This is a genomic window from Massilia sp. Mn16-1_5 (assembly GCF_004798585.1).
Taxonomy (GTDB): domain Bacteria; phylum Pseudomonadota; class Gammaproteobacteria; order Burkholderiales; family Burkholderiaceae_D; genus Telluria.
This window is the reverse complement of record NZ_PPXQ01000001.1, coordinates 397221-451587: the sequence shown is the minus strand read 5'-3', so window position 1 is coordinate 451587 and position 54367 is coordinate 397221. Positions and strand designations below refer to the sequence as shown.

Annotated in this window: 48 protein-coding genes, 1 tRNA gene, 1 other RNA gene, 1 pseudogene and 1 riboswitch (1 of these 52 running past the window's edge); of the genes and pseudogenes, 23 read left to right on the top strand and 28 right to left on the bottom strand. The window is 65.6% G+C overall.

Features of this window, described 5'->3' with window-relative positions; all coding sequences use genetic code 11:
- The 4 genes and pseudogenes from dnaX to ubiD form a co-directional block, all read right to left on the bottom strand.
- Positions 1 to 1364: pseudogene (dnaX, locus tag C2862_RS02000) on the bottom strand (DNA polymerase III subunit gamma/tau); the annotation flags it as partial.
- Positions 1365 to 1534: 170 nt separating this feature from the next.
- Positions 1535 to 1633: signal recognition particle sRNA small type (gene ffs / locus C2862_RS01995), an RNA gene on the bottom strand.
- 45 nt (positions 1634 to 1678) lie between these two features.
- Complete coding sequence (locus tag C2862_RS01990) at positions 1679 to 2362, bottom strand: type 1 glutamine amidotransferase domain-containing protein (protein ID WP_136218415.1); 684 nt, start codon at positions 2360 to 2362, stop codon at positions 1679 to 1681.
- A gap of 71 nt (positions 2363 to 2433) precedes the next feature.
- Positions 2434 to 3918 carry a 4-hydroxy-3-polyprenylbenzoate decarboxylase gene (ubiD, locus tag C2862_RS01985; RefSeq protein ID WP_136218414.1) on the bottom strand — a complete coding sequence of 495 codons (1485 nt, stop codon included), beginning with the start codon at positions 3916 to 3918 and terminating at the stop codon, positions 2434 to 2436.
- 575 nt (positions 3919 to 4493) lie between these two features.
- On the opposite strand from ubiD, the gene C2862_RS01980 reads away from it, so the two are divergent.
- Positions 4494 to 5297: a transglycosylase SLT domain-containing protein gene (locus C2862_RS01980; RefSeq protein WP_229467250.1), complete on the top strand. Its 804-nt coding sequence runs from the start codon at positions 4494 to 4496 to the stop codon at positions 5295 to 5297.
- A 326-nt stretch (positions 5298 to 5623) separates the two neighbouring features.
- On the opposite strand, the gene nusB is transcribed toward C2862_RS01980, so the two are convergent.
- Genes nusB through ribBA form a run of 3 tightly spaced genes read right to left on the bottom strand, consistent with a single transcriptional unit; the run spans position 5624 to position 7756 of the window.
- Positions 5624 to 6094: a transcription antitermination factor NusB gene (nusB, locus tag C2862_RS01975; protein WP_136218412.1), complete on the bottom strand. Its 471-nt coding sequence runs from the start codon at positions 6092 to 6094 to the stop codon at positions 5624 to 5626.
- A 13-nt stretch (positions 6095 to 6107) separates the two neighbouring features.
- Positions 6108 to 6593 (bottom strand): 6,7-dimethyl-8-ribityllumazine synthase, encoded by a 486-nt coding sequence (gene ribH, locus C2862_RS01970; RefSeq protein ID WP_056339428.1) that lies wholly within the window; start codon positions 6591 to 6593, stop codon positions 6108 to 6110.
- A 50-nt stretch (positions 6594 to 6643) separates the two neighbouring features.
- Positions 6644 to 7756 carry a bifunctional 3,4-dihydroxy-2-butanone-4-phosphate synthase/GTP cyclohydrolase II gene (gene ribBA, locus C2862_RS01965; RefSeq protein ID WP_136218411.1) on the bottom strand — a complete coding sequence of 371 codons (1113 nt, stop codon included), beginning with the start codon at positions 7754 to 7756 and terminating at the stop codon, positions 6644 to 6646.
- A 350-nt stretch (positions 7757 to 8106) separates the two neighbouring features.
- On the opposite strand from ribBA, the gene C2862_RS01960 reads away from it, so the two are divergent.
- Together C2862_RS01960 and C2862_RS01955 are read left to right on the top strand one after the other, a co-directional pair.
- Complete coding sequence (locus C2862_RS01960; protein ID WP_136218410.1) at positions 8107 to 10830, top strand: EAL domain-containing protein; 2724 nt, start codon at positions 8107 to 8109, stop codon at positions 10828 to 10830.
- A 99-nt stretch (positions 10831 to 10929) separates the two neighbouring features.
- The gene (locus tag C2862_RS01955) at positions 10930 to 13803 is read left to right on the top strand and encodes a pitrilysin family protein (protein ID WP_136218409.1); all 2874 of its coding nucleotides are present in this window, start codon (positions 10930 to 10932) and stop codon (positions 13801 to 13803) included.
- A gap of 51 nt (positions 13804 to 13854) precedes the next feature.
- Here the strand turns inward: C2862_RS01955 and C2862_RS01950 are convergent, their stop codons facing one another.
- On the bottom strand, positions 13855 to 15786 hold the full coding sequence (locus C2862_RS01950; RefSeq protein ID WP_136218408.1) for a S9 family peptidase: 1932 nt from the start codon (positions 15784 to 15786) through the stop codon (positions 13855 to 13857).
- Between the two features lie 194 nt (positions 15787 to 15980).
- Between C2862_RS01950 and C2862_RS01945 the strand changes: the two genes are divergently transcribed.
- Positions 15981 to 16823: a nuclease-related domain-containing protein gene (locus C2862_RS01945; protein ID WP_136218407.1), complete on the top strand. Its 843-nt coding sequence runs from the start codon at positions 15981 to 15983 to the stop codon at positions 16821 to 16823.
- Here C2862_RS01945 and C2862_RS01940 read toward each other — a convergent pair.
- From C2862_RS01940 to glyA, 9 genes are all read right to left on the bottom strand, one after another.
- The gene (locus tag C2862_RS01940) at positions 16787 to 17416 is read right to left on the bottom strand and encodes a riboflavin synthase (RefSeq protein ID WP_136218406.1); all 630 of its coding nucleotides are present in this window, start codon (positions 17414 to 17416) and stop codon (positions 16787 to 16789) included. The two genes, C2862_RS01945 and C2862_RS01940, sit on opposite strands and share 37 nt — an antisense overlap.
- A gap of 12 nt (positions 17417 to 17428) precedes the next feature.
- On the bottom strand, positions 17429 to 18535 hold the full coding sequence (gene ribD, locus C2862_RS01935) for a bifunctional diaminohydroxyphosphoribosylaminopyrimidine deaminase/5-amino-6-(5-phosphoribosylamino)uracil reductase RibD (RefSeq protein ID WP_136218405.1): 1107 nt from the start codon (positions 18533 to 18535) through the stop codon (positions 17429 to 17431).
- Between the two features lie 16 nt (positions 18536 to 18551).
- On the bottom strand, positions 18552 to 19109 hold the full coding sequence (locus C2862_RS01930) for a GspH/FimT family pseudopilin (protein WP_136218404.1): 558 nt from the start codon (positions 19107 to 19109) through the stop codon (positions 18552 to 18554).
- Positions 19106 to 19546: a type IV pilin protein gene (locus C2862_RS01925; RefSeq protein ID WP_229467249.1), complete on the bottom strand. Its 441-nt coding sequence runs from the start codon at positions 19544 to 19546 to the stop codon at positions 19106 to 19108. The genes C2862_RS01930 and C2862_RS01925 overlap by 4 nt, the downstream gene beginning before the upstream one ends.
- Before the next feature lie 15 nt (positions 19547 to 19561).
- Positions 19562 to 20197 carry a pilus assembly protein gene (locus C2862_RS01920; RefSeq protein WP_168709981.1) on the bottom strand — a complete coding sequence of 212 codons (636 nt, stop codon included), beginning with the start codon at positions 20195 to 20197 and terminating at the stop codon, positions 19562 to 19564.
- Between the two features lie 7 nt (positions 20198 to 20204).
- A complete protein-coding gene (locus C2862_RS01915; RefSeq protein ID WP_136218402.1) occupies positions 20205 to 21116 on the bottom strand; it encodes a PilW family protein in 912 nt (303 codons plus the stop codon).
- Complete coding sequence (gene pilV / locus C2862_RS01910) at positions 21113 to 21646, bottom strand: type IV pilus modification protein PilV (RefSeq protein ID WP_136218401.1); 534 nt, start codon at positions 21644 to 21646, stop codon at positions 21113 to 21115. The genes C2862_RS01915 and pilV overlap by 4 nt, the downstream gene beginning before the upstream one ends.
- Positions 21647 to 21762: 116 nt before the next feature.
- On the bottom strand, positions 21763 to 22221 hold the full coding sequence (nrdR, locus tag C2862_RS01905; RefSeq protein ID WP_136218400.1) for a transcriptional regulator NrdR: 459 nt from the start codon (positions 22219 to 22221) through the stop codon (positions 21763 to 21765).
- Between the two features lie 107 nt (positions 22222 to 22328).
- The gene (gene glyA, locus C2862_RS01900; protein ID WP_136218399.1) at positions 22329 to 23576 is read right to left on the bottom strand and encodes a serine hydroxymethyltransferase; all 1248 of its coding nucleotides are present in this window, start codon (positions 23574 to 23576) and stop codon (positions 22329 to 22331) included.
- Positions 23577 to 23675: 99 nt separating this feature from the next.
- Positions 23676 to 23776, bottom strand: a riboswitch (ZMP/ZTP riboswitch).
- Positions 23777 to 23913: 137 nt separating this feature from the next.
- On the opposite strand from glyA, the gene C2862_RS01895 reads away from it, so the two are divergent.
- The 10 genes from C2862_RS01895 (at position 23914) to C2862_RS01850 (ending at position 33230) form a co-directional block, all read left to right on the top strand.
- Positions 23914 to 24660: an SDR family oxidoreductase gene (locus tag C2862_RS01895; protein WP_136218398.1), complete on the top strand. Its 747-nt coding sequence runs from the start codon at positions 23914 to 23916 to the stop codon at positions 24658 to 24660.
- Between the two features lie 281 nt (positions 24661 to 24941).
- Positions 24942 to 25346 (top strand): tol-pal system-associated acyl-CoA thioesterase, encoded by a 405-nt coding sequence (gene ybgC / locus C2862_RS01890; protein ID WP_136218397.1) that lies wholly within the window; start codon positions 24942 to 24944, stop codon positions 25344 to 25346.
- Positions 25347 to 25383: 37 nt separating this feature from the next.
- The gene (gene tolQ, locus C2862_RS01885; RefSeq protein ID WP_056339399.1) at positions 25384 to 26067 is read left to right on the top strand and encodes a protein TolQ; all 684 of its coding nucleotides are present in this window, start codon (positions 25384 to 25386) and stop codon (positions 26065 to 26067) included.
- A gap of 15 nt (positions 26068 to 26082) precedes the next feature.
- A complete protein-coding gene (locus C2862_RS01880; RefSeq protein ID WP_136218396.1) occupies positions 26083 to 26514 on the top strand; it encodes a biopolymer transporter ExbD in 432 nt (143 codons plus the stop codon).
- Positions 26515 to 26517: 3 nt separating this feature from the next.
- On the top strand, positions 26518 to 27504 hold the full coding sequence (gene tolA, locus C2862_RS01875; RefSeq protein ID WP_136218395.1) for a cell envelope integrity protein TolA: 987 nt from the start codon (positions 26518 to 26520) through the stop codon (positions 27502 to 27504).
- 25 nt (positions 27505 to 27529) lie between these two features.
- Positions 27530 to 28795 (top strand): Tol-Pal system beta propeller repeat protein TolB, encoded by a 1266-nt coding sequence (gene tolB, locus C2862_RS01870; RefSeq protein ID WP_136218394.1) that lies wholly within the window; start codon positions 27530 to 27532, stop codon positions 28793 to 28795.
- 46 nt (positions 28796 to 28841) lie between these two features.
- Positions 28842 to 29363, top strand: coding sequence for a peptidoglycan-associated lipoprotein Pal (gene pal, locus C2862_RS01865; protein ID WP_136218393.1), 522 nt, complete (start codon positions 28842 to 28844; stop codon positions 29361 to 29363).
- A gap of 109 nt (positions 29364 to 29472) precedes the next feature.
- Positions 29473 to 30228, top strand: coding sequence for a tol-pal system protein YbgF (gene ybgF / locus C2862_RS01860; protein WP_136218392.1), 756 nt, complete (start codon positions 29473 to 29475; stop codon positions 30226 to 30228).
- Between the two features lie 72 nt (positions 30229 to 30300).
- Positions 30301 to 30376 (top strand) — tRNA-Lys (locus tag C2862_RS01855).
- Between the two features lie 181 nt (positions 30377 to 30557).
- Positions 30558 to 33230, top strand: coding sequence for an EAL domain-containing protein (locus C2862_RS01850; protein WP_168709980.1), 2673 nt, complete (start codon positions 30558 to 30560; stop codon positions 33228 to 33230).
- An 8-nt stretch (positions 33231 to 33238) separates the two neighbouring features.
- On the opposite strand, the gene C2862_RS01845 is transcribed toward C2862_RS01850, so the two are convergent.
- A complete protein-coding gene (locus C2862_RS01845) occupies positions 33239 to 34963 on the bottom strand; it encodes a methyl-accepting chemotaxis protein (protein WP_136218390.1) in 1725 nt (574 codons plus the stop codon).
- A gap of 248 nt (positions 34964 to 35211) precedes the next feature.
- Here C2862_RS01845 and C2862_RS01840 point away from each other — a divergent pair, with 248 nt between their 5' ends.
- The 5 genes from C2862_RS01840 (at position 35212) to C2862_RS01820 (ending at position 40108) form a co-directional block, all read left to right on the top strand.
- Positions 35212 to 36612 (top strand): L-cystine transporter, encoded by a 1401-nt coding sequence (locus C2862_RS01840; protein WP_136218389.1) that lies wholly within the window; start codon positions 35212 to 35214, stop codon positions 36610 to 36612.
- Between the two features lie 99 nt (positions 36613 to 36711).
- Positions 36712 to 37476 (top strand): histidine phosphatase family protein, encoded by a 765-nt coding sequence (locus tag C2862_RS01835; protein WP_136218388.1) that lies wholly within the window; start codon positions 36712 to 36714, stop codon positions 37474 to 37476.
- A 12-nt stretch (positions 37477 to 37488) separates the two neighbouring features.
- Positions 37489 to 38451: an NAD(P)H-hydrate dehydratase gene (locus C2862_RS01830; protein ID WP_307723530.1), complete on the top strand. Its 963-nt coding sequence runs from the start codon at positions 37489 to 37491 to the stop codon at positions 38449 to 38451.
- Between the two features lie 367 nt (positions 38452 to 38818).
- On the top strand, positions 38819 to 39301 hold the full coding sequence (locus C2862_RS01825) for a hypothetical protein (protein ID WP_229467248.1): 483 nt from the start codon (positions 38819 to 38821) through the stop codon (positions 39299 to 39301).
- A 324-nt stretch (positions 39302 to 39625) separates the two neighbouring features.
- Complete coding sequence (locus tag C2862_RS01820; protein WP_136218387.1) at positions 39626 to 40108, top strand: hypothetical protein; 483 nt, start codon at positions 39626 to 39628, stop codon at positions 40106 to 40108.
- Between the two features lie 60 nt (positions 40109 to 40168).
- Here the strand turns inward: C2862_RS01820 and C2862_RS01815 are convergent, their stop codons facing one another.
- The 3 genes from C2862_RS01815 to C2862_RS01805 form a co-directional block, all read right to left on the bottom strand.
- Entirely contained in the window at positions 40169 to 43411 is a 3243-nt protein-coding gene (locus C2862_RS01815; protein WP_136218386.1) for an efflux RND transporter permease subunit, read from the bottom strand.
- Positions 43412 to 43424: 13 nt separating this feature from the next.
- Entirely contained in the window at positions 43425 to 44597 is a 1173-nt protein-coding gene (locus tag C2862_RS01810; protein ID WP_136218385.1) for an efflux RND transporter periplasmic adaptor subunit, read from the bottom strand.
- 211 nt (positions 44598 to 44808) lie between these two features.
- A complete protein-coding gene (locus C2862_RS01805; protein WP_136218384.1) occupies positions 44809 to 45249 on the bottom strand; it encodes a divergent PAP2 family protein in 441 nt (146 codons plus the stop codon).
- A 188-nt stretch (positions 45250 to 45437) separates the two neighbouring features.
- Here C2862_RS01805 and C2862_RS01800 point away from each other — a divergent pair, with 188 nt between their 5' ends.
- Together C2862_RS01800 and C2862_RS01795 are read left to right on the top strand one after the other, a co-directional pair.
- Positions 45438 to 46496: a DUF475 domain-containing protein gene (locus tag C2862_RS01800; RefSeq protein WP_136218383.1), complete on the top strand. Its 1059-nt coding sequence runs from the start codon at positions 45438 to 45440 to the stop codon at positions 46494 to 46496.
- A 126-nt stretch (positions 46497 to 46622) separates the two neighbouring features.
- Complete coding sequence (locus tag C2862_RS01795; protein ID WP_229467247.1) at positions 46623 to 47030, top strand: hypothetical protein; 408 nt, start codon at positions 46623 to 46625, stop codon at positions 47028 to 47030.
- 50 nt (positions 47031 to 47080) lie between these two features.
- Here C2862_RS01795 and C2862_RS01790 read toward each other — a convergent pair whose 3' ends face one another.
- Positions 47081 to 49402, bottom strand: coding sequence for a hypothetical protein (locus C2862_RS01790; protein ID WP_229467246.1), 2322 nt, complete (start codon positions 49400 to 49402; stop codon positions 47081 to 47083).
- A gap of 97 nt (positions 49403 to 49499) precedes the next feature.
- Positions 49500 to 50510 carry a serine/threonine protein kinase gene (locus C2862_RS01785; protein ID WP_136218380.1) on the bottom strand — a complete coding sequence of 337 codons (1011 nt, stop codon included), beginning with the start codon at positions 50508 to 50510 and terminating at the stop codon, positions 49500 to 49502.
- A gap of 102 nt (positions 50511 to 50612) precedes the next feature.
- Here C2862_RS01785 and C2862_RS01780 point away from each other — a divergent pair, with 102 nt between their 5' ends.
- Positions 50613 to 51305, top strand: a complete 693-nt coding sequence (locus C2862_RS01780; protein WP_136218379.1) for a UPF0149 family protein — start codon at positions 50613 to 50615, stop codon at positions 51303 to 51305.
- 90 nt (positions 51306 to 51395) lie between these two features.
- On the opposite strand, the gene C2862_RS01775 is transcribed toward C2862_RS01780, so the two are convergent.
- The 4 genes from C2862_RS01775 to C2862_RS01760 all read right to left on the bottom strand — a co-directional run bounded on the left by C2862_RS01775 (position 51396) and on the right by C2862_RS01760 (position 53706).
- On the bottom strand, positions 51396 to 51665 hold the full coding sequence (locus C2862_RS01775) for a hypothetical protein (RefSeq protein WP_136218378.1): 270 nt from the start codon (positions 51663 to 51665) through the stop codon (positions 51396 to 51398).
- A 156-nt stretch (positions 51666 to 51821) separates the two neighbouring features.
- Entirely contained in the window at positions 51822 to 52232 is a 411-nt protein-coding gene (locus C2862_RS01770) for a hypothetical protein (RefSeq protein WP_229467245.1), read from the bottom strand.
- Positions 52233 to 52289: 57 nt separating this feature from the next.
- The gene (locus C2862_RS01765) at positions 52290 to 52754 is read right to left on the bottom strand and encodes a DUF2127 domain-containing protein (protein ID WP_136218377.1); all 465 of its coding nucleotides are present in this window, start codon (positions 52752 to 52754) and stop codon (positions 52290 to 52292) included.
- Positions 52755 to 52776: 22 nt separating this feature from the next.
- On the bottom strand, positions 52777 to 53706 hold the full coding sequence (locus tag C2862_RS01760; RefSeq protein ID WP_136218376.1) for an alpha/beta fold hydrolase: 930 nt from the start codon (positions 53704 to 53706) through the stop codon (positions 52777 to 52779).
- A 265-nt stretch (positions 53707 to 53971) separates the two neighbouring features.
- Here C2862_RS01760 and C2862_RS01755 point away from each other — a divergent pair, with 265 nt between their 5' ends.
- Positions 53972 to 54190 carry a hypothetical protein gene (locus C2862_RS01755; RefSeq protein ID WP_136218375.1) on the top strand — a complete coding sequence of 73 codons (219 nt, stop codon included), beginning with the start codon at positions 53972 to 53974 and terminating at the stop codon, positions 54188 to 54190.
- 9 nt (positions 54191 to 54199) lie between these two features.
- On the opposite strand, the gene C2862_RS01750 is transcribed toward C2862_RS01755, so the two are convergent.
- Positions 54200 to 54367: the 3' portion of an HPP family protein gene (locus C2862_RS01750; protein WP_136218374.1), read on the bottom strand. The gene runs 954 nt beyond the window's last position; the window shows 168 of its 1122 coding nt (coding positions 955-1122); the start codon falls outside the window, past its right edge; the stop codon is at positions 54200 to 54202.

The following is a 54367-nucleotide window of genomic DNA, read 5'->3' as shown; positions in this document are numbered from 1 at the left end:
CCCGGACGCTTGGGCGCCACGCGCGGGCCGGAGGCGGCACGGGCCGCTTCCAGCGCGGCATTGATCGCGGCGCGCGCCGAGTTCATGGCGGGTGCCGGATTGGCCGGCGGCGGTGGTGCGGCCGGGCGCTACGGCGCGGCGGCAGGCGCTTGCGCGGCCGGCGCTGCTGCCGGGCTGGCGGCTGGTGCGGCGGCACGCGCCGCCGGTGCCTGCGCCCGCGGCGCTGCTGCCGCAACGGGCGCGGCGATACGTTCCGCACCGCCCTGCCCCGGCCGGAAGGCCAGCATGCGCAGCAGGGTCATCGTAAACCCGGCGTACTCGTCCGGTGCCAGGCCGATCTCGTTGCGGCCGTGCACGGCGATCTGGTAGAAGAGCTGTACTTCCTGCGGATCGAAGGCCGCGGCCAGGCGCTGGATGTCGCTGAGCTCCGGCAGGTCCTGCGGCACGGCGTTGGGTACCGATTGCGCCAGCGCGATCCGGTGCAGCAAGGTGCCGAGATCCTGCAGCGCGCCGTTGTACGACAGGCTGCGGCTGGCCATCTCGTCGGCCACGGCCAGCAGGTCGGCGCCGTTTTCGTTCGCCAAAGCGTCGAGCAGGCGCACCAGGTAGGACTGGTCGAGCGCCCCCAGCATGCCCTGCACCGCATCCAGGGTGACGGCGCCGGCCGCATAGGCGATCGCCTGGTCGGTCAGCGAGAGCGCGTCGCGCATCGAGCCGTGCGCGCCTTGCGCCAGCAGGCGCAGGGCCGGCTGTTCGAACGTTACGCCTTCCTGGCCCAGGATGTTTTCCAGGTGGCCGACGATGTGGCCGGGAGGCATCTGCTTCAGGTTGAACTGCAGGCAGCGCGACAGCACCGTGACCGGGATCTTTTGCGGATCGGTGGTGGCGAGGATGAACTTGACGTGCTCGGGCGGTTCCTCGAGCGTCTTCAGCATCGAATTGAACGCGTGGTTTGTAAGCATGTGCACCTCGTCGATCATGTAGACCTTGAAGCGCGCATTGCTCGGTGCGTAGACGGCCTGCTCGAGCAGCTGGGCCATCTCGTCGACGCCGCGGTTGGAGGCGGCGTCCATCTCGATATAGTCGACGAAGCGGCCGGCGTCGATCGCGCGGCAAGCCTCACATACTCCGCACGGCTGGGCCGTGATCCCGCCCGTGCCGTCCGGCCCGGTGCAGTTGAGCGACTTGGCAAGGATACGCGAGAGCGTCGTCTTGCCGACGCCGCGCGTGCCCGTGAACAGGTAGGCGTGGTGCAGGCGGCCGGTATCGAGCGCATGCGTGAGCGCGCGCACCACGTGCTCCTGGCCGACCAGCGTTTCGAAGTTCTTGGGGCGGTATTTGCGGGCGAGGACTTGATAGGACATACCGCGATTTTACCGCAGTTGGGCCGTGGCGGGCAGTTTCCCGGCTGAGGCCAGGCTGAAGACGATGGATGCGCGTGCAACATTTGTCTTTGCCGCACAAACAATTGTTTAGGGCGGACGCGTGCTGACGAAGGGACGAAAAGGAAGGGGGAACAGCGAGGAAAAACGAAGGAGGCGAGCCTGATCTGCGGCACTTGCGGTGAACGGCTTTGGCTGCTTCGTTCCCGACCTGACCAGGTAAACCATGCCACAATGCGCAGGGGCCCGCCAGCCCTCATTATAACCGACCCCGGGGGTTTTGGGGCCGGTTGTTGTCATGCCTGTTTCAACAAGGCCAGCAAGGCATGCGCACCCGGTTCGGACGAGGCCGGATTCTGGCCGGTTACCAGCAAGCCGTCGGTCAGCACATACGGCGCCCAGTCCCCTGCCTTGCTGTACTGGGCGCCATTTTTCACCAGCATGTCCTCGACGAGGAACGGGACCACATCGGTCAACCCGACCGCGGCCTCCTCGGTATTGGTAAAGCCGGTGACGCGCTTGCCCTGCACCAGCGGCTTGCCGTCCGGTCCCTTCACCTTCCCCAGCACGCCCGGCGCGTGGCAGACCGCGGCAACCGGTTTGCCGGCCGCCACCATGGATTCGATCAGGCGGATCGAATCCCGGTCTTCGGCCAGGTCCCAGAGTGGACCATGCCCGCCGGGATAGAACACGGCATCGAACTGTTCCGCCGAGACACTGGCGAGCTTGACGGTATTAGCCAGCGCCTGCTGCGCGGCCGGGTCCTGTTGAAAGCGCCGGGTCGCCTCGGTCTGGGCGTCGGGCTCGTCGCTCTTCGGATCGAGCGGCGGCTGGCCGCCTTGCGGCGAAGCCAGCGTCAGTGTCGCGCCGGCATCCTTGAATACATAATAGGGAGCAGCGAACTCTTCCAGCCAGAAGCCGGTTTTCTTGCCGGTGTCGCCGAGGCGGTCGTGCGAGGTCAGCACCATCAGGATGTTCATCGGGCCTCCTTCAAGGTTCTTGATCGAAGGCCGAGTCTAACGGAGCAGCGCCGCGCGCGACGCACGATCTCTTATAGCCCCAGCTGCTGCCAGATGTCGTCGACCCGCTGTTTGACTTCCGGCGTCATCACGATCGGGGTGCCCCATTCGCGATTGGTCTCGCCCGGCCACTTGTTGGTGGCGTCGATGCCCATCTTGCTGCCGAGGCCGCTGATCGGCGAGGCGAAGTCGAGGTAGTCGATCGGCGTGTTATCGACCAGCACCGTGTCGCGGGTCGGATCGACCCGGGTCGTGATGGCCCAGATCACCTCTTTCCAGTCGCGCACGTCGACATCCTCGTCGACCACGACAATGAACTTGGTATACATGAACTGGCGCAGGAAACTCCAGACCCCGAACATGACGCGCTTGGCATGGCCGGCATACTGCTTCTTCATCTGCACCACGGCCATGCGGTAGCTGCAGCCTTCCGGCGGCAGGTAGAAATCCGTGATCTCGCTGAACTGCTTTTGCAGCAGCGGGATGAAAACCTCGTTCAGCGCCACGCCGAGCACGGCCGGCTCGTCGGGCGGCTTGCCGGTATAGGTCGAGTGGTAGATCGGGTCGCGCCGCATCGTGATGCGATCGATCGTAAACACCGGGAAGCTGTCCTGCTCGTTGTAATAACCGGTGTGGTCGCCGTAGGGCCCTTCCAGCGCATGCTCGAAGCCCGACGGATGGTTCTCGTCCGGATAGATATGACCCTCGAGCACGATCTCGCTTGATGCCGGCACGCGCAGTTCGCTGCCGATGGCTTTCGTCAGCGTGGTGCGCTGGCCGCGCAGCAGGCCGGCGAACTGGTATTCGGACAGGCTGTCCGGCACCGGCGTCACCGCGCCGAGGATGGTGGCCGGGTCGGCGCCCAGGGCCACCGCCACCGGATAGGGCTGGCCCGGATTGGCGATCGTGTGCTCGCGGAAGTCGAGGGCGCCGCCGCGGTGCGCCAGCCAGCGCATGATGACCTTGTTCGGTCCCAGCACCTGCTGGCGATAAATTCCTAAGTTCTGCCGCTTCTTGTTCGGACCCTTGGTGATCACCAGGCCCCAGGTGATCAGGGGCGCGATATCGCCCGGCCAGCAATGCTGGATCGGCAGGCGTCCCAGGTCGACGTCCTTGCCTTCCCAGACGATGTCCTGGCAAGGCGCCCCCTTCACTTCCTTCGGCGCCATGTCCCACACGGCCTTCACGAGCGAACCGAGGCCCATGATGTCCTTGAAGCCGCGCGGCGGCTCGGGTTCCTTCAGGCGCGCCAGCACGTGGCCGATGCGGCGCAGCTCGCTCACGTCGTCCGCGCCCATGCCCAGTGCGACGCGCTGCGGGGTGCCGAACAGGTTGGCCAGCACGGGGATCGTGTGGCCGGTCGGATTTTCAAACAATAAAGCCGGTCCGCCGGCGCGCAGGACGCGGTCGGCGACCTCGGTCATCTCCAAATTCGGGGAAACCGGGATAGTTACACGCTGAAGATCACCATTTAGTTGCAGTTGGGACATAAAATCCCGAAGATCTGAATATTTCATCAAGTTTTGCTTGTTTTTTCACTTGCTTGAGGTTAATCAAATACCTGCGCCAAGTATTTGATTTGGCAAGGTATTGCTGAGCTCACGACCCAAAAGTCAGATCTATAAGTTATAAAGCGCAGTCGTGCTAGTATTGACTTGGTATAAACGACCTCCTACAATCCCTCCTACTTGATGAGGCGGCCATTTTTCAGAGCAGATTGTAGCCGCTCTCATAACTTCACGGGGTCGGGGCCCCAATGACATTTTAAGGAGTGTTTCCACCAGGCGTCTGCCTGAACCCCCGAGACAGTTGTTGAGCCACTGGACCGCACCCGCCCTGGGCTAGCGCCAGCTGAAGCAAAGCAATGACGGCGTTTTGGTCTTCCGCACTGGAAGCCCTGACGATTTTTCTGATGCACGGCATTGGTACCTCCGCAGCGCCTGAGCGCCGCGACGGGATCCTTTTCGCCGCGACAAAGGGGACTTCGATGATCAATCGTTTGTTCGGCACGAGCGCAAGGCTCGTCCACCTGGCCAGCCAGCCAATCACGTTTTCACAAGTGAGCAAAACGGCGCGTGGTCTGCTGACCACAATGCAACACACTTTGACCGTGTTCGGTCTCTCGGCAGTGGCGGTACTGGCCCTGCTGTACTTGAATCCAGATGCAGCGAAGAAAGTTTCGCAACTGCTGCACCCAGAAACCGTCGCCGCACCTGTCCGTACCGTCGTCGCGACCGCTACCCCAGCCCCGGTTCAGGATGCCGCGGTGGACACCACGCAAGACAAGGCCGACCACAAATACCTCGGCAACAGCAAGCAGCAACAGAACGTCACCTCCTGGCTGGCCAAGCGCTACCGCGTGGCCGGCGACGCGGCCAACATGCTGGTCTCGACGGCCTACACGACGGCCCACGAGATCAAGCTCGATCCCCTGCTGATCCTGGCCGTGATGGCCATCGAATCGGGCCTGAACCCGTTCGCGGAAAGCCCGATGGGCGCCAAGGGCCTGATGCAGGTGATGGCCAAGGTCCACCACGACAAGTTCGAAAGCCTGGGCGGCGCCGAAGCCGCGCTGAACCCGGTCGCCAACATCAAGGTCGGCGCGCAGATCCTGAAGGACTACGTGAAGCGCACCGGTTCCGTCGAAGGCGGCCTGAAGACCTACGTCGGCGCGGCCGACATGGAAGACGATTCGGGCTACGGCGCCAAGGTGCTGGCCGAATATAAGCGCCTGAAGATGGTTGCCGGCGGCAAGAAGGTCCCGACGGTCACCCCGCCCGCACCGACCCAGATGGTCGTAAAGAGCGCCCCAGCCGCCCCCGCCGCCACCCCGGCACCGGCCAAGCCCGAGCAGCCCGCGGCCGAACCGCACACGGACGCCCTAGCGACGCTGTAAGCACCGATCGTTCACGCCTCATGCCACCGCTTGCGGTGGCTTTTTTATGTCGAGACGGTAATGCACCGTAGGGTGGGCATGCCCACGCGGTTTGTTGCTTGGAAAGCCTGCGCCTTTTCGCATGCTCGGCTGCGGCATGAACGCACCCGTGCATGGTCTTATGGAGATGATATGCCATCGCATGCACACGTACGCGTGGGCATGCCCACCCTACGGTGCACAGCCGTTACAGGCGAGCATGGCCAATCGATACCGCAACAAAACAAAAAGCCACCGCGCTTCTCAGCGTCGGTGGCTTTTTGCCGCCCTACTATATATAGAGGGAATCAGCGCCGTGCGTCGGCTCCGACCTCTTCCGGACGCAGCTTCGACGCCAGCTTGTCGAGCACGCCGTTGACGTACTTGTGGCCGTCGATGCCGCCGAAGGACTTGGTCAGCTCGACCGCTTCGTTGATGACGACGCGGTACGGGATCTCCGGGTGGTTCTTCAGTTCGAAGGCGCCCAGCAGCAGCACGCCGTGCTCGATCGGCGACAGGTCGGCCACCGGACGGTCGATCAGCGGGGCGATGGTCTCGCGCAGCTCGACCGAGGTCGTGATGGTGCCGTTCAGCAGCGACGAGAAGTACTCGCCGTCGGCCTTGTCGAAGCCGTGGGCGGCGCGGATGTTGTTGGCCACCTGGCTCGATGGCTCATTGTTCAGCAGCCATTGGTACAGGCCCTGCAGCGCGAACTCGCGCGCGCGGTGGCGCGGCGTGCGGTTCTTGCTCGGGTTGGCGTGGGTGGTCTTGTCGGTCATGTTCGTCTTTCGCTTACTCTTCTTCTTCCTCGGGGTGCAGCTCTTCCAGCGCCAGCAGCAGGTTGGCCATCTCGACCGCGACCTTGGCCGCGTCGGCGCCCTTTTCCGCCATGCGCACTTCGGCCTGCTCGTCAGTCTCGGTGGTCAGCACGGCGTTGGCGATCGGGATGCCGTAGTCCAGGCCGATGCGGGTGATGCCGGCGCCCGACTCGTTCGAGACCAGCTCGAAGTGGTAGGTTTCGCCACGGATCACGGCGCCGAGTGCGATCAGGGCGTCGAACTGCTGGGTCTCGGCCATCTTCTGCAGGGCCAGCGGAATTTCCAGGGCGCCCGGCACGGTCACGTGCAGGATGTCCTCGTCGGCCACGCCCAGGTGCTTCAGCTCGGCCAGGCAGGACGACAGCAGGCCATGCCCGACGTCGGCATTGAAGCGCGCCTGCACGATTCCGATGCGCAGGTCCTCGCCTGTCATGTTGCTCTCATAAGTTCCTACGGTCATGGCTGCCCTCTTCTTGATATGTTCGTGTAATAGATATGTATGGTAACGCGTCAGGCCGACGGATTCGCAATGTATCCGGTGACTTCGAGATCGAAACCGGTCATCGACGGCATCTTGCGCGGATTGGCCAGCAGCTTCATCCTGCCCACGCCCAGGTCCTTCAGGATCTGGGCGCCGATGCCGTAGGTGCGCAGGTCCATCGTGGCCGCGCGGCCGGTCGGACGCGCGCCCGGCGCATCCAGCGAAGTGAACTGCGCGAACAGCTGCTCGGCCGTCTCGCCGCAGTTGAGCAGCACGATGACGCCCGAGTCGCTCTTCTTGATCGCTTCCATGGCCGAGGCCATGGTCCAGGAGTGGGTGGTGGCGCGGTGTTCCAGCACGTCCAGGATCGACACCGGCTGGTGCACGCGCACCAGGGTCTCGTTGGCGCGCTGCACGTCGCCGTGCACCATCGCCAGGTGAGCGCAGCCGCTCGGCTTGTCGCGGTAGGCGACCAGCTTGAATTCGCCCTGCGCCGTGTTCAGGGTGCGCTCGGCAACGCGCTCGACCAGATTTTCTTTCTCGCTGCGGTAGTGGATCAGGTCGGCGATGGTGCCGATCTTGAGGCCGTGTTCCTTGGCGAATTCGATCAGGTCCGGCAGGCGCGCCATGGTGCCGTCTTCCTTGATGATCTCGCAGATCACCGAGGCCGGGGTCAGGCCCGCCATTTCGGTGAGATCGCAGCCTGCTTCGGTATGGCCGGCGCGCATCAGGACACCGCCCTTCACCGCGCGCAGCGGGAAGATGTGGCCAGGCTGCACCAGGTCGTCCGGCTTGGCGTTCCTGGCGACGGCGACCTGGATGGTGCGGGCGCGGTCGGCCGCCGAGATGCCGGTGGTGACGCCTTCGGCCGCTTCGATCGAGACCGTGAAGTTGGTGCCGAAGGAGGTGCCGTTACGGCTCGTCATCATCGGCAGGGCCAGCTTGTCGCAGATTTCCTCGCTGAGGGTCAGGCAGACCAGGCCGCGCGCGTGGCGGATCATGAAGTTGATCGCTTCCGGGGTGACGAAGTCCGCCGCCAGCACCAGGTCGCCCTCGTTCTCGCGGTCTTCCTCGTCAACCAAGATGACCATCCGGCCGGCACGCAGCTCGGCAACGATTTCCTGAGTACTAGAAATAGACATTCGAATCCTTGAAACGGTGACGCATCGTGCGTAATCCGCTATTTTAAAGGATTTGTTGCCGTTTAACCGAGTCCGATGCGAGGAACTCGACCACATGGACGCAAAAGCCAGTGTGTCAAATACAACAACTAACGTTGCACACGTGCAACAGAATGCATTTATTCAAAAGTAATTGTTAAATTCCATGTTTTAATAAGCAACTTTGTGGTGTATGCGACATGCAAAGGATTATGATTTACAAGGATCGGGTCTAACGCGCCGGCGTGCTGCCGCCGGTGTATTCATGGAGTAGTCATGCTGGTACCAATGTTCACGCATCAGTTCACCGCCGCAGCCCGGGAGCGAAACTGATGGCCACCATTCTCATCGTCGACGACCGGCCGAGCAACCGCGCCTATCTGCTGGCCCTCCTCGGCTTCACCGAACACCGGCTGCTGGAAGCCGAGGACGGTGCCGCCGCCCTGCAACTGGTGCGGGCCGAACGCCCGGACCTGATCATCACCGACATCCTGATGCCGACCATGGACGGCTACGAGTTCGTCCAGCGCCTGCGCGCCGACCGCGCCCTGGCCGCGACCCGCGTCATTTTCTATTCGGCCGTGTATGCCGAACGCGAGACGGTGGCGATGGCACGCAGTTGCGGCGTGCAGACCGTGCTGTCGAAACCTTCCGATCCGCAGGACATCATGGCCGCGGTGAACGCGGAACTGGGCCTGTCGGCCGCCGCACAGGCCAGCGCCGCTACTGCCTCCTCCACTGCGCCCTCCGCCCCGGCGCAGCAGGCGCGCAGCGCACCCGAGCCAGCCGCGCCACCTGTTCCGCCGCCCGCCGACAGCCGCCTCGCGACCCGCCTGGCCGCGCTCGAAGACATGTGCCTGCGCCTGGCAAGCGAGCGCCGGGTCGAGGGCCTGGTCGACCTGTTCCTGCAGGCTGCGCAGCGCATCCTCGACGCCGACCAGCTGGCCCTGTGCCTGCTCGAAAGCGACGAACGCACGGTCAGCCACCTGGCCGCGCGCGGACTCGACGACGCCCAGCTGGCGCCGCACGCCACCGGCACCCGCCTGCCCGGCGCCCTGCTGCAAACGCGCGAAACCCTGCTGCTGGCCGAGGGCGACCCGCTGCTCGCCACGCTGCCGCCCGGCCTGCCGCGCTGCGGCTCCTTCCTCGGCCTGGCGGTGCGCGACCAGCGCCACCTGCATGGCTGGCTGTTCCTCGTGCGCGCGCCGAGCGCGCCGGCCTTCGAACGCGAGGACGCGCGCTGGGCCGCGACCCTGGGCGCCCACCTGGCGGTGGCCTACGAAAACCTGAACCTGTACGCCGTGGTCCAGCGCCACGCGGCACAGCTGCAGCTGGAAGCGACGGCGCGCGCCGAGGCCGACGCCGCCCTGCGCGAGAGCGAACACCGGCTCGAGCTGGCGCGCCAGGTCTTCGACAGCACCCAGGAAAGCATCATGATGACCGATGCCTGCGCCAACATCGTCGCGGTCAATCCGGCCTTCGAGCAGATCACGGGCTTTCGCGAAGCGGACGTCGTCGGCAAGAACCCGCGCCTGCTGCGCTCGGGCCGCCACGACGCCGGCTTCTACCGCTGCATGTGGAACGGCCTGGAACAGGATGGCCAGTGGCGCGGCGAGATCTGGAACCGCCGCAAGAACGGCGAGGTCTACCCGGAGCGCACCAGCATCAGCGCGGTGCGCGACGACGCCGGCAATCTGACTGCCTACGTCTCGGTCTCGACCGACCTGTCGGCGCTGAAGGCGGCCCATAACCAGCTCGACTTCCTGTCGAACCACGATGCGCTCACCCTGCTGCCGAACCGCTCGCTGTTCCACGACCGCCTGCAGCAGGCGATCGCCGCGGCGCGCCGCGACGGCAGCCAGCTGGCCCTGCTGCTGGTGAACGTCGACCGCCTCTCGCGCATCAACGACAGCCTCGGACACGCCGCCGGCGACGCCCTGCTGCGCGAAGTGGCGCGCCGCGCCAGCGAGGTGGCGGGACCGGCCGACACCGTCGCGCGCCTGTCCGGCGACGAATTCGTGCTGCTCACCAGCTGCGACGATACCGAGGACATCATCTTTACCGCCCAGCGCCTGATCGAAGCCATCGCCCAGCCGCATTCCGTGGTCGGGCACGACGTGGTCGTCACCGGCAGCATCGGCATCAGCGTCTTCCCGCGCGACGGCGACGTACCGGGCGACCTGCTGAAAGCCGCCGACGCGGCCTTGGCGCACCAGAAGGACGCCGGCCGTAACGGCTTCCGCTTCTTCAAGGGCGAGATGAACGCCGAGGCGATGCGCTGGCTTGCACTGGAGACGCGCCTGCGCCGCGCCATCGGCCAGGCCGAGCTGGCCCTGCACTTCCAGCCGCAGGTGGCGGGCGAGGATGGACGCGTGCTCGGCATGGAAGCCCTGCTGCGCTGGCACAGCTCGGAGCTGGGCCGGGTCTCGCCGGCCGACTTCATCCCGCTGGCCGAGGACACGGGCCTGATCCTGCCGATCGGCGACTGGGTGATCCGCCAGGCCTGCCTGCAAAACAAGGCCTGGCAGGATGCCGGCCTGCCGCGCGTGCCGGTGGCGGTCAACGTCTCGGCGCACCAGTTCAAGGCCGGCACGGTGCCGCAGGTGGTGCGCAACGCCCTGCTGGAATCCGGGCTGGAGGCGCGCTATCTCGAGATCGAACTGACCGAAAGCGTCATGATGGGCGACACCACGGCGGCCGAAGCCCAGCTGGCCGAGCTGCGCGCGATGGGCGTCTCGCTTTCGCTCGACGATTTCGGCACCGGCTATTCCTCGCTCGGCTACCTGTCGCGCTTCTCGCTCGACAAGCTGAAGATCGACCAGGCTTTTGTCCGCAACATCACGGGCGACCCGCGCAGCGCGGCGATCGCCCAGGCCACCATCGCGCTGGCCGAAGGCTTGTCGCTGCGGGTCGTAGCCGAAGGCGTCGAGACCCTGGCCCAGCGCGACTACCTGGGCCGGATCGGCTGCAAGGTGCTGCAAGGCTACCTGTACAGCCAGCCGCTGCCGGCGCGCGAGATGGAAACGCTGTTGCAGGTGGGGCGCATCACGGTGTAAGAAGCAGTAGGGTGGAGTCCCGACTCCACGCGTTGACGTGCGCCCGTACACCGCGCGCCCGGTACAATGGCCCCTCGACGCCTATCCACGGAAGCCCTGATGTTCGCTCAATTCGTCCGCTACGCCTGTCTCGCCGCCGTCCTCTTCCTGCAGCCTTTCAGCGCCGGCGCCGCCCTCAAGCTCGACGCGCCGATTCCCGTCGGCCCCCAGGTCAAGGTCGGCAAGCTGCCCAACGGCCTGACCTACTATATTCAGAAGAACACGCGCCCCGAGCGCAAGCTCGAACTGCGCCTGGTCGTGAAGGCCGGCTCGATCCTCGAAGACGAGGACCAGCAGGGCCTGGCCCACTTCGTCGAGCACATGGCCTTCAACGGCTCGACCAACTTCAAGAAGCACGAGCTGGTCGACTACCTGCAGTCGATCGGGGTCAAGTTCGGGGCCGACCTGAACGCCTATACCTCCTTCGACGAAACCGTCTACATCCTGCCGATCCCGCTCGACCGCCCGGAGAACCTGGGCAAGGCCTTCCAGGTTCTCGAGGATTGGGCGCACGGCCTCTCCTTCGACGAGGACGTCATCGAGAAGGAGCGCGGCATCGTGCTGGAAGAACTGCGGCTGGGGAAAGGCGCGGGCGACCGCATCGGCAAGCAAATCTACCCGAAGATCTACAACGGCTCGCGCTATGCCGAGCGCCTGCCGATCGGGAAGGAGGAAGTGCTGCGCAGCTTCAAGCCGGAGACCCTGAAGCGCTTCTATCGCGACTGGTACCGTCCCGACCTGATGGCGGTGGTGGCGGTCGGCGACATCGATCCGAAGACCATCGAAAAGCTGGTCAAGACCCACTTCTCGAAGCTGAAGAACCCGAAGCCGGCGCGGCCCCGCGTGTATGCGGAGATCCCGCAGCGTGAGGAGACCGAAGCGGTGGTCGTCACGGACAAGGAAGCCGGCGGCAACAGCATCCTGGTGCGCTACCCGGTGCAGCCGGTACGCGAGCCCGACACCGTGCGCGGCTACCGCGAGCAGCTGGTCGAAGGCCTGTTCACGGGCATGCTGGGCGCGCGCCTGCAGGAGCTGTCGCAGCTGGCCGAGCCGCCCTTCCTGCGCGGCGGCAGCGCCCTGGGCAAGCTTACCCCTTTCTACAAATCCTTCAACACCAGCGCCGTGATCGGTCCCGGCGGCGCGCCAAAGGCGATCGACGCCCTGGTGCGCGAGAACGAGCGCGCGCGCCGTTACGGTTTCGGCCAGGCCGAACTCGATCGCGCCCGCAAGAACATGCTGCGCAGCTTCGAGCGCCTGTACAGCGAACGCGAGAAGACCGATTCGGGCGCCTACGTGGCCGAGTACATGCGCAACTTCCTGCAGCAGGAACCGATTCCCGGCATTGCCGCCGAATACCGCTACGCCAACGAGATGCTGCCCGGGGTGACGCTGGACGAGATGAACGCCTATGCGCGCCGCACCATCCCGGCCAACTCGGGCAAGCTGGTGATCTACACCGGCATCGAGCGCGCGGACACCCCGCCGCCGCAGGGCGAGGCGCTGCTGGCGGCCCTGAGCGCGGCGGAAAAGGCCGAGGTCGCGCCGCACGAGGAAAAGGCGCTCGGCAGCCAGCTGATGGCCAAGCCGCCCAAGGCCGGCAGCATCGTCAGCGAAACCGGGGACAAGGCGCTCGGCCTGACCTATCTGACCTTTTCGAACGGCGTCAAGGCGATCCTGAAGCCGACCGATTTCCGCAACGACCAGATCGTGATGAGCGCGGCGCGCTACGGCGGCCAGAGTCTGTTCGGCGACGCCGACATCCTGAATGCGCGCTACGCCAACGCCATCGTCGCCAGCATGGGCCTGCAGGACTATTCGCCGCTCGACCTCTCGAAGGTCCTGGCCGGCAAGGCGGCCGCTGTGACCATGGGTCTGGCCGGCTACAGCGAAGTGCTGGGCGCCTCGTCCGGCGCGACCGACGTCGAGACCATGCTGCAGCTGCTGTGGCTGCGCTTCGATGCCGTGCGCCGCGACGAGGATTTGTTCAAGTCCTTCATCGGCAAGCAGGTCGAAGCGGCGCGCAACCGCCTGGGCCAGCCGGGCGCGCGCTTCGGCGACGCCGTCGTCGCCACGCTCTACAACAGCCACCCGCGCGCGCCGCGCCCGCTGCGGCCGGAGGAATTCGAGCAGATCAGCCTGGACCGCAGCATCGCCATCTACCGCGAACGCTTCTCGAGCGCCAAGGACCTCACTTTCGTGATCGTCGGCAGCTTCGATCCGAAGGCGATGAAGCCGCTCCTGGCCACCTATCTCGGCAGCCTGCCCACGCCCGACATTCCGACCGCCTGGCGCGACGTCGGCCTGCGTCCGGTGAAGGGCGTGGTCAAGCGCGCCGTGTACAGCGGCAGCGAACCGAAAAGCACGATCTCGCTCACCTTCACCGGCGAAGCGCCCTTCTCCGAGCCTGAGCAGATGCGCCTGCAGGCGCTGGTCGAGATCCTGAATATCCGCATCATCGAGGTGCTGCGCGAACAGCTGTCCCTGATCTACGGCGGCAGCGCCAGCGCCCAGCTGGGCCGCATCCCCTACGGGAACTACACGTTGTCGGTGACGCTGCCGACCGGTCCCGAGAGCGTCGACAAGGTGTTAAAGGCCACCTTCGACGAGTTCGAGCGCCTCAAGCGCGATGGCCCGAGTGCGGGCGATCTCGCCAAGGTCAAGCAGAACTGGATCCAGAACCACCGCAAGGCGCTGCGCGAAAACGGCTACTGGCTGGGCCGCATCCAGGCGGCGCTGATCGACGAGACCGATCCCGCCGACATCCTGACGCACGAGCAGCGCGTGAATGCCCTCAGCGCCGGCGAAGTGCAGGAAGCGGCGCGGCGTTACCTGAACACGGAGAATTACGTGCAGGTGGTGCTGTATCCGGAGAAGAAGGCGGAGGCGGCGGTGCAGCAGGCTGCGAAGGAAACGCCGACTGTACCTGCGAACTGACCCGTAAGGTGGGCGGGTTTCCCGCCCACGCGTTCAACGTCGACGAATCGTTTATTTCAAATACTTCTCGAACCACTCGATCGTGCGCTTTCTCTGATCGAGCTGATGCTCCGGCTTGCGAATCGCATGCCCTTCCCCATCGTAGATCACCAGCGCCGTCGGTGTGCCCATCGCGCGCAGGCCGTGCCAGAACTCCATCGACTGCACGGCCGGGGTCTCGACGTCGCGCTCGCCCACGTAGAGCAGGGTCGGCGTCTTCGCATTCCTGATCGACTCGATCGGCGAGGCGGCGCGGTAGATGGCCGGATCGTCGTACATGCTGGCGCCGAAGAAGGGCACCATCCACTGGTCGATGCCGTTCTGGCCGTAGTAGCTGATCCAGTTGGCGATGCCGGCGCCGGCCACCGCCGCCTTGAAGCGCTGGCTGTGCGTCACGCCCCACATGGTCATGAAGCCGCCGTAGGAATGGCCCATCAGGCCCAGCCGCGCGCCATCGACCGGCGCCTGCTTGATGACGGCGTCGACGCCGGCCAGGATGTCGCGCCAGTCGCCGCCGCCGAAGTCGCGCCGGTTCGCCTGCGTGAAGGCCAGGCCCTGGCCGTAGCTGCCGCGCGGATTCGGCTGGAACACGTAGAAGCCGCGCGCCGTCAGTTCGCGTACCAGCGGGTTGCCGAATTCGCCTTCGGCGACGAAGCGCGGCGTGGCGGCCGATGCCGGTCCGCCGTGCACGATCACGACCATCGGATGCTTGACCCCGGCCTTGGGCTTGCGTGGTCCGATCAGCCAGCCCTGGCTGCGCATGCCCTCGTTGGTCCAGACGATGCTGCGCGCCGACACCTGGGGCGCGAACCCGGCGTTGTCGCGCGTGATGGCCTTCAAGGAAGGAATGCGCCCGGCGAGGATGCGCGGCGCCTGCTCGTAGGATTCGACGACCGAGACGGCCGACCCGCCATCCGCGCTGAAGACGATGCGCCCATCGGCCGAACCGTTGCTTGATACCGCCGCGCCCCACTGCGTACGGGCGGTTTTCGCAAGCGGATCGATCGCCACGATCGCCATCTCGCTGCCCTGCAGGCTCGATGCCAGCAGCTGCGTGCCCTTCCATGCCAGGCCATTGAAGGAGCCGGCATAGTTCGGCGTGACGTCGACGGGTTCGCCGCCGCCGAGCGGCACCGTGTAGACGTTGCCGCCGACCGAGCCGAAGTCGCTCATCAAACCGCCGACGAAAGCGACCGTGCGGCCGTCGGGCGAGACGTGCGGCAGGCTCATTTGCATCTTCGGCGCCGCAATCACGCGCAATTCTCCGCTGCCGATGTCGACGTGGCCGAGCGTGGCGACCCACCAGTTGTTGTCGCCATTGCCCTTGGCGCTGGTGGCGACGAAGCCGCGTCCATCCGGCGTCCAGTCGTATTCGTAGACGAAGGTGTCCGGCGGCGAGACCAGGCGCAGGGTACCGCCGGCGGCCGGGGCCAGGGCGATGCGCTGGGCGTCTTCCTCGATACCGATCTCGCCGACCTGGCGCGCGCCCGCTTCCACCGCACCGGTCTGCTTCTTCGCGCCCACGGTCGCCAGCAATGCGATGCTGGCGCCGTCGGGCGACCAGCGCGCGGTATTCGCCACGCCTTTCACGCTGGCCGCGGCGATCGTCTCGCCGTCGCGGGCGACCCACAGCGTGGCTTCGCCCGTCTCGCGATTGGATGCGATGAAGGCCAGGCCCTTGCGGTCGGGCGACCAGGACGGGAAATCGTAGGAGCAGGTGGCGCAGGGATCGTACTGGGCCGTGATGCGGCCGCTGGCGGCATCGCGTACGACGATGGCGGCGTGGGCGCGCTGGCCCGGGATGCCAGGGTCGCTCGATTCGATCGCGGCGATCGATTCGCCGCCGGCGCTGATCGCCACCGAACGGTAGTCGCGCATCTGGGCGCCATGCGCAGCCGTGGCGGCCAGCAGGGCCGTCCCCAACAAAGCTTCCTTGATTCTCATCTGCTCTCCTCGTGATGAGCCGGCTCATGGGCAGGCTCATGTTTATTGTGGAGCGCAGTCTACGCGCATTTGATTGAGTCTGGAGCGCAACAGTTTGTATGCAGACGGAATAATCTTGCTTGCACTTAAGAAAGATGAAGGCGGATAGTTGACGCAAAGCTAGAGTGGAAGTTCGACCTCAGCAGGAGTTGACCATGATCTACAAGGATAGCGACAACAAGATGCCCGTCGTCGCGATACTCGAGCGCATGCTGGCGCTGGCGGGTCCCGACAAGCGGCCGCTGATCACGCAGGAACTGCGCATGATGCGCGCCGGGATACTGGCCGAGCGCGAAGCGACCGCCCTGATCGACCTCTACCTCAAGGATTCGACCCGCACCGCGGTCGTGCACGACTTGCGGCTGGTCTCGAACGAGGGCGCGGCGGCGGCGATCGACCATCTGCTGATCCACCGCTCGCGCCGCTTCTATCTGCTCAATACCCGCCATTTCTCGCACGGACTGAAGATCACCGAGGACGGCGAGTTCCTGCGCTGGAGCGAAGCGGACAAGCGCTACGATCCGATCCCCTCTCCGTTCGAAGCGCTGGCGCGCCAGGTCTCGGTGCTACGCGACGCGCTCGAAGCCTTCGACCTGGACGACGCACCGGTCGAGACCCTGGTGCTGCTGGCCCCGAACGCGCGCATCGACCGTCCGCGCCGCTTCGACAGCGACAGCCTGCGCGTGATGAAGGCCGACCAGTTCATGGAGAAGCTGAACAACGGCCCCGAGAACGCACAGGTGACGACGCTGGCAAAGCTGCATGAGCTGAACCGGACGAGGATGTCCGCATCCATCGGCGACATCGCCCAGCGCCTGATCGCCCTGCACCGCCCGTCGACGGCCGACACCATGGCGCGCTTCGGCCTGCGCCGCGATGCGGCCTTGCCCGGGCCGCGCACACCGGCGCCGCCCGCTGCCGAAAATGGCAGCGCGCCGGAGACGCAGGCGCAGGATGAGAATCAGGCCTTGGCGGCGGACAGCATGCGCTCGACGTAGCGCGCGATCAGGTCGATCTCGAGGTTGACCTGCGAGCCGGCGCGCAGGTGCTTGAGGGTGGTCACCTCGATGGTGTGCGGGATCAGGTTGATCGAGAAGCGGCAGACCTTGGCGCCGTCGACCGTCAGGTCTTCGACGCGGTTCACGGTCAGCGACACGCCGTTGACCACGATCGAGCCTTTATAGGCGAGGAACTTGCCCAGCTCCTGAGGCGCATCGATCACCAGTTCGCGCGATTCGCCGACCGGTTCGAAGCTGTGCACGCGGCCCAGGCCGTCGACATGGCCCGACACCAGGTGGCCGCCCAGGCGCTCGGCCAGGGTCAGCGCCTTTTCCAGGTTGACTTCGCCCGGCGCGTCCAGGCCCACGGTCTTGTTCAGGCTTTCGCGCGAAACGTCGACACAGAAGCTCGACGCGCTCTTCTCCACCACCGTCATGCAGGCGCCGTTGATGGCGATCGAGTCGCCCAGGGCGACGTCGGCCAGCGGCAGGCTGCCGGCGTCGATCTGCAGGCGCACGCCCGCGTCCAGGCCGCCCGCCAGCGGCGCGACCGAGTTGATGTTGCCGACGGCGGCGACGATTCCAGTAAACATGCTGCGATTCCTTCAGGTTGGTTCTTCGTTATTCAGTCTGGCCAAAACGCGCAGGTCGGCCCCGACCATGGCGACGTCGTGGAAGCGCAGGTTGACCTTGTCCGCCAGCCGCTTCAAAGGCGGCAGCGCGAACATGCCCTGTCCGGCCCCGATCAGGCTCGGTGCCAGGTAGACCAGCAGTTCGTCGACGCAGCCTTCGCGCACCAGCGAGGCGTTCAGCTTCGATCCGGCCTCGACGTGCACTTCGTTGATCTCGCGCCGGCCCAGCTCCAGCATCAGCGCCGGCAGGTCGACCTTGCCGGCATGGTTCGCCAACAGGATCACCTCGTGGCCGGCGGCGCGCAACTGCGCTTCCTTGTCCGGATGCGGCAAGGCGGCCACGATCCAGCATGGCTCTCCCTGCAGGATCTTCGCATCGAGTGCGATCTCGAGGCGGCTGTCGACGACCACGCGGCGCGGCTGGCGCGGCGTATCGATTCCCCGTACCGTGAGCTGCGGATCGTCCGCCTTGACGGTCCCGATCCCGGTCAGGATCACGCAGGCACGCGCGCGCCAGGCATGGCCATCCTGGCGCGCCTCCGGCCCGGTGATCCACTGGCTCTCGCCATTCTCCAGGGCCGTCATGCCGTCCAGGCTGGCCGCCGTCTTGAGGCGCACCCAGGGTCGGCCGCGCTGCATGCGCGAGAAGAAGCCGATGTTCAGTTCGTGGGCCTCATTGGCCAGCAGACCGGATGCGGTCGCGATGCCGGCCGCCTCCAGTTGCGCCATGCCGCGCCCGGCGACCAGGGGATTGGGGTCGCCCATCGCCGCCACCACGCGTCCCAGTCCCGCTTCGACCAGGGCCTTCGAGCAGGGCGGCGTGCGGCCGTAATGGCTGCAGGGTTCCAGGGTGACGTAGGCGGTGGCGCCACGCACGTCGTTTCCGCGTGCGGCCGCGTCGCGCAGGGCCTGGATCTCGGCGTGCGCCTGGCCGGCCGGCTGGGTATGGCCGGCGCCGATGACTTCGCCGTCGCGCACGATCACGCAGCCCACGCGCGGATTGGGCGCCGTGATGGTCATGCCCTTCGCGGCCCATTCGAGGGCCAGCGCCATCGCTTCCGTATCGTTCTTGATCTGCACAGTATTCGTTCGCGTCCTAGCCCGGCGCCTCCGCGCCCTCGCAATTGGTGTCATGCGCCGGGTTGCAGGCACGCGCCCGCCCCAGCATGTTAATTTTAATCCGGCGGATCGCGCCGCCATGAAACAGCGACAGCGTGCCCCAGCGCGCCGCGCCGCTCGTACTGCAGCTGCGCCCGGCGCCATTGTAGGCGATGTAATACGGCGCTGCAGGACTCGTGAAGGAGAAGTCGGCAGTCAAGCCGGCCGCGAGTGCTTCGTGCTCGGCAAGAATGTCGTCTCCAGGTCCGGGCAAGCCATTGCCGTCGCGGTCGGCGAACACGGTCCAGCCCTGGCGCCAGTCGGCGCCCGCCGCATCGCGCGGCAGCACCAGCACATGCTGGTTGCGCGCGATCGCCTGGGCCCGCGCCAGGCCGATGGCGCCGAACAGGTCGTTCGTGGCAGCGCGCAGCTGCTGGGCACGCAGCAGGGCACCAAGATCCGGCAGCGCCACGCCGAGCAGGACGGCGGCGATCGCGGTGACGGTTAGCAGTTCGGGCAGGGAAAAGCCGCGCGCCGGGGGCAAAGGCGGCTTCATGGCCAGCAGCGGTTCGAGCTTCCGCTGGCGCCCTGCCCGCCGCGGCTGTCCAGGCTCAAGGTGCCGCATTCGGGATCGGCGAAGCGCGCATCGACGTTCGCCGTGCCGGGCCGCGCACGCAAGCGCACGCAGTCGCGCAACTCGCTGTCCGGGCAAGCCTCGGCGTCCAGTTCGTAGAAGCTGGTGGCGGCGCCGCTGCCCGACCACCAGGGCAGTCCCGCGACCGGCTCGGCCTGCGAGAAGGCGACATAGGTATGGTGCAGCGCGTGGTGCTGCTCCTGCCGCTGCATGGCGCCGATCAGCGCGACCTTTCCCTCCATGCGCCGCGTCTTCGTCAGGTAAGCGGCGTAGCCCGGATAGGCGACACTTGACAGGACGGCAAGGATCAGCAGCACGACCAGCATTTCGACCAGCGTGAAACCGCGAGACCAGGACATCGTTTTCTCCTCGATTCAATTGGACGCGGCCCGGTGCAGCTCGGGCCAGTTGGCAATCTCGCGCCAGCCCAGGCGCTTGGCCGGAATGGTGCCGGTGGCGCGGCGGTAATAGCTCTGCAAAACGACGACCGTCGCGGCATCGGCGCCGACGCCGAGCGCGGTGATGCGAAACAGGGGCTGCGCCGCCGGCGGCGAGGCGGGCAGCAGTTCGACCAGGTAGCGCGGCGCGGTGGCCGGCAGGCTGCCGCTGCCCGTCGGCAGGGTCCGCCCGCTGAAGCGGCCGTATTCGACCCCCGCCTCGGCCAGATCCGCCGCCTGCCAGGCCGGCGCCGCGGCGCCCTTCGCCGGCTTGCACAGTCCTGTCTTCTCCGCGCGGCCGCTGCAGCGCTGATCGAACGCATCGGCATCCAGCGCCGTGAAAATCGCGGTACGCGGCGAAGCCGGGCCGGCCGCGCCCTCGATGTCGCGCTCGGCGTCGCGCAGCGCCGCCTCGGCCGCCGCGTGTGCGACCTGGCGGTCGCGCTCATAACGTGCCGACCTGGCGCCCGCCAGCGCGGCGCGCGTGCTCGACAACGACATCATCAGCAGCGCCAGCATCAGGAACAGCATGGTGACGAGCGCCGCGCCGCGCTCGGATGGTTGGCGCCGCATGGCCGCCTCAGGGTTGGGATGCACCGACCGCGAACACGGCCGTGAACAGGCGCCGCGCCGGCGCCGGACGGGCGCCATCGAGCTCGCTCCGCGCCAGCTGCACGCCCTTGTCCGCGCCGCCCTGCGCCGCGCCGTAGGCCGGTCCGAAGAGCGCATAGCCGACCGGCTGCACGGGCGCGCTGGACGCCTTTTCGCCGTGTAGCAGCAATGCCACCCGCACGCTGGCGACACGCTTCCAGGCCGTCTTTTCGTTGCGCTCGCCGGGCATGAGACCGGCGTCGAGCGCAGACAGTGCGCTCGCGTTGACGTAGCGGTTCGGGATGCCGTCGGGCGGCGTGTCGGTATCCACCCCATACAGCACCTGGAAACCGTCGACGCCGGCGACGACCGCGTCGGCGCCCCAGTTGGCGGCGCCCTTGTACTTGCAGCGCAGCTCGGCCACGCCGTCGCCATTGCGCGCGACATAGAAGATGCTCCAGCCCTCCTTCGCCTCGTGCACCGGGAAACCCGCGCAGTCGACCACGCTGCCGTCGCCATCGGGCGCTTTCCCGGCGCCTGGATAGCGCAGGGCCAGCACATCGCTGCCGTTGACGGCGCTTGTCACCGGATCATCGATCCCGAAGCTGGTCTTGACCAGCGAACGGCTGTCCAGTCCCGCCAGCGGCGCCGGCGCGTTCTTGTCGGGCGCACCGTGGCGCTCCCAGTCGACAAAGGCGCCCTGGCGCACCGCCCGTCCGATCAGCGCCAGCGCATAGCGTCCGCCATCGTCGATGCCCGCCGCGTCTTCGTGGGCGACGTAGGCTTTGTTGGCACTGATCATCAGGGCCGCGCCGGCCAGCAGCACGCCGAGGCCGACGGCCAGCGCGACCAGCAGCTCGGCCAGGGTCATGCCGCGCTGCTTGCGTGGATGCGCCTTCATGCCGCCACCACCATGACAATCCGTGGCTGGGCCGTGGACGCACCCGGCGCCTGCCAGCCCAGCTTGACCACGACCGGCGCGCCGGCGCCACCGGAACAAGTCCACTCGAAGGCTTGCAGGGCCGCGTTCCAGCCGCCGGCATCGCGGCAGACGGCGATGCGCCCGCCGGGAAAGGCATCCTGCACGATGCGCGCCGCCTCGTAGAGATCGAAGGCGGCCAGCTGCGCGGGATTGCAGGCGGCGCCGAAGCACTGGACGGGCGGCGCATCGGGTGCGCCGCCGGCTGCGTCGTAAGCGAAACCGAGATAGGGATTGGACGCGTCGGGCAGCGCCATCTGCGCCGCATTCACGCGCATGCGCGCGCCGAGCGAAGCGGCCAGCTGGACGGCTTCGGATTCCAGCGCCGCCTGCTGACGCAGGCGCGCGCTCGACAGCTGGGTACCCGCCGCACCGGCCACGCCGAGCGCCAGTACGAACAGGGCGACCAGGACTTCGATGAGGGTAAAGCCATGGGATCGAGCGCGCTGCAAGGACCACCTCCACGGTTCAAGGCGCGGGAATTCGCGCGAACCGAGAAGTTAACAGCGCAGCCATGCGCGCCCCTGCGCTCGCTCAAGCGTGCGCAGGCAGGTCGACAGCGTTTGATTTATTTGCGGGAGTGGCCCACTTCGACCAGCGCCTGCTGGAACTCGGCGAGGTCCTTGAAGTCTTTATAGACGGAGGCAAAGCGGATGTACGCGATCTCGTCCAGGCGCTTGAGCTCCTGCATCACGAGCTCGCCGACATAGCCGGTATCGACTTCGCGGCGGCCGCTGGTGAGCAGCTTTTCCTCGATCGAGGCGACGGCGGCGTCGATCGCCTCGGCCGAAACCGGGCGCTTGCGCAGAGCCAGCATCAGGCTGCCGCGCAGCTTGCTGCTGGCGAATTCGGTGCGGCTGCCGTTTTTCTTGACGATGATCGGCATCGACAGTTCGATGCGTTCGTAGGTGGTGAAGCGCTTGTCGCATTGCACGCAGCGGCGCCGGCGGCGGATGGCGTCGCCTTCCTCGGATACGCGCGTATCGAGGACCTGGGTGTCTTCATGCTGGCAAAACGGACATTTCATGGGCGCCGGTGGTACTGAATGATGCTGGCTAATGCAAAGGAACGACAGCCGGACACCCGGTGCCGTTCCTGAACTCTACTACGTTTGCTACTGAATGGTGATTCCGCTTACTTCGCGTACACCGGATACTTGTCGGTCAGCACCTTGACTTCGGCCTTCACACGCTCGATGGTCGCGGCGTCGTGCGGGTTGTCCAGCACGTCGGCGATCAGGTGGCCGACCTTGACCGCGTCTTCTTCCTTGAAGCCGCGGGTGGTGAAGGCCGGGCTGCCGAGGCGGATGCCCGAGGTGACGAACGGCTTTTGCGGGTCGTTCGGGATGCCGTTCTTGTTGCAGGTCATGTGTGCCTGGCCCAGGATCGCTTCCGCTTCCTTGCCGGTCAGGCCTTTCGCACGCAGGTCCACCAGCATCACGTGCGACTCGGTGCGGCCCGAGACGATGCGCAGGCCGCGCTCGGTCAGGGTGTTGGCCAGGGCGGCGGCGTTCTTGACCACCTGCTTCTGGTATTGCTTGAACTCGGGCGACAGCGCTTCCTTGAAGGCGACGGCCTTGCCGGCGATGACGTGCATCAGGGGACCGCCCTGGATGCCCGGGAAGATCGCGGAATTGATCTGCTTCTCGTACTCGGCCTTCATCAGGATGATGCCGCCGCGCGGGCCGCGCAGCGATTTATGGGTGGTCGAGGTGACGAAGTCGGCATGCGGCACCGGGTTCGGGTATTCACCCGCGGCGATCAGGCCGGCGTAGTGGGCCATGTCGACCATGAAGTAGGCGCCGACTTCCTTGGCGATGCGGGCGAAGCGCTCGAAATCGATGCGCAGCGCAAAGGCGGAAGCGCCGGCGATGATCATCTTCGGCTTGTGCTCGCGCGCCAGGCGTTCCATGGCTTCGTAATCGATGTCTTCCTGCTCGGTCAGGCCGTAGGAAATGACGTTGAACCATTTACCCGACATGTTCAGCGCCATGCCGTGGGTCAGGTGGCCGCCTTCGGCCAGCGACATGCCCATGATGGTGTCGCCCGGCTTGAGCATCGCGAAGAAGACGCCCTGGTTCGCCTGCGAACCCGAGTTCGGCTGGACGTTGGCCGCTTCCGCGCCGAACAGTTCCTTGAGGCGGTCGATCGCCAGCTGCTCGGCGACGTCGACGTATTCGCAGCCGCCGTAGTAACGCTTGCCCGGATAGCCTTCGGCATACTTGTTCGTGAGCTGGGAGCCCTGCGCCTCCATCACGGCCGGCGAGGTGTAGTTCTCGGACGCGATCAGCTCGATGTGATCTTGCTGACGGGTGTTTTCCTTCTGAATGGCGTCCCACAGTTCCGGGTCAACCTTGGCCAGCGTGTGATCTTTTGCAAACATGAACAAAACTCCAATCGATAAGAGAACCGGACAACGGCAATGTCGGATCGGCGCGCGGCCCAGGATGCAGCCGGCCACGCGCAATGCACGCGAACCATTGTCGGCTGCCCAGGCGAACGGCGGATGAAATCTCACACTCCCCGGTGGGACCCCACCTTTCCCGTACTGAAGTACGGTTTTCGCCAGTTGTGTGAGACATAAATGGACTCAGGATTGTATGTGAAGCGCCCGCCGAGGGCAAGGAATGCCCTGCCACCCCGACAACTTCTGCGATAGATCAGACAAGATGGTCATTTCGGCTACAATCTTGCTGCATCCGCCACCAGAGGAATCCACCATGATCGTTTTCATCACCGGCGCTTCGGCCGGCTTCGGCGCCGAAATGGCGCGCACCTTCGTCCGCAATGGCCACCAAGTCGTGATGGCCGCACGCCGCATCGAGCGCCTGCAGTCGCTGGCGGCCGAACTGGGCGAATCGGCGCTGCCGGTCGAAATGGACGTGACCGACAAGAAGTCGATCGAGGAAGCGCTGGCGATGCTGCCGCAATCCTGGCGCCAGATCGATGTCCTGATCAATAACGCCGGCCTGGCGCTGGGCACCTCGCCAGCCCACGAAGCGCCGCTGGAAGACTGGGAAACCATGATCGCCACGAATTGCCAGGGCCTGGTGACGATGACCCGCGCCCTGCTCCCGGCCATGGTCGAGCGCGGCAGCGGCCTGGTGATCAACCTGGGCTCGGTGGCCGGCCACTATCCTTACCCTGGCGGCAACGTCTACGGCGCCACCAAGGCTTTCGTCGAGCAGTTCACCCTGAACCTGCGTGCCGACCTGGTCGGCACCGGCGTACGCGCCACCAACCTGGCGCCCGGCCTGTGCGGCGGCACCGAATTCTCGAACGTGCGCTTCAAGGGCAACGACGAGGCGGCGGCCAAGGTCTACGAAGGTACGACGCCGCTGACGGCCAAGGACATCGCCGAGACCGCCTATTGGATCGCGACCCTGCCGCCGCACATTAATGTGAACAGCATCGAGATGATGCCGACCTGCCAGGGTTTCTCGCCCTTCAATATCAAGCGGGCGTAAGTCGTAGGGTGGGCGCCCCGTGCCCACCGACGGACGCGCACCCAATGCGCCCGGTGGGCACGGGGCGCCCACCCTACGGCACAGCGTGCGCCCCGTCTTCGATAATTGTGAGAAAGTGTTACAGTTATTGTCCTGACAGCGTCGTCTCTCGTCTACTACGCCGCGCTCTATGGATTTTTCCTGCGAACATACCGCCGTGCTGTGCCCGGCGGTGTGTTCGCTAGCATACATACGCGCGCTTAGCGTAAAATGTTTCCTATTATCATTTTTAGCAAATAAGAATGCCTGCGCCTTTCACCTGGACAGTACGGGTTTACTACGAAGATACGGACGCCGGCGGGATCGTGTTTTACGCGAATTACCTGAAGTTTTTCGAGCGCGCCCGCACCGAGTGGCTGCGCGCCGCCGGGGTCGACCAGCAAGCCTTGCTCGACCGTGAAGGCGCCGGCTTCGTCGTGAAGAGCGCCCACCTCGACTATCACGCGCCGGCCCGTCTCGACGACCAGGTCACCCTCACGCTGAGCGTCGAAAAGCTCGGCCGCGCCTCGGTCGAGTTCGCCCAGAAAGCCTATAAAGGCGATCTCCTGCTGGTCGAAGCCCGAGTCAAAGTCGGCTGCGTCGACCTCGCCGCCATGCGTCCACGCTCGCTCCCGAGCGATGTGGCTGATAAAATGCGTGCCGCTTGATCCATTCAACAATATTGCTCATTTGCTTTAACACCCGATGACCCCATCCCACGACCTTTCCTTCCTTGCCCTCATCAGCAATGCGCACCTCATCGTCCAGCTCATCATGCTGCTCCTGCTGGTGCTGTCCGTGGTCAGCTGGTCGTACATCTTCCGCAAACTGTTCGCCATCCGCGCCGCGCGCCGCCAGACCGAGCAGTTCGAACGCAGCTTCTGGGCCGGCGGCAACCTGCACACCCTGCACCAGTCGGCCTCGGCCCAGCGCGACCAGAGCGGTCCGCTGGCGCGCATCTTCGAAGCCGGCATGGGCGAATTTATCAAGGGCAAGCAAGCCTCGCGCGATGCGCTCGACATGGGCGCCGTGCTCGACGGCTCGCGCCGCGCCATGCGCGCCGCCTTCCAGCGCGAGCTCGACGGTCTCGACCTGCACCTGAACTTCCTGGCCTCGGTCGGTTCCGTGTCGCCTTACATCGGCCTGCTCGGCACCGTGTGGGGCATCATGAACGCCTTCCGCGGCCTGGCCAGCGTCCAGCAGGCGACCCTGGCAGTGGTTGCGCCCGGCATCGCCGAAGCCCTGATCGCCACCGCGATCGGCCTGTTCGCCGCGATTCCGGCGGTCGTCGCCTACAACCGCTTCACGCACGACATCGACCGCCTGGCGACCCGCTTCGAGAGCTTCGTCGAGGAATTCTCGAACATCCTGCAGCGCCAGTCGCGCTGATCCGGAGAATCGATCATGGCCTTTTCCAGCAGCATGCGCGGCGGACGCCGCAGCAAACTGAAATCCGAAATCAACGTCGTGCCCTACATCGACGTGATGCTGGTGCTGCTCATCATCTTCATGGCGGTACCGGCCAACGAGACCCCGAACGTGGTCAACCTGCCCAACGCCGAGAAGTCGGCGCTGCCGCCGGACACCTACATCCACATTACCGTGAAGCCCGACGCCACGCTGGCGATCGGCGTGAGCGGCAAGGAAACCGTCCCCGCCGAAACGATGCCGGACCGCGCCGCCCTCTTGAAACGCCTGCGCGAACTGCACGAGAGCAATCCCGACTATCCGGTGATGATCGCGGGCGACCGTGACAGCAAGTACGCCGACGTGATCGAACTGATTTCGGAGTCCAAGAAACTGGGGATCAACCGCGTCGGTCTCGCAACCAAATAAGCAATGTCCGCAACGAAGCCTGCCACCATCGGCGCCCCTTACACGGTGCCGCCAGAACCGAACCGCACCGGCGCCATCGTGCTGGCGCTGGCCGTGCACGCCCTGCTGCTGGCCTTCCTGTGGATCGGCATCAGCTGGCAGAACACGGAACCGCCCGCGGTCGAGGCCGAGGTGTGGGACATGAAGGTCGAGTCGGCCGCCGCTCCTGCGCTGCCCCCTCCACCGCCGCCGGAAGTGGTCGAGCCCGAGCCGCAGCCGGAGCCTGTCCCGACGCCGCCTCCTGCGCCGAAGGTCGTCGAGCCGGAGCCGGTCAAGCCAGCCCCGCCGGACATCAATCTCGAACGCGAAAAGAAACTGGCCGAGCAGAAGAAGCAGCGTGAGCGCGAAGCGCTGGAAAAGAAGGAGCGTGAGCGCGAGCGCGAACTGGCCGAGAAGAAGGAACGCGAAGAGCTGAAGGCCAAAGAATTGGCGAAAAAGGAAGAGGAAAAGAAGAAGGAACTCGAGAAGAAGAAACTCGAGGCCGAGAAGAAGCTGGCCGCCGAAAAGGCTGAAGCCGAGAAGAAGAAACTCGCCGCCGAGAAAGCCGCCAAGGCCAAGGCCGAGAAAGCGGAACAGGCCAAGCTCGACAAGATGCGCGACGAGGAACTCAAGCGCATGATGGGCGCCGTCGGCACTACCGGCAGCGCGGCCAAGTCGAGCGCGCCGAAATCCGATCCCGGTTATGTGGCCAAGCTGACCGCCCTCATCAAGAGCAACACGAGCTTCACCGGCAGCACCGATGTGCCGGGCAATCCGAAAGCCGTGTTCAAGGTCGAGACGCTGCCGACCGGCGAAATCCTGTCGGTGCGCCTCACCAAGAGCAGCGGCGTGCCGCAGTTCGACGATGCGGTGGAGCGCGGCATTAACAAATCGTCACCGCTTCCAAAGAAGAAAGATGGTACGGTGGAGCGCACAATCGTGGTCAATTTCTCCATGAAAGACCTGGACTAGTTACTCTTTACCGAGAATAGAACGCATGAAAAAACTTCATTACCTGTTATTCAGCGCCACCCTGCTCATGGGCTCGGCGGCCAATGCCCAGCTTCAAGTCGAAATCGCCGGCGTCGGCAGCAACCAGATCCCGGTGGCGGTCGCCGCCTTCGCCGACGAATCGCTGGCGCCGGACCAGGTCTCGGCCATCGTTCGTGCCGACCTCGAGCGCAGCGGCGTATTCAAGGTCATCAACGCCGGACAAGTGATCAGCGACAGCGCCAGCGTCGACGCCGGCAGCTGGAAGGCGCGCGGCGCCGATGCGCTGGTGGTCGGCAGCGTGGCCCGCCAGCCGGACGGCCGCTTCGCCGTGCGCTACAAACTCTACGACACGGTCAAGGGCAGCCAGCTCTCGCAGATGGGCGGCGAAGTGCAGCCGAAGTACATCCGCCTGCAGGGTCACCGCATCGCCGACGACGTGTATGAAAAGCTGACCGGCGTGCGCGGCATCTTCTCGACCCGCATCGCCTACGTGAAGGAAAACCGCGCCGGCCGCAGCTACGCACTGGCCGTGGCGGACGCCGACGGCGAGAACGAAATCGTCGCCGTGCACGGCAAGGAGCCGATCATCTCGCCGTCCTGGTCGCCGGACGGCGGCAAGGTTGCCTACGTTTCTTTTGAAGACCGCAAGCCGGTCGTCTACATGCAGGACCTGGTCACCGGCAAGCGCCGCGTGATCGCCAACGAAAAAGGCAGCAACTCGGCACCGACCTGGTCGCCGGACGGCAGCAAGCTGGCGATCGCCCTGTCGAAGTCGGGCAACTACCAGGTCTACATCGTCAACGCCGACGGTTCCGGCCTGCGCCGCCTGACCAACAGCACCGGCATCGACACCGAACCGCAGTTCTCGGCCGACGGCCAGACCATCTATTTCACCAGCGACCGCAGCGGCGGCCCGCAGATCTATAAAATGAGCGTCGCGGGCGGCCAGCCTACCCGCGTCACCTTCAACGGTAACTACAACATCAGCCCGCGCGTGTCTCCGGACGGCAAGACCCTGGCCTGGATTTCCCAGCGCGACGGCGGTTTCTCTCTTTACGCAAAGGACCTGGCAAGCGGCCAGGAACTGCGCCTGGCCGATGGGGCCTCCGAACCGAGTTTTTCGCCGAACGGCAAATACATCATGTATGCGAACAAGGGTGGCGGGCGTGTCTCGCTGGCCGTCGTATCGACCGATGGCCGCGTCAAGCAGCGTTTGTCCACCAAAGCGGGAAACATTCGGGAACCCAGCTGGGGCCCCTTCATGAAGTAATGCAGTAAAAGAAGTAAACCACCAACCAAGACCAGGAGAAAAACCCATGCGCAACGTTAAGAGTGTATCCTTCATCATCGCCACCGCTGCCCTGCTCGCAGCCTGCAAATCGCCAGCCCCGGTGGCTGCACCGGCCGTCGAAGAGCGCGCCCCAACCCCGGCCCCAGTCGCCGACTCGCGCGACATCAACCCGGTTGAAACCGCCACCGTCGATCCGCTGAACGATCCGAAAGGCGTGCTGGCCAACCGCAGCGTTTACTTCGACTTCGACAGCTACGTCGTCCGTGAAGACGGCAAGCCAGTGGTCGCCAACCACTCGCAGTACCTGAACCAGAACAAGGGCCGCAAGATCCTGATCCAAGGTAACACCGACGATCGCGGCGGCAGCGAGTACAACCTGGCCCTGGGCCAGAAGCGCGCCGAAGCCGTCCGCCGTGCGATGGCAACCCAGGGCGTGGCCGAAAGCCAGATGGAAGCCGTCTCGCTGGGCGAAGAAAAGCCGAAGGCAACCGGTTCGGGCGAAGCCGCCTGGGCTGAAAACCGCCGTGCGGACATCGTCTACCAGTAATCGTTTGATCGAGTCTTAAGGCTCGGCGAATTGACAGCGGGGCGGCTTGCAGTGCAGACTGCAAGCCGCCCCGTTTTCCATTGCCTCACCGGTAGAGAAAGAATACGACATGATGAAACTGACCCCGTCCCGCCTTGCCGCCATGCTGCTCGCCCTTGCGCTGCCGCTGCAGGCCTCCGCCGGCATCCTGGACGACGATGAGGCGCGCCGCGCGATCATCGACCTGCGCGCGAAAGTCGACAATATCACGCGCGACCTCACCACCCGTCTCGACGCCAAGGCCGACAAGAACGCCACCCTCGACCTGCTGAACCAGAACGAGCAGATGCTGGCCGAAATCGCCAAGCTGCGCGGCCAGATCGAAGTGCTGGCAAACGAGGTCAGCAAGGCCCAGAACAACCAGCGCACCCTGTACGCCGACCTCGATGCCCGCATCAAGAAGCTCGAGCCGCGCGCCGAAACCATCGACGGCGAAACCGCGCAGGTGCTGCCGTCCGAAAAGCAGGCCTACGACGGCGCAATGGAAGTCTTCAAGACCGGCGACTACAAGCGCGCCGCCACTGCCTTGCAGGACTTCGTGCGCCGCTATCCGGAATCGGCCTACGCCGCCAACGCCCAGTACTGGCTAGGCAACGCCTACTACGCCCAGCGCGACTACAAGAACGCCATCGCCGCCCAGGAAGTCGTGACCACCACCTACGCCAGCAGCGCCAAGGCGCCGGACGCGATGCTCAACATCGCCACCAGCTACGCCGAGCTGAAGGACAAAGTGAAGGCCAGGAAGACCCTCCAGACCCTGGTCTCGAAGTTCCCCGAGTCGCAGGCCGCGCAGTCCGCCAAGGACCGCCTGGCCGCGCTGAAGTAAAGCTGCACTGCAACATTTTGCGCGTGTTCGTTTGACAGCACGGCGGCCGCGCCCTATAATCTTGCTTCTTTCGGGTCGTTAGCTCAGCTGGTAGAGCAGCGGACTTTTAATCCGTTGGTCGCAGGTTCGAATCCCGCACGGCCTACCACGAATTCAGCAGCAGCATCAAAGGAGTCACGAGCAATCGTCGACTCCTTTTTTGTTTCCCGCGCCGCGATGGATCCCGGCCCAGCACATCCATGTGCCGTGATACCGGCCGTTATTGCATAATCCGAACGCAGGACATGACTGCGCGTACACTCCCGCACGCGCCAACCGATGCGTCCAACATGAGCGAACGTCCATCCTCTCCGCTTGCCGGCACGCCCACGCAACCGGGCCTGTATGCGCCGGCCCGGCTCGCCAGCCTCGCCGCGCTGCTGATCCTGACCCTGGTGCTCGGCACCGCGGCCATGCTCCACGTCAGCTACCGCGACACCCTGCGCCAGGAGCAAACCACGCTGCGCAACCTGGCGATCGCCTTCGCCGCCCAATCGCAAGTCGTGGTGCAGGCGGTCGACCAGGCGCTGCGCCAGGTCGAGCGCGGCTACCGGCCGGCGGCCGATGGACAAGTCCAGCGGCTCGTCTATTTCGACGAAGAGGGACCGGCGCGCGAATACCTGCTCGGCCTCCATGTCTTCGGGCCGGACGGCCGCCTGCTGGCGAGCGGGGTACCGCAGGGCGCGGCCAGGCCCGCCCCTGCCGCACCTGCCGGCGCCTTGACCCAGCCCGATGGACTCCGGATCGGCATCACGGCGGTCGACCGGCGCACCGGGCGCGGCATCATCGAAGTCGTACGGCCCTTGCGCGACAGGGAGGGGCGGCGCATCGGCTCGATACTGGCCGAAGTCGACTCCGAACAGTTCGAGCGCATCTACAGCCTGGTGGAACTGGGCGAAGGCGGCTCGGTGACCCTGCTGCACCGCGACGGCACGATGCTGGTGCGCGGGCCCACCTTGCCGATGAGCATCGGACGCTCGTTCGCGCATACTCCCCTGTTCAAGAAGCATCTGCCGGCCCGGCCGCGCGGCGACTTCGACACGATCAGCCCGGTCGACGGCCTCGCACGGCTCTACGGCTACGATGCAGTCGGCAATTATCCACTCGTAATCATCACGGGGATGAACAAGTCCGCAGCGCTGGCGCCCTGGTATGGACGCCTATGGACGGCCGCGTCGCTGCTGACCCTGGTATGCCTGGCGCTGGCCTTCCTGGCCTGGCGGGTCGCACGCGACACGCGGCGCCAGCAAACCCTGATCGCGCGCCTGGAAGCGAGCGAAGCACAGGCCGGCCGCAGCGCCGGCTACCTGGCGGCGATCCTGAATGCGGTGCGCACCCCGATCTGGGTGCTCGACGGTGCGCGCCAGCTGGTAGTCTGGAACGAGGCCTTCACGCGTTTCGTCGGACGCACGCCGGCCGAACTGGCCGGGCGGCTCGAGTCCGAGGTACTGGACCCGGCCGGGGCAGCCGAACGCGAGCGGCGCTACGCGCTGGTGCTGGGCACTGGCCGCACCGACGAGGCGCTGGCCACTGTCGAAGACGGTGCCGGCGACGCCCGCAGCGTGATCCAGCAGACCTCGCAACTGCTGGACGCCTCCGGCCAGGTCCAGCTCGTCAACCTGCTCACCGACATCACCGAGCGCGAACGGGCGGAGGCGCACCTGGCCTACCTGGCGAACTTCGACGACCTGACCGGCCTGCCGAACCGGAATCACTTCCGCCACCTGCTCGAGGCCGAACTGGCCGACGCCGCCGCCAAGGGAGCAGGACTCGGTGTCCTGGTCGTGTCGCTGGCCCGCCTGCACGAGATCAGCGACCTGCTCGGCCACGAAACGGGCGAGGCGGCGCTGCGCGAGATCGGCAGACTGTTCCAGTCGCAGCTTCCGCGTGCCGTCGGCGTGGCGCGGATCAAGAGCAACGAGTTTGCGCTGGCGGTGCATGCGCACCACGGCCGCGGCGAACTGGAAGAATTCGCGCAAGCCCTGCATGGCCGCTTGTCCAGCCCCTTCACCGTCAACGGCCGCGAGTTTTTCCTCGAACCCCGGGTCGGCGTGTCGCTCTTTCCCGACGACGGACACAGCGCGGACGAACTGTTCCGCCGTGCCGAAAGCGCGCGCAACCGCAGCGGCGCCGATGGCGATACCATCCACTTCTTCTCGGAAAGCGCGCAGGACGATCTCGATGAACGGCTCACGGTCGAAGCCCAGCTGCGGCGCGCGCTCGAGCGCGGCGAACTGCGCATGGTCTACCAGCCGAAGGTCGCGCTCGGATCGGGCCGGATCGTCGGCTTCGAGGCGCTGCTGCGCTGGAACAGCGCGGAACTGGGAGAGGTCTCGCCGGCGCGCTTCATCCCGCTGGCCGAACGCACGGGACTGATCGTGCCGATCGGCGCCTGGGTGCTGCAGGAAAGCTGCCGCCAGCTGGCGCGCTGGAATGCGGACGGGGCACAGTTGAAAGTGGCGGTGAACCTGTCCCCGCGCCAGTTCGACCAGAAAGACCTGGTAGCGATGATGAAGCGCTGCATCGAGGCCACCGGCGTCGATCCGGCCGCGCTCGAATTCGAAATCACGGAGACCGCGCTGATGCGGCGCGAGGGGGAAGTGGACGCCCTGCTGCACGCGATCCGCGCGCTCGGGGTCGAGTTGTCGATCGACGATTTCGGCACCGGCTACTCGAGCCTGGCGGCGCTGAAACACTTCCCTGTGCAGCGTCTCAAGATCGACCGCGCCTTCATCCGCGACCTCGGCCGCGACGAGGACAGCGCAGCCATCGTGCGCTCGATCCTGAACCTGGCGCGCAACCTGAAGCTGTCCGTGGTGGCCGAAGGCGTCGAGACGGAGGAGCAGTTGCTTATCCTGCGCACGCTGGCCTGCGACGATTACCAGGGCTTCCTGTTCAGCCGCCCGGTCGAGGCCGACCAGGTACCGGCGCTGGTCGAGAGCAACCGCGCCGTGCCCGCCTGACCGGACTCTTAGAACTCTTCCCAGCCGTCGCCGGCGGTCGCTGCGACTTCCTTCGGCGCGCGACGCGGCTGGGTGGCGGCCTTGGGAACGGCCGGCTTGGCGAGCGCCGGGCGCACGACAGGCGCCGCAGGCTTGGCCACCGCAGCCGGACGCTGGACCGGCGCTGCTGCTGCCGCTGCCGGCGCACCGGCACCGCCCTCGATCCGGAAAGCGCCCACGGTACGCGCCAGCACCGCCGCCTCCTGCTGCAGCGACTGCGCCGCCGCCGAGGCCTGCTCGACCAGGGCCGCGTTCTGCTGGGTGGTCTGGTCCATCTGCACGATGGCTTCGTTGACCTGCGTGATGCCGGCCGTCTGTTCCTGGCTGGCGGCGCTGATCTCGGCCATGATGTCGGTCACGCGGCTGACGCTGGCGACGATTTCCTTCATGGTCGCGCCGGCCTGGTCGACCAGCTGCGAGCCGTGCTGCACCTTGCCAACCGAGTCGTCGATCAGGCTCTTGATTTCCTTGGCGGCAGCGGCGCTGCGCTGGGCCAGGTTGCGCACTTCGCCGGCCACGACCGCGAAGCCGCGGCCCTGCTCGCCGGCACGGGCCGCTTCCACCGCCGCGTTGAGCGCCAGGATATTGGTCTGGAAGGCGATGCCGTCGATGACCGCGATGATGTCGACGATCTTGCGCGAGGAGTCGTTGATCGAGCCCATGGTCTCGACCACCTGCGCCACGACCTCGCCGCCCTTGCCGGCGATCGCCGATGCGGAGCCCGCCAGCACGTTGGCCTGGCGCGCGTTGTCGGCGTTCTGCTTGACGGTCGAGGTCAGTTCTTCCATCGAGGAAGCCGTCTCTTCCAGCGAGCCGGCCTGCTGCTCGGTGCGCGAAGAGAGGTCGAGGTTGCCGTCGGCGATCTCGCCCGAGGCGGTGGAAATCGTGTCGGTGCCGGCCCGCACGCGGGTGACGATCTCGACCAGCGCGTCGTTCATGTCGCGCAGGGCGGCCATCAGGCGGCCGGTTTCGTCGTTCGAACGCACCTCGATGCGCTGGGTCAGGTCACCCTGGGCAACGGCGCCGGCGATCTTGACCGCTTCTTCGAGCGGACGCACGATGGCGCGCACCAGCAGCCAGCCGAGCCAGGCGGCAATCACCAAACCCACGACCAGGCCGCCGAAGCAGACCAGGCGCACGAGCGCGACGATTTCCTGCGAACGCTTGAAGTCCGCAGCGGCCACGTCGGTCTGGATCTTGACCAGCCCGGCGATGTTCTTACCCATCGGGATCGCCAGTTTGTGCATCGGTCCATTCATGCGCGCCGTGGCGCGATCGATATCGCCTTCTTTCAGCGCCGCGATGATGGGCTTCAGGGCCTGGTCCAGGAAACGTGCACGCGATGCCGCAAACTGCTGGGCCAGCTGCTTTTCGTCGTCCGCCATCTTGGTGGTGCTGTATGCCTGCCAGGATTTGTTGGCCTCGGCGATGTTGGCCTCGACTTGCTCCATGATCGGCCCGGCCGGGTCGCCGGTCGCGATGGCCTTGGAAACCAGGATCTGGTTCAGCATCACGATCTGCTGGACTTTGTTGAGCTCGGCAAGGGCCACAAGGCGGTCGTCGTACATGCTCTGCATCGCATCGTTCGACTTCTCCAGGTTGAGGATGCCGACCGCAAAACCGGCGATGAGTTCGATGGCGAGAAAGCCAATGACAAAGATGAGGCGCGTCTTGATAGTGATGTTCTTGAACATGATTCGACCGCTGAAAAGTAAGTGGAAGGCAGAGCCCTAGCTCATTGGATTATAGAAATTTTCGAATCCCCCAGGAAACACTATCGGATATCCACACTGGATTTCCATTTTTCGTCGTGCGAGGACAACGAAACGATAACAAGCCGTCATGGCCCGTGAATGAAACGACAAGGCCTTGTTTCTGCGGCGCAAACGGTTTGCCTATAGAATGCTGCGATCAAGTATTTTGGTTTTATAAGAAGAACGACATGACGCTTCCCGTGATCCTCAACCTCGCCGTCGCCCTGCTCGTCTGCGCCCTCCTCTACCGCATGCAGGCGGCCCACGCCTCCTTCACCAAGCGCGTCTTCAGCGGCCTCGGCCTGGGGGTGCTGCTGGGTGCGGCGCTGCAGGCGATCTACGGCGCCGGTTCGCCCACGGTCGCGGCCACCAATGCCTGGCTCGACGTGCTCGGCAGCGGCTACGTGAAACTGCTGCAGATGATCGTGATCCCGCTGATCATGGTCTCGATCATCGGCGCCATCCTGAAACTGCGCGATGCCGCCTCGCTCGGCAAGATCAGCGCCCTGACCATCGGCATCCTGATCGCCACGACGGCGGTGGCCGCCATGATCGGCATCCTGATGGCGAAACTGTTCGGCCTCACCGCCGTCGGCCTGACCGCGTCGGCGGCCGAGGTGGCGCGCGGCGAATACCTGCAGGGCTCGCTGTCGACGGCAAAGGAGATCTCGCTGCCCTCGATGCTGCTCTCGTTCATTCCGGCCAATCCCTTCCTCGACATGACGGGCGCGCGCAAGACCTCGACCATCGCGGTCGTGTTCTTCTCGGTGTTTGTCGGCATCGCGGCGACCGGCATCGCCGCCAAGAAGCCGAGCGAGTTCGCCTCCTTCAGCCATTTCGTGCACGTCGCCCACACCATCGTGATGCGCATGGTGACCCTGGTGCTGCGCCTGACGCCCTATGGCGTGTTCGCGCTGATGACCAAGGTCGTGGCCGGCTCCAGCCTGCAGGACATCCTGAACCTGGCCAGCTTCGTGCTCGCGTCCTACAGCGCCCTGATCCTGATGTTCGGCGTGCACCTGATCCTGGTGGCACTCAGCGGCCTGAACCCGGCACGCTACGTGAAGAAGATCTTCCCGGTGCTGGCCTTCGCCTTCACCTCGCGCACCAGCGCCGGTTCGATTCCGATGAGCGTGGCAACCCAGACCACGCGCCTGGGCACGCCAGAAGGCATCGCCAACTTCGCCGCCTCCTTCGGCGCCACCATCGGCCAGAACGGCTGCGCCGGCATCTATCCGGCCATGCTGGCCGTGATGATCGCGCCGACGGTCGGCATCGATCCGTGGACCGCGAGCTTCATCCTGCCGCTGCTGGCCATCGTCGTGTTCGGCTCGATCGGCGTGGCCGGGGTCGGCGGCGGCGCCACCTTCGCGGCCCTGATCGTGCTTTCCGCGCTCGACCTGCCGGTGGCCCTGGCCGGCCTGCTGATCTCGATCGAACCGCTGATCGACATGGGGCGCACCGCCCTGAACGTGAGCGGCTCGATTACGGCCGGCACCATTACTTCGCGCGTACTTGGCGCCACCAACATCGCGGTATTTAATAGCGACGCGGAAACCAATCTGGACAGCGAAGAACAGACCGCCTGACCCTTAAAAAAGTTATTAGTTTGCGCACGGAATCGTGCGCGGTCCACCTGCCGAATCTGTCTATGATGATGTCATGTCAACATCAACGACGGGCAGGTAATGGAACAAAAGTGGCCACAGGAACTCTGGCTGATCCGGCACGGGCAAAGCGCAGGCAACGTCGCACGTGACGTTGCCGAAGCTGCTGCCGGGCACGAAATCGACATCGCCGAGCGCGACGTCGACGTGCCGCTCTCCGAGCTGGGCATCCGCCAGTCCGAAGCCCTCGCCTCCTGGTTCGCCAGCCTGCCCCAGCACGAGCGCCCCAACGTCGTCCTGCACTCGCCCTATGTGCGTGCGGCCGAGACCGCCAAGATCCTGATTCGCCGCCTCGAGCGCGACACGCTGCTGGCTATCAATGCCGACGAGCGCCTGCGCGAGAAGGAATTCGGCATCCTCGACCGCCTCACCACGCACGGCATCGCCCACAAGTATCCCGAGCTGTATGCGCAGCGCCAGCACGTCGGCAAGTTCTACTTCCGTCCGCCGGGCGGCGAGAGCTGGTGCGACGTCATCCTGCGCCTGCGCAGCGTGCTCGACACCCTCAGCCGCGACTGGTGCCACGAGCGCGTCGTGATCGTCGCCCACCAGGTGATCGTCAACTGCTTCCGCTACCTGATCGAGCGCCTCGACGAAGCCAGCATCCTGGCTTTCGACCGCGCCGGCGACGTGCCGAACTGCTCGGTCACCTCGTATTCCTTCGACCCCATCCAGGGCAAGCATGGCCGCCTGGTGGTGCGCCTCGTGAATTTCGTCGCTCCGCTCGAGAACACCGGTACGCCGGTTACCGTCGGCAAGGACGTGCCGTCCGCACCGAAAGCCTGAGGCAGCGTGTCGATGAACATGATGAATGCGATCCACGCCCCTGCCGCCGTGCACGACGTCACTACGCAGCTCCTGCGCGAGTGGCCGCTCCCGATGCCCGCCGTCGAAGGCGACAAGGAAGTACGCGGGCACGTGCTGATCCTGGGCGGCTCGCGCGAAATGCCGGGCGCCGTCATCCTCGCTGCCACCGCCGCCTTGCGCGCCGGTGCCGGCAAGCTGACGGTCGCCACCGGCGCCAGTGTCGCCCAGCTGGTGGCGCTGGCCATGCCCGAGGCGCGCGTCATCGGCCTGGCCGAAACCGAGGCCGGGGGCTTCCTGCCGGAAGCGATTGCCCGGCTCGACCCGCTGGCCGACCGCGTGAACGCCATGCTGATCGGACCGGGCATGCAGGACGAAGCGGCGGCGGCCGAACTGGTGCACGGCCTGCTCGAACGCATGCAGGGCAGTGACACCGCCGTCGTGCTCGACGCCTGCGCCATGGGCACGCTGCTGCATGCGCCGCCGGGCTGGGCGCCGGGTGAAGCCTTCCGTTTCCAGCAGCCTGTCATCGTCACGCCCCATTGCGGCGAGATGGCGCACCTGACCGGCATCGAGAAGGACGAGATCGTCTCCGGGCCCGACGCCCGGGCGCTGGCATCGAGCGCGCAATGGAACGCGGTGGTGGCACTGAAAGGCGCGCGCACCGTGATCGCTTCGCCAGAGGGCAACATGTGGCAGCACGAAGGCGGCAATGTCGGCCTGGCCATCTCCGGCTCGGGCGACACGCTGGCCGGCATCATCACCGGCCTTGCGGCCCGCGGTGCGAGCCTGGAACAGGCCGCCTGCTGGGGCGTGGCCCTGCATGCACGCGCCGGCGAACGCCTGGCCGAACGCATGGGCACACTCGGCTACCTGGCGCGCGAGATCCCGGACGAGATCCCGGCCTTGCTCGAATCGATCGCCGGCGACACGCCGGACGATACAAAAATGTCATGAAATAGAGGCCTTGAAATAAAGGCATCTGCACCAACCATCCAGCTGTCGCTGGGGGAAACGGTTGAACGGAGAACTGTTTGACCGGTATCAAAGTCCGCTAGTTCGATCGCGGAACAAAGCAAGAAGGTGACAATTCGACGAACTGTCGGTAGGCACGGCAGTCTAATTTTTTCAGTCGAATTCGTGCACTGAACGGGGCCGCGTGTTGCGTCGGTTCCCTGGTGGTTATGCCAATGAGCACAGGCCGCATCAAATCACCGATGCGTCCGACAAGAGGTTCATGGCAGAACCGAACTGGCGCCGCTGTTCTCCACCGCCTCACCTGGAGACATCGGCACAAGATAGACGTGAACGAGGAGTGTAAACAATGAACGCAATCACCAAAGCACCAAAAATCCTGCTGACCGCTGCCCTGCTGGCTTCGATGCTCGGCGCATGCAAGAAGAACGATACCGCCGGCACCGGCGCAACGGGCGACACCTCGGCAACTTCGCCGAGCTCGACGTCGGGCACGAGCGGCACCACCGGCACCACGGGTGACACCGGCACCGGCGCAACCGGCACGGGCGCAACCGGCACCGGCGCAATGGGCACCACCGGCGACACCTCGGGCACTGGGGCTACCGGCACCGGCGCAACGGGCACCGGCACGGGCGCAACCGGCACCACCGGCGACACCACCGGCACCGGCGCTTCCGGCACCACCGGCACGGGCGCTACCGGTACCACCGGCACCAGCGGCACCTCGGGCACCACCGGCACCACCACCTCGGGCGGCACCACCGGCAACACCGACTCGTCGGGTACCGGCAGCACCACCGGCACTGGCACCACGGGCACCGGCCGCTAACCGGCAGGTCTGTCCAAAAACCGGAGCCCCACAACGCGGGCTCCGCGTTTGCACCTGGCCGGCAATCTGCGCCGGCGTTTCAATGCAGTCCTGCGGCAGCCCCGCTGTACGCAGGCTTTCGTCTCTCCTCCCTGTCCCTCGTTTTGGTCGTGCTGTCGAGCGCCCGCTTTCGGCTGCGCCTTCCGCCTGTAGCATCACGCCCGGCTGTTTCCGCTCTGTCAAACAGCGCACAGTGCATGCCGCAGGACCGTGACACAATGCACTTCATCCCCGTGCCGCCAACTGTGCGCGGCAGCGGCAAGCCATCGAATGAGGAGCTCCACCATGCGCAAGATGAAGACCATACCGACCGTCGTACTGACCGCGGCTTTCCTGGCCGCCACGCTCGGCGCCTGCAGCAAGAAGGATTCCGGCATCGGGGGCGCCGGCGATGCCGCCCACGTGACCGAGCGGGTCGAAGGAAGCGGCGGCGGTTCGGCTGCCGGGGTGAGCGGCGCCACCGGGAACTCGGGCAATGCGGGTTTGTCCTCGACCGAGTACAACACCAACAATACGCCGCGCACCGTCGGCAAGGAGGAAGGCACGCAGGAGAACAGCCTAGGTGCAGTGGGCGGCGCGAGCGGGGTCGACGGCGTCAAGCCGGTCGATGCCAGCGGCAACACGACCGGCGGCGCCAATCCGGGCGGCGCTCCGATGCAGAGCGCCCCGGCAGCGGGCACCGATCACGTCGGCCATACCGGCAACACGACCGGCACCGGCCCCGCTTCCACCAAGCCCGGTTCCGGCGGCGCGGGCAGCATCCACTAAGCAGCGCCAAGACGAAAAAAAGCCCGCTCGCGCGGGCTTTTTCACGTTGCAGCGACGCTTTTATACGCCTTCGGTCACCTTGGCAACCGGCGCCTTGGCCAGCGGCACCGCCGGCTTGCGGCCGCGGCCGGTGGCAAGACGGAAGCCCCGCACGACGAGGCGGAACACCAGGCGCACGAAGGTCAGCGTCAGGATCGCTTCGATGAAGGTCATCACGAAGGCCGGCAGTGCGGTGAAGCGCTCCACGCGGCGATGGAACTTGGCCGCCATGCGGTCGCGGGCGATCTCGATGCTGTCGTAGAAGGTCGGCACGACCAGCAGGGTCAGGAAGGTCGAGGTGATCGTCCCGCCGATGATGGCCACCGCCAGCGGCTGGTAGAACTTGCCGTCCGGACCGAGCGCCAGGGCCACCGGCAGCATGCCGGCGATCAGCGCGAAGGTTGTCATCAGGATCGGGCGCAGACGCATGCGGCCCGCCTTCATCAGCGCATCCTCGCGGTCGTAGCCTTCCGCTTCCAGGGCGCGCGCCGCGTCCAGCAGCAGGATCGCGTTCTTGGCCACCAGGCCCATCAGCATGATGATGCCGATAAAGCTCATCAGGTTCAGGGTGCCCCCGGTGATCAGGAGCGCCAGCACCACGCCGATCAGGGACAGCGGCAGCGACAGCATCACGCCCAGCGGGGCCGTGAAGGAGCCGAACTGCATCACCAGGATCAGGTACATCAGGCCGATACCGCCGAGCAGCGCGATCGTCATTTCGCGGAACAGTTCCTGCTGATCCTTGCCGGCGCCGCCCAGGGCCAGGCCATAGCCCGGCGGGAAGTCGAAGGTCTTGGCCAGCTTCATGGCGTCGGCCGTGACTTCGCCGCTGGAGCGGCCCTGCGCGTTGGCCGAGACGGTGATCACGCGCTTGCCGTCCTTGTGCACGATTTCCGACGGACCTTTACCCATGCTGATGCGGGCGATCTGTTCCAGCGGCACCATCATGTTGGTGCCGGCAATCGCGATCGGCAGGCGCTCGATGTTTTCGATGTTGACGCGGTCTTGCGGATGCAGGCGCACCGCGACGTCGCGCGTCTCGCCGGTCGGGTCGACCCAGTCGCCGACTTCGATACCGGCGAAGGCCACGCGCAAGGCGGTGGCGGCATCGCCCACCGACACGCCCATCGAGTTCGCAAGTCCCCGGTCGAGTTCGATCTGCAGCTCGTTCTTCGGATCCTGCTGCGACAGCGTGACGTCGACCGCGCCCGGCACCTGGCGCAGCTTGTCCATGTAGGCCGTGGTCAGCTCCATGAGCTTGCGTGAATCGGCGCCGGTGAACTCGATCTGGACCGGCTTGCCGCCGCCGTTCAGGTCGTCGAGCACCGTGTACTCGGCGCCCACCAGCTGGGCTACCTTGGTGCGCAGTTCGGCGCCGATGGCGGCCGCGGTGCGGTTGCGCGTGTTGCGCTTGCCGATCTCGATATAGATCGAGCCGCCGCTCGGCTTGATGACGCTGTCGGTGGCGCGGGTTTCCGGAATGGTGCGCGCCAGCGCGGCCGCCTGCTCCATCTTGAGGCGCGCATATTCCAGGCTCGAGGAAGCGGGGGTGCGCACCTCGATCATGATCTTGTTGCCGTCGCCCTTGGGCAGGAAGCTGGTGCCGCCGAAACTACCCTGCAGGAAGATCGCGCCGATAAAGGTGGCCAGTGCGATCACACCCATCCAGCGGCGGTGGTGCAGCGCCCAGGCGATGACGTTGCCGTAGCGCGCAGCCTGGCGGTCGAACCAGTCGTTGAAGCGGCCGAGCACCTTCGAGATGCCCTTCTTCGGCGCATGATGATGGCCCGGCGGGTCGCCCCAGTAGGCCGACAGCATCGGGTCGAGCGTGAAGGAGATGAACAGCGAGACCAGCACCGAGCAGGTCACGGTCAGTGCGAACGGACGGAACCACTCGCCGGCGATGCCCGGCATGAAGGCCACCGGAATGAACACGGCCATGATCGAGAAGGTCGTGGACGCGACCGCCATGCCGATCTCGGAAGTGCCGACCAGGGCCGCGGTACGGCGGTCGGCGCCGTTTTCCATGTGGCGCACGATGTTTTCCCGCACCACGATGGCGTCGTCGATCAGCACGCCGATCGCCAGCGACAGCCCGAGCAGGGTCATGAAGTTCAGCGTGAAGCCGCACAGCCAGACCGCGATGAAGGCGGCCAGCACCGAGGTCGGCAGCGACAGCGCCGTGATCAGGGTCGAGCGCCAGGAGTTCAGGAAGGCGTAAACCACGAACACGGTCAGCACGGCGCCGAAGACCAGCGACTCGATCACGTTGTTCAGGCTCGATTGCGCCTCGTTGCCGCCATCGCGGGTAATGTTCAGCGAGCTGCCCTTCGGCAGTTCCTTGTTGATTTCCTCGACGAGCTTGCGCACTTCCTTGGCGATCGACACGGTCGAGGCATCGCGGGTCCGGACGATGGAGATGCCGACGTTCGGCGAGCCGCTGTGGATCGAGGCGCTGTCGACGTCGGCGAAGCCGTCGCGGATCTCGGCGACCTGGTTCAGGCGCACGATGGTCTCGCCCATGCGCTTGACGACGACCTGCGAGAAGTCTTCCGGACGCTCGATGCGGCCGATCAGGCGGATGCCCTTCTCGTCCATTTCGCCACGTACCTTGCCCACCGGCGCGTTGGTGTTCTGGTTGCGCAGGGCGTTCGCCACTTCGCTGACCGAGACGTTGTATTCGCGCAGTTTATCGGCTCGCAGCAGGACCGAGAGCTCGCGCCGCAGCGAACCGTTGACGTTGACGGTCGACACGCCTTCGATCGCACGGAAACGGTCGGCCAGCACGTCTTCGGCCAGGCGCGACAGTTCGGCGTGCGACTGCGCGCTCGAAGACAAGGCCAGCTGCATGATCGGCTGCGAGGCCGGATCGACGCGGCGCAGGATCGGCTCGCGCATTTCCGTCGGCAATTTATAACGCACCGCCGAGATGGCGTTGCGCACGTCGTCCGAGGCTTCGATCAGGTTACGCTTGAAGTCGAACTGCAGCACCATCGTGGCGCTGCCCTCGTTCGCATACGACTCGACCTCGGTCACGCCCGGCACGCTGAGCATCTGCTTTTCCAGGCGGTTGACGATCTCGCGCTCGCTGGTTTCCGGCGAAGCGCCCGGATACGGGATGTTGACGACGATGACAGGGATCTCGACGTCCGGGTTCTGGTTGACGCGCAGCTTGGACAGGGCCAGCAGGCCCATGCACATCATGCCGACGATCAGCACGATCGTGGCGATCGGCTTCTTGACTGAGAAATTAGAAAGGAACATGGCTCAGTTTCCCTTAGTTACCCTTGGCGGCCGGGACGGTCGCGCTGGCCAGGGTCTTGCTGGGGGCGGCGCCCGCGAACTGCACCTTCTGGCCATCCTTCAGGTTCGAGCTCGGGTTGCGCAGCACGGTGTCGCCGGCGGCCAGGCCTGCCTTGATCTCGATATTACCGGTGCGCTGGTCGCGCGCGCCGGTCTGCAGGTCGACTTTCGACAGCAGATTGCCTTTCACGCGCCAGGTGTAGGTCTTGTCGCCGGCCTTGACCAGCGCGCTTTCCGGCAGCATCAGCACGTTCGACGTTTCGGCGTCGATCCGGCCTTCCGCGTACAGGCCGGCCACGCGCGGCTGTTCGCCGGTCAGGCCGACCAGGACTTCGACCTGGCGCGTGATGTCGTTGGCCGAGGCGTCGATGCGGCGCACGACGCCGGTGAACTGCTGGGTGCCGTAGCCGTTGATATGGTATTTCACTTGCTGGCCGACCTTGATCGTGCTGATCTTGTCGGTCGAGACGCGGCCTTCGAAACGCATGCTGGTCGGATCGATGACCTTCACCAGCTCCTTGCCGATGGTGGCGGTGTCGCCGGCCGACACCTTGCGGTCGCTGACGATGCCGTCAAAGGGCGCGCGCACCGAGGTGCGGGCAATCTGCTGGCGTGCCAGCGCCGCGCGGCTGCGCGCCGCCGACAGTTCGCTCAGGGCGCTGTTGCGGCGTACTTCGGCTTCATCCTGGGCCGCGGCCGAGGTCATGCCCGAGGCGCGCAGGGTTTTCAGGCGCTCGAGCTGGCGGTTGGCCTGGTCGAGCGCCTGGCTTGCTGCGGTCACGCCGGCGTCGGCCGAGACCAGGGAATCACGGATCGCCGTCTCGTCGAGTTTCACCAGCAGGTCGCCTTTCTTGACCGGCTCGCCGTTTTCCTTGAGCACCTGCAGCACCACGGCCGAGACTTCGGCGCGCAGGTCGGCGCGGCGTTCCGGCTGGATCGAGCCGGTGATCACGGGACCGGAGGCCAGGGCGTCACTCGAGACCGTCAGCAGGTCCTGCGGCGCGACCAGCAGTTGGTCCGGGCGGGTGTCCTTCTGGCTGGCCCCTGCCACGGCTTTGCCGTCGGGCTTTCCTTGGTCCTTGGCCTCCTTGTTGCAGGCGGCCAAAGTGGACGCGATAGCAAGGATAAGTAGTGTGTTGCGCAGCATTGAGGATCTCCCAGATTGGACTCTGACGTGTATTTATAAAAATTGGATAGAAACTGTCAGCGCGCAGTATCTAGGAGGCGGCCCCACCCGTCAATTGACGATCCCGCGCGTTGTTATTTTGGATGGATGAACTGCGAAATGCTGCGATGAGCTGCATGCATATCGGACGAAATGCACGGAGCCCGGGGCACGGCCCCGGGGTGAACGACGATCAACCGCCAAACAAATTGAATACCAGGAAACCCATGCCGATGCCGGTGGCGATGCCGCCGCAGATTTCCACCAGGGTATGCCCCATGCGCTCGCGCAGGACCTTGTGGTTGGCGGCGCCCAGCGACAGGCGGTTAAGGCCAGCGGCATGCTGGTTGATGGCGGCGGCCTGGCGACCGACGTGCTGGCGCAGGCTGTTGGCGTCGATCATCACGATGAAGGCGAGCGTGACCGCCACGCCGAAGGCCGGGTGGCCGATGCCCTCGCGCAGCGCGATCAGGGTCGCCATGCTGGTGACGACCGAGCTGTGGTTGCTGGGAAAGCCGCCATTGCCGACCAGGTTGAAGGCCCAGCGCCGCTGGCGCGCGCTGTTGATCAGGAACTTGATCGGGCCGACGATCAGCCAGGTAAGGAAGGGGGTGACGAGGTAAGCGTAGTCCATGGAATCCTTGTGCGGGGAAGTGCCCCGGGTTGAATGCATATGCCGGGCGGAATTATCGCAGAAGCAATGCCCGATAGCGACCTGATAGCGGCCTGCACTGCGCCATGAGGCCCCTGCTGCGGTTAAGATAGAGAAAACTGTGGCATTTTGCCAATACCAAACAACAAAACGGAAAACGAGGAATCGACATGCAACACTTCAGGCTTTCCTTTGCCGTGACCATCGTGCTGATGGCGCTGGCGGGCTGGTGGGGTTTCGAACATGGGGGGATGCCGGGCCTGCTCAGCGCGCTGTGGATCACGGCGGTGCTGGGCGTGCTGGAAGTGTCGCTGTCCTTCGATAATGCGGTCGTCAACGCGTCGGTCCTGCGCCATTGGAACGAGTTCTGGCGCAAATTGTTTCTGACGGTCGGTATCCTGGTGGCCGTGTTCGGCATGCGCCTGCTGTTCCCGCTGGTGATCGTCTCGGTCGCCACCGGCCTGGGCCTGATCGACGTCTGGCATATGGCGATCCAGACCCCGCAGGAATACTCGCGCCACCTGACCGAACACCATGCGGAAGTCTCGGCCTTCGGCGGCGCCTTCCTGATGCTGGTTTTCCTGAACTTCCTGTTTGACGAGGAAAAGGAATTGCACTGGCTCGGCTGGATCGAGGAAAAGGTCGGTAAGTACGGCTCCGAAGGCCTGGCCATCCTGCTCACCCTGCTGGCCGTGTTCTTCGCCATGAGCCTGATGCCCGAGCCGCGCAAGCTGCCGGTGCTGATTTCCGGCGTGGTCGGGGTGCTCGTGTATGTGGGCGTGGACTGGATCAGCGGCCTGCTGGAAGAAGAGGAAGAAGACCCCACCATCGGCAAGATGATCTCGCAGGGCAGCATCGGCGGCTTCCTCTACCTGGAAGTGCTGGACGCCTCCTTCTCCTTCGACGGCGTGATCGGCGCCTTTGCCATCACCAACGACGTCGTCATCATCATGCTGGGCCTGGCGATCGGCGCGATGTTCGTGCGTTCGCTGACCGTGTTCCTGGTCTACAAGGGCACGCTGCAGGAATTCGTGTATCTCGAGCACGGCGCCCACTACGCGATCGGCATCCTGGCGCTGATCATGTTCGCCAGCGTGCACTACCACATTCCGGAATGGTTCACGGGCCTGTCGGGGCTGGCCTTCATCCTGGTCTCGCTGTGGTCCTCGGTGCGGCACCGCAGGCGCCTGGCGCTGGAAGAAACCCACGACAAGGCCGAGATCGTTTAAGCGTCTTAGGACTCCCTTAAATGGCGACGCTGCCATTTTGACAATCGGGGCGCGCGTGGCAGAATGGCGCCACCGCGCCCCGAGCGCCCTCTTCCACTCACTATTCCTGACACCATGCCGAAAGCAATGCCGCAACGCGCCGTCGCCATCCTGCTGTCCCTCGTCGTCGCCCTCGTCGTCATCGGCGGGCTCTACACCTGGTTCACGCTGACCTGGTCGTATTCGGAAGGCACGCGGGCCGGTTACCTGCAGAAGTTTTCGAAAAAGGGCTGGCTGTGCAAGACCTGGGAAGGCGAAATCCTGCTCTCGAGCATGCCGGGGGCAATTCCGGAACGCTTCGCCTTCACCGTGCGCGACGACAAGCTGGTGCAGAAGCTGCAGTCGACCATGGGTCAGCGAGTAGAAATCAGCTACGAACAGCACCGCGGCGTGCCGACCAGCTGCTTCGGTGAGACCGAGTATTTCGTGAATGCGGTGAATACCGGGCCGGTGTCGCCCGTATCGCCGAGCGATGCGCCGAAGGGCGCGCAGTGATATTGATTACGTATCACCGCTGACCGGTGATACGTTTTACATATCGATGATTATTCGCTGGTGTTCTTGCGCTGGGCCATGATCACCTCGGCCAGGCGTGCCGCAGCCTGCTGCGCCGACGGCTGCTTCTTCAACCGGCCCAGCACCTCGCGGGTAATGTTTTCCGATGCCGTGCGCTGACGCGCTTCCGACTTGCGCTCGACAATGGCGTCCTCGGTCGCCGACAGCTCGGCCGCCTGCTCTTCCAGACGCTTCGTTTCCAGGTCCAGCAATTCGCGCCGGGCGTCGGCCATCTGCTGCGTGGTCGCGGCGGTGCGCTTCTGCATCTCGGCGTGGGCTTGCGCGTGTTCCAGCAGCGCGCGTTGGGCGTCGCGTTTCTCCAGGGCCGCCTGCGCGGCCGCCGATTCGGCCAGCTCGCGCTCGCGCGCAAGACGCGCCGCTTCTTCCTCGGCTTCGCAGCGCACGCGCGCGGCCAGCGCCGCTTCCTCGTCCGACGCCAGGCGTTCGGCCGCGGCGGCATTCGCACGGGTATCGAAATCGAGCTGTTCGCGCTGGGCCGCCAGCTTGCGTTCGGCATGGGCCAGGGCTTCCGCCGCAGCGGCGGCTGCTTCGCGTTCGGCCTCGAGGGCCGCTTCGGTCGCGGCCAGGCGCGCCTGTTCGCTGGCTAGCCGTTCGGCCTGCATCCGTTCCAGTTCGGCGGCTGCATCCAGCGCGGCCTGCGCAGCGGCTGCCGCGGCTTGCTGCGCGGCCGCCGCCTCGAGGGCCTGCGCGGTCTCGAGGCGCTGCGCTTCCAGGGCCGCCTGCGCGGCTTGCGCGGCGCGCTGTTCGGCGTCGAGCCGCTCGCGCAGCGCTGCCGCATCAAGCGCTTCGGCCTCGGCGCGCGCCGTGGCGGCCGCGGTCAGGGCACGCTCGGCGTCCAGCTTTTCCTGCTGGCGCGCCAGCGCCGCATTCTCCGCATCGAAGCGCGCGCGTTCGGCCGCGGCCAAGTTCTCCGCCTCCTGGGCGCGGCGTTCGGCCAGGTCCGCTGCCGCCTGTTCGCGTTCGAGCGCTTCTCTGGCCAGCGCCAGCTCGGCTTCCTGGGCCGCGTTGGCGCGTGCTCTCGCGTCGGCCGCGGCCTGCGCCAGCACGGCGCGCTCGTTGGCGAGCGTGCGCTCGCGTTCCTGCTCGCGCGCGTCCACCTCGGCCGCCTGGGCCGCCTCGCGGTCGGCCTCGGCGCGCTCGCGCGCATGCTGGGCGGCCAGGGTCTCGGCCTGCAGGCGGGCTTCGACTTGCAGGCCCGCTTCGTGTTCGGCTTCGGCGCGCGCCAGGGCCACTTCGCGCAGCTTGCGGTCGGCCTCGATGCGCGCTTCGGTTGCGGCCGCGATGCGCGCTTCGGCATCGCGCCGCGCTTCCGCGGTGGCGGCGGCGGTCTGTTCCAGGCGCTCGCGGTGGAGCGCGGCGTCGCTCAATTCCTTCTCCAGCTGCAGGCGCGCGCGCAGGGTGTCGGCGGCGATGCGGGTCGAATCGGCCTGCGACTGGGCGATCGATTCGCGCTCGTGCTCGACGTGGGCCAGGGCGCGCGCCTCTTCCAGCGCGCGGGCTTCGGCGGTGGCGCGGGCAAAGGCCGAGCTCAGGGCGATCTGGTCGGCGCGCTCGCGCTGCACGGCCAGTTCCAGCGCCTCGGCCTCGACCTGTGCCAGCTTTTCGGCGGTCTGGCGCGCGGCCTTTTCGGCCCGTTCGCGCTCGCGCGCCAGCACGGCGACGCGCGCATCGGCGCTGGCGCTGTGCAGCACCTCTTCGCGCGCGGCCTGGACGGCGGCGACGCGCTCGGCGGCCTGGCGCCGCGCTTCCTCGGTCTGTATCAGCAAGGCTTCGGCGGCCTGCGCGGCCTCGAGCGCCATCGCGGCTTCGAGCTCGATCTGCTCGGCGGCGCGGCGCCGGGCTTCCTCGGCCGCACGGGCGCGTGCTTCGACGGCCAGGCGCCCTTCGGTGTCGGCCTGGACCCGCGCGCGCAGCTCGGCCGTTTCCAGGCGCATCGCTTCCAGGCGCTCGTTGGTGGCCAAGGCGGCGGCGCGCAGGGTTTCCAGGCGGTCGCGGTTGAGTTCAATGACCTCTTCCGAGGCCTGGGCATTCGCCAGCGCGGCGGCCGCGGCGGCGGCATCGAGGGCGGCGCGCTCCTCGGCCAGCGAGCGGGCACGTGCCTCGGCGTGGGCGCGCGTCTCGGCGGCGACGTTGGCTTTCGCTTCCGCCTCCACACGGGCGATGGCTTCCTTGATCGCCATCTTTTCCGAACCTTCCCGGTCCGCCGGCGGGGCGGCCGGCGGCACATGCTGGGCCAGGGCGGGCGGCATGTCGATGGTGAAGTCGGTATCGTCGTGAGGTGCTGGTTCCATGCTCATTCTCTGTTATAGGGCGCGCCCGTCCATTATCGGTGAAACCCGGCAATCACGGCACGCCGAACTGCGCGGTAAATCCCGCGTATTTTCCTGCTTATACCGGCCACAGCGGCGGCTCGTCCATGAGGGCGACCTGCTCGCGCAGCTCGAGGATGCGGTCCTGCCAATAGCGCTGCGTGTTAAACCAGGGGAAAGCCGCAGGAAAGGCCGGATCGTCCCAGCGCATCGCCAGCCAGCCGGCATAGTGGATCAGGCGCAGGGTGCGCAGGGCTTCGACCAGGTAGAGCTGGCGCGGGTCGAACTCGCAGAAGTCCTCGTAGCCGGCCAGGACGTCGCTCATCTGGCGCACCATCTCGTGCCGCTCGCCCGACAGCAGCATCCACAGATCCTGGATCGCGGGCCCCATGCGGCTGTCGTCAAAGTCGACGAAGTGCGGCCCGTCGGGCGTCCACAGCACGTTGCCGCCGTGGCAGTCGCCGTGCAGGCGCAGCGTCGGCTGCCTGCCGGCGCGCTCATAGCAGCGCGCGACGCCATCCAGGGCCTGCTCGACCACGCTGGCATAGGTCGCGCGCAGCTCGGACGGAATGAAGTCGTGCCTGACGAGATAATCGAACGGCTCGCGTCCGAAGGTCTGGGGATTAAGCTCGGGACGCAAAGCGTAGGGTTTCACCGCGCCGACGGCGTGGATGCGGCCGATGAAGCGCCCCATCCATTCCAGGGTATCGGGGTCGCCCAGTTCCGGCGCCCTGCCCCCGCGGCGCGGGAAGACGGCGAAACGGAAGCCGTCGAAATTGTGCAGCGTGCGTCCGTCGATCGTCATCGCCGGCACCACCGGGATCTCGTGCTCGACCAGCTCGGCCACAAAAGCGTGCTCTTCCAGGATGGCGGCATCGCTCCAGCGCTCGGGCCGATAGAACTTGACCACGACCGGCTCGCCCTCGTCGCGCCCGACCTGGTAGACCCGGTTTTCGTAGCTGTTCAGGGCCAGCAGGCGGCCGTCGCCGTGCAGGCCGACGCTGTCGACGGCGTCGAGCACACAGCCCGGATCGAGCCGGGAGAATGGGTGCGCCGCGCTTTCGTCGGAAGAAATAGACTCGTTATGCATATCGCTATTGTAAGTCGCGGCGTGTTATTTCGTACGCCTGGCGGCCCTGAGGCGTTAAACTGACGGACTTCACGCATTTAAAGCACACATTAAGAGCACTCCATGCAACTCGAACAGCCCCTCACCGAAAAAGAATTCGACGAACTCGACCAGTTCCTCCTCTCCGAGCGCAGCCCGGAAGACGCGATGACGATGGACACCCTGCACGGCTACCTGACCGCGATTGCGATCGGTCCGGAAACCATCATGCCGGCCGAATGGCTGCCGCGCGTGTGGGGCGAAGGCGACGCCGCCGTGCCGAAATGGAAGAACGGCAAGGAAGAAGAACGCATCATCAACCTGATCATGCGCTTCATGAACGAAGTCCTGATCACCTTCGAAGTCGCGCCCAAGGAATTCGAGCCGCTCTACTGCGAGCACGAGCACAAGGGCCAGACCCTGATCGACGCCGAAGCCTGGTGCTGGGGCTTCTGGGAAGGCATGGAACTGCGTCCCGGCTCCTGGGACCCGATCTGGGAATCCGAGGTCGCCGAACTGATGCGTCCCCTGTACCTGCTGGGCGCCGACGAGATCGAGGAAGAAGAACTGCCCCTGGTCGAAGACCCGGTCAAGGCGCACCAGCTGGCGCTGGAAATCGAAGCGAACCTGCCGGCGATCTACAAGTACTGGCTGCCACTGCGCAAGGCGGCGGTGGAGACCGTGCGGCACGAGACGCCAAAGGTCGGGCGCAATGACGACTGCCCTTGCGGGAGTGGGAAGAAGTACAAGAAGTGCTGTGGGGCGGAATCGGCCTGATCGGGCATTGCCTACAGTAATGGAGCCCGGCGATATGCCGGGCTTTTTGCTTTCGGTTTCAGAACCCGGGCGACCGTTCACCAAATCACATCATTTCCTTGGCTTGGCGTCCTCGCCCGCGGGGGCGGCGCGATTCTGCGCGGCTGCCGCCGCGGCAGCTTGCTGCTTCTGTTTTTCCTTTTTCTTTTCAGCATGGTGACCGACCGCGCACCCGATCGCGGCGCCAGCCACGCCATGCTTGCCTGCGACGTGGCCGATGACACCGCCGGCCACGGCGCCCTTGCCGCAGCCGGCCTCGGCCGATCCGGCAGCCAGCAACAATGCGGTACTGACGACCGCGAGCGAAAGTTTGGTACGCATGAAGCTCTCCTTTTGTAAGTCAACGAGCTTCACAGTACGCGCTTCGTCGGCGGGTAACCGTTAGCGCGCTAACATAGATCCTTCGGGACCTCTATTCGTTGGCGCAAGCTGTACACCATGAACAGCAGATCCCCACACTCGAGGGTTACGCCTCGTTCAGTCAGACTGCTCTTCGTCATCTAGCGAATCCCAATCCTCGTAGCCGATGGGCTCGCTCATGGCCAAATCCCATACCATCGAGTGATGCTGGACTTCGAACCACTCCTGAAACATCTTGTAAGTCCGCTTCTGTGGCCACCAGGATTCGACCGTGTACCACTCATTCAGGTATTCTTCAAAGAACATCTGCCATCTGCGTTTCACCCACTTCTCGGCATCTTCGTGGTCACTCAAGGCATTGGGGACGAGAAAAGCATTTTGGTCCTGACGCAATTGTTCGAGGGTTAGAGCAGGCGGATCTGGATCGACCCGCATGATCCAGTCGAGCACTGGTTGCTTGGGCATCAAGATGATTAAATGGCGGTTGATCGTAAACCGGGAATGGTTGTTCATGGTAGAGCGGGTCACAGGAAAACCTCCATTCTAGCTGGTGCAAACGGCAACTCCGCTATCCCGTGGCCCGGGTTATCGGAGTGTCCGACGCGCCATTCGTTGCCGCAAGCTGTACACCATGAACAGCACGATCCCCAGGTTGACGAGCAGCAGACCCAGGCTGAGCAGGCTGGGCCGGTGGATCAGCTCGCGCACCTCGAACGGGACGTAGACCGCCCCGCTGAGGGCCGCAAAACCTTCGCCCCACACCCGTTCGAACCACAAGCCGTAGGCTTCGACCAGACGCACGGCCGAATAGGCGAGCGCCGCGGCGGCGAGTTGTTGCAGGCGCGCGTCGTCGAGCTTGCCGGCATACTCGATGAAGACGCGCGGCGTATGGGAGGCGGGGTTCAGGTGGCCATGCCTGACCAGTGCCTCGGCAAACTGTTGTACGTCCCGGTGCAGCAGGGCGAACAGGCCGAAACCGGCGAGCAGGACGACCAGGCCCTTGGCCGCTTCGAGTGCAGCTACCGTGCGGATTCCCTGTGCAAGATGCATGTCTGTTTTTCCTGACCAGTCCTCATTTCAGGAACTCTACCAGTTTCGGTATCACGACCTGCGGCGCCTCTTCCATCAGCCAGTGGCCGGCGCCCGGCACGATTACCCCTTCGACCTTGTTGTCGACCAGCCGGGCCTGGTCGATCAGGACCTGGCCGGACGCCTTCTCGCCGGTCAGCACCAGCATCGGGATCGTAAGCGGTGTGCGCGCGTAGCCGGCGAAATCGGCGGCATCCCGCTCGAACGCACGGAACACCTCGAAACCCGCGGCCATGCGGCCTTCGCGCGCATAGGCCGCGGTGTACAGCTTGCGGTCCCCTTCCGGAATGGAGCGATTCCTGTCGGCCGCGAAATCGTTCCAGAAGTGTTCGAAGTAGATTCGTTCGCGTCCCTTGACCAGGGCCAGCGGCGTCGGGCCGTAGAAGTGGAAATGCCATAAGTCGCGCAGCAACCAGACATCTTTCCAGTTGCCCACGCCCGGCAGGAAGGCGTCCATGAGTGCGATCTTGCCGACCTCGTTGCGGTACTGGGCGGCGTAGGCGTACGCGACCATCAGGCCGATGTCGTGACCGACCAGCTTGACGCTGGGCAGGCGCAGGCTGGCAACCAGGCCGTGCACGTCCTGCGCCATCTGCGTCTTGGTGACGCCCTGGGCGGGAATCGAGGACTGGCCGAAACCCGGCAGGTCGGGCGCAATGACGAGGTGCTCGCGCGACAGTTTGTCGATCAGCGGCAGCCACATGTGGCTGGTCTGGGCATAACCGTGCAGCAGGATCACCGGGTCGCCTTTTCCGGCCACGAGGTAATGGATCCGCTGGCCGCCCACGTCGGCGAAGCGGCTTTGCGGCGTCGCGGCCAACACGGTCGAGGATGGCAGCGCAAGGACGAACACAGGGACGAGCACAAGCAGGACCAGGCTGCGAAGGAGCCCGGCAAGGAGAGAACGATTCATGACAGCCTCCTGGGACAGGTGAGTGCGCGTATGCGCATCGGTGCCTACCACTCACCTTGGACACCCAATCGGACGCCGTGTCACGGCCACGCCATGCCGTCCGGTAGAAATCGCCTGAATCGATTGCGAGGTATGATCGATCCATAGCCTGCCGGGCTCAAGCCGGTTCGATCGATCACTCAAGGAGGCCGCCATGCGCGCAACCATGTTGATGACGGCAAGCGTCGTTTGCTTGCTGGGATGTGCAAGCCCTCAGGAAAAGGCCATGCAGCAGCAAGCGGAGATGGACCGCATGATGGCCGAATACGGGCCGGCCTGCGTGCAGCTCGGCTTCGCTGCAAATACGGATCCCTGGCGCAACTGCGTCGTGCAGATGGCGACGAAGAACGGCAGCTACCGCGGCGGGGTATCGACCTCCATTTTCGGCGGATTCGGCAGCGGTGGACGTTCCGGCCTGGGCATTGGCATCGGAATAGGACGCTAGGTCCAGGCGCTAGGCGGCTAACCGCTCCTCGCTCAAGGCTGCCAACAAATCGGACTGGCTGACCAGCCCCACCATCGCGCCATCGGCGCCGGTGATCGCCACCTGGTGATAGCCGCCGTCGCGCAGCAGCGGTACCAGCTGCGCCAGCGGCGCCGAGGCGTCCAGCGCCACCACGCG

Coding starts and splice junctions, on each gene's coding strand:
- C2862_RS01990 (WP_136218415.1), bottom strand. CDS start 2,362: ATGAACATCCTGATGGTGCTGACCTCGCACGACCGCCTCGGCGACACC.
- ubiD (WP_136218414.1), bottom strand. CDS start 3,918: ATGAAATATTCAGATCTTCGGGATTTTATGTCCCAACTGCAACTAAAT.
- C2862_RS01980 (WP_229467250.1), top strand. CDS start 4,494: ATGCAACACACTTTGACCGTGTTCGGTCTCTCGGCAGTGGCGGTACTG.
- nusB (WP_136218412.1), bottom strand. CDS start 6,094: ATGACCGACAAGACCACCCACGCCAACCCGAGCAAGAACCGCACGCCG.
- ribH (WP_056339428.1), bottom strand. CDS start 6,593: ATGACCGTAGGAACTTATGAGAGCAACATGACAGGCGAGGACCTGCGC.
- ribBA (WP_136218411.1), bottom strand. CDS start 7,756: ATGTCTATTTCTAGTACTCAGGAAATCGTTGCCGAGCTGCGTGCCGGC.
- C2862_RS01960 (WP_136218410.1), top strand. CDS start 8,107: ATGGCCACCATTCTCATCGTCGACGACCGGCCGAGCAACCGCGCCTAT.
- C2862_RS01955 (WP_136218409.1), top strand. CDS start 10,930: ATGTTCGCTCAATTCGTCCGCTACGCCTGTCTCGCCGCCGTCCTCTTC.
- C2862_RS01950 (WP_136218408.1), bottom strand. CDS start 15,786: ATGAGAATCAAGGAAGCTTTGTTGGGGACGGCCCTGCTGGCCGCCACG.
- C2862_RS01945 (WP_136218407.1), top strand. CDS start 15,981: ATGATCTACAAGGATAGCGACAACAAGATGCCCGTCGTCGCGATACTC.
- C2862_RS01940 (WP_136218406.1), bottom strand. CDS start 17,416: ATGTTTACTGGAATCGTCGCCGCCGTCGGCAACATCAACTCGGTCGCG.
- C2862_RS01930 (WP_136218404.1), bottom strand. CDS start 19,109: ATGAAGCCGCCTTTGCCCCCGGCGCGCGGCTTTTCCCTGCCCGAACTG.
- C2862_RS01925 (WP_229467249.1), bottom strand. CDS start 19,546: ATGTCCTGGTCTCGCGGTTTCACGCTGGTCGAAATGCTGGTCGTGCTG.
- C2862_RS01920 (WP_168709981.1), bottom strand. CDS start 20,197: ATGCGGCGCCAACCATCCGAGCGCGGCGCGGCGCTCGTCACCATGCTG.
- C2862_RS01915 (WP_136218402.1), bottom strand. CDS start 21,116: ATGAAGGCGCATCCACGCAAGCAGCGCGGCATGACCCTGGCCGAGCTG.
- nrdR (WP_136218400.1), bottom strand. CDS start 22,221: ATGAAATGTCCGTTTTGCCAGCATGAAGACACCCAGGTCCTCGATACG.
- glyA (WP_136218399.1), bottom strand. CDS start 23,576: ATGTTTGCAAAAGATCACACGCTGGCCAAGGTTGACCCGGAACTGTGG.
- C2862_RS01895 (WP_136218398.1), top strand. CDS start 23,914: ATGATCGTTTTCATCACCGGCGCTTCGGCCGGCTTCGGCGCCGAAATG.
- ybgC (WP_136218397.1), top strand. CDS start 24,942: ATGCCTGCGCCTTTCACCTGGACAGTACGGGTTTACTACGAAGATACG.
- tolQ (WP_056339399.1), top strand. CDS start 25,384: ATGACCCCATCCCACGACCTTTCCTTCCTTGCCCTCATCAGCAATGCG.
- C2862_RS01880 (WP_136218396.1), top strand. CDS start 26,083: ATGGCCTTTTCCAGCAGCATGCGCGGCGGACGCCGCAGCAAACTGAAA.
- tolA (WP_136218395.1), top strand. CDS start 26,518: ATGTCCGCAACGAAGCCTGCCACCATCGGCGCCCCTTACACGGTGCCG.
- tolB (WP_136218394.1), top strand. CDS start 27,530: ATGAAAAAACTTCATTACCTGTTATTCAGCGCCACCCTGCTCATGGGC.
- pal (WP_136218393.1), top strand. CDS start 28,842: ATGCGCAACGTTAAGAGTGTATCCTTCATCATCGCCACCGCTGCCCTG.
- ybgF (WP_136218392.1), top strand. CDS start 29,473: ATGATGAAACTGACCCCGTCCCGCCTTGCCGCCATGCTGCTCGCCCTT.
- C2862_RS01850 (WP_168709980.1), top strand. CDS start 30,558: ATGAGCGAACGTCCATCCTCTCCGCTTGCCGGCACGCCCACGCAACCG.
- C2862_RS01845 (WP_136218390.1), bottom strand. CDS start 34,963: ATGTTCAAGAACATCACTATCAAGACGCGCCTCATCTTTGTCATTGGC.
- C2862_RS01840 (WP_136218389.1), top strand. CDS start 35,212: ATGACGCTTCCCGTGATCCTCAACCTCGCCGTCGCCCTGCTCGTCTGC.
- C2862_RS01835 (WP_136218388.1), top strand. CDS start 36,712: ATGGAACAAAAGTGGCCACAGGAACTCTGGCTGATCCGGCACGGGCAA.
- C2862_RS01830 (WP_307723530.1), top strand. CDS start 37,489: ATGAACATGATGAATGCGATCCACGCCCCTGCCGCCGTGCACGACGTC.
- C2862_RS01825 (WP_229467248.1), top strand. CDS start 38,819: ATGAACGCAATCACCAAAGCACCAAAAATCCTGCTGACCGCTGCCCTG.
- C2862_RS01820 (WP_136218387.1), top strand. CDS start 39,626: ATGCGCAAGATGAAGACCATACCGACCGTCGTACTGACCGCGGCTTTC.
- C2862_RS01815 (WP_136218386.1), bottom strand. CDS start 43,411: ATGTTCCTTTCTAATTTCTCAGTCAAGAAGCCGATCGCCACGATCGTG.
- C2862_RS01810 (WP_136218385.1), bottom strand. CDS start 44,597: ATGCTGCGCAACACACTACTTATCCTTGCTATCGCGTCCACTTTGGCC.
- C2862_RS01805 (WP_136218384.1), bottom strand. CDS start 45,249: ATGGACTACGCTTACCTCGTCACCCCCTTCCTTACCTGGCTGATCGTC.
- C2862_RS01800 (WP_136218383.1), top strand. CDS start 45,438: ATGCAACACTTCAGGCTTTCCTTTGCCGTGACCATCGTGCTGATGGCG.
- C2862_RS01795 (WP_229467247.1), top strand. CDS start 46,623: ATGCCGCAACGCGCCGTCGCCATCCTGCTGTCCCTCGTCGTCGCCCTC.
- C2862_RS01790 (WP_229467246.1), bottom strand. CDS start 49,402: ATGGAACCAGCACCTCACGACGATACCGACTTCACCATCGACATGCCG.
- C2862_RS01785 (WP_136218380.1), bottom strand. CDS start 50,510: ATGCATAACGAGTCTATTTCTTCCGACGAAAGCGCGGCGCACCCATTC.
- C2862_RS01780 (WP_136218379.1), top strand. CDS start 50,613: ATGCAACTCGAACAGCCCCTCACCGAAAAAGAATTCGACGAACTCGAC.
- C2862_RS01775 (WP_136218378.1), bottom strand. CDS start 51,665: ATGCGTACCAAACTTTCGCTCGCGGTCGTCAGTACCGCATTGTTGCTG.
- C2862_RS01765 (WP_136218377.1), bottom strand. CDS start 52,754: ATGCATCTTGCACAGGGAATCCGCACGGTAGCTGCACTCGAAGCGGCC.
- C2862_RS01760 (WP_136218376.1), bottom strand. CDS start 53,706: ATGAATCGTTCTCTCCTTGCCGGGCTCCTTCGCAGCCTGGTCCTGCTT.
- C2862_RS01755 (WP_136218375.1), top strand. CDS start 53,972: ATGCAGCAGCAAGCGGAGATGGACCGCATGATGGCCGAATACGGGCCG.